The sequence below is a fragment of the Actinoplanes sp. GCM10030250 genome, assembly GCF_042666575.1.
In the GTDB taxonomy this organism is placed as follows: Bacteria; Actinomycetota; Actinomycetes; order Mycobacteriales; family Micromonosporaceae; genus Actinoplanes.
This window is the reverse complement of sequence record NZ_JBHTDO010000029.1, coordinates 1-56,514: the sequence shown is the minus strand read 5'-3', so window position 1 is coordinate 56,514 and position 56,514 is coordinate 1. Positions and strand designations below refer to the sequence as shown.

Here is a 56,514-nt window from a genome sequence, read left to right as displayed (position 1 = left end):
GTGTCGTATCGGGTCAATATCACGCCGCCGGGAAACGTCCGCGTTTCCACCAGGTTCAGGTTCACCCAGCTGTCCAGGGCCGTGAAGAACGGCGTGCCGCCGCCCAGCAGGGCCGGTGCGGTGAGCAGCACGTACTCGTCGATCAGGCCGGCCCGCATGGCCGCCGCGGCGAGGGTGGCACCGCCGATGTCCATGGGGCCGCCGTCCCCGGCCTTGAGCCGGGTCATCTCGGTGACCGCGTCGCCGGTGACCAGGCGGGTGTTCCAGTCGACGGTGGTGGCCGTCGAGGAGAACACCACCTTCGGCATGTCCCGCCAGCGGCGGGCGTACTCGATGTGCGCCGGTGTGGCGCCCGGCTGCTGGTCGGCGGTCGGCCAGTGGGAGCTCATCCCCTCCCACAGTTTGCGCCCGTACAGCGCCAGGCTGGTCGCACCCACCCGGTCGGACCACCACTGGAACAGCTCGTCGCTCGGCACGCTCCAGCCGAGGTCGCCGCCGGGCGCGGCGATGTAGCCGTCCAGGCTCACGTTCATGGCGAAGATCAGTTTCCGCATCGTGTCAGCCTCCTCCTGTAAGTCGATCTCCCAGGTACAGACGGGCACGGCGCGGAAACCTGATCGGTGCGATCTGCAGCCTCCTCCACACACAACATAACTGTCATTATGATGCATCGACGTTTTGTCCGATTCTGACGTCTGGACCGATTGATGGATTACCGGTAATCGCAATCCGGTAATGCCCTCAGCAGAAGCCCGTTGCCGGGCGCACACGCCGACTTCTAACCTGCGCCGGGTGCACACTCGACACACCGACCGGCTCCGCCTCGAACCCATCAGCCCCGGCCACGCCGGCGACCTCTGGCTGGTCTTCCAGGACAAGCACATCGCCCACTGGTACGGCGGCCCCTGGACCCGCCAGGACGCCGCCGGCTACGCCGCCACCTCAGCGGCCTGCTGGCAGCGCGACGGTGTGCACAAATGGCTCGCCTACCACCGCGACACCGGCGAGGTCGTCGGCCGTGGCGGGCTCTCCCGCACCGAGGTCACCGGGCAGGAGCGGCTGGAGGTCGGCTGGGCGATCCGCGAACCGTTCCGGGGCCAGGGATACGCCACCGAGATCGGCCGGGCCGGGCTCGACCTCGCCTTCGGTGACCTGGGCGCCGACGAGGTGATCGCCTTCACCGAACACCACAACGACCGGTCCCGGGCGGTCATGCACCGGCTCGGCATGCACTACGACGGTGAACGCGGTCTGCCCTCCCACGGCGACACCCCGTTCGCGTTCTACCGGGCACGACCCCCGTCGGTCGAGGCCAACGGCATCAGGCTCACCCACCGTGTCGCCGGCGACCCCGCCCACCCGCCGATGGTGCTGCTGCACGGGCTCGGTGACAGCAGGCACGACTGGCAGCCCGTCCTGCCCGCGCTCGCCGAAACCTTCCGGGTCCACGCCCTCGACCTGCGCGGGCACGGCGGCAGCGACCGCCCCGGCGCGTACTCCTTCGCACTCATGCGCGACGACGTCCTCGGCTACCTCGACACCATGGGCATCGAACGGTGCGTGCTCGCCGGCCACTCGATGGGCGCGGTCGTCGCCACCCTGGTCGCCGAGGCCGCACCGCACCGCCTCACCCGGCTGATCCTGGAGGACGCGACACCGCCCCGCCCGGGCGACCTCGACCGTCCCCCGATGACCGATCCTGATCTGCCCGAGGTGGTCAACCCGATCCGCGCGCAGCTCACCAGCCCCGACCCCGCCTGGTGGGAGGCGACAGCAACGATCCGCACTCCCACCCTGATCATCGGCGGGTCCGGCAGCCCGCTGCCACACCACCTGCTCACCGCCACCGCGGACCGGATGCCCGACGCCACGCTCGTCACCATCACCGCCGGCCACCACGTCCACCGCGACAACCCGGCCGGCTTCCTCACCGCCGTCAGCCAATTCCTGCAGAACGACGAGAGCGACGCCTGACTGCCGCGAGCCGAACCCCGACCATCGCCGGCCGCGGGCTTGCCGCATCACCTGCGGCCTTTCTGAAAACCCTTTTTCGTACGACCGAACCCGCCCCGCCGCCCGGAAAAACGTCGATCATCGCGCCCGGGGCATTCTCAGGAGGCCGGCTTCCACCCCGGGTCCCGGCCCGTCTTGGCCAGCAGCACACCGAACCGGTCAGCCCCCTCCGGCGCCGCCACCTCCGGACCGAAAGCGCCCATCTTGCGCCCCGTCTCCCCCATCACGTCGAGGAACTCGCCCGTCGCCGCCAGCAGAGCCGGATCCACCTCGTACGCCTGCCCCGTCGCCGTGGCCAGGTCCCACGAGTGCACCACCAGGTCCGCCACCAGCATCTGACCGACCGTCCGCTGCGGCAGCCCCATCCCCGGCGACACCCCGTCGAGCGCCTGCGGGTCGGCCCACGCCGAACTCAGCGCGGCCAGGTCCCCGGCGATCTCCTCGCGCCACTCGCCGCTGAGCCGGTCCGAGCCGGCCGTCCAGTCGACGTCCTTGCGGTGCGCCAGCGCTTCGAAGTTCCGGGTCACCTGCAGCAGATGGTTCAGCAGGTCACGCACCTGGAACTCGGTGCACGGCGTCGGCTCGTCCAGCTGGTCGTCGCGGACACCGCGAACCACACCGGTCACCACGGGTGCCGCGGTCTCGAGCAATTCACTGATCTCAGTAGACACCCGGACAGCGTACGGACGCGGCCACGGCCTGGCCAGCACGGTCATCCGGTCGGGCGGCTTCCCTCAGGTACGCCGGGCCGGTGCCGACTGTCGGCGCATGTCGCGTACCGATCATGTCGCCAGTGACCTCGACGCCCTCGTCCCCGTGGCCGAGCAACACGCCTGGATGGCCTCGGCGCCGGCCGACACGCCGGCCGCGGCCCCCGGCGGCCGCGACACCCGCCCGGACAACGAGCAGCAGCCCACCGCCGGCCGGGCCGGGTTCGACCGGCTCGCCGCGGACCCGCGCTTCGACGCCATGATCCCGGTCCTGCGCCGCTACCTGGCCCGGACGATCCCGTTCCCGCGGCGCACCGAGTTGTCCCGCTGGTCGGTCAGCGCCAGCACCGGCAAGAACTTGGTCACCGTCACCGTGCACTCCCAGGAAACCCTCTCCGCGTACGCCCCCGCCGGCCAGCCGCACCGCACGATCTTCGCCCTGCACGTCGACGCGGCGGCCCTGCACCGCCGCTGGTCGACCCCGGAACGGCTCGCCGGGGCCTTCCCGGCGGTCTTCTTCGAACAGACCCGCCCCGGCCTGCTGCGCCTGGAGGTCGAAGGGGCCCGCACCCTGATGCGGCTGCTCGACGTCGACGGCGTCGTCGACGCGGCCCGCCGCCTCAACCTCGACATGATGCGCCGCGGCCCCGCCGTACCGTGGCGCACCCACCACGCCGGCCTCGCCGACCGGCTCCTGGAACCGGCCACCGAACCGGCCGGCGCCCCGTTCCCGCTCGGCCTGTTCTGGGACCGGCTCGGCGACGTCCCCCGCGCCGAACACCACTACCGGCTGGCCGGCGGCGCCGAAGCCGCCTTCCGCCTCGGCGAACTGCTGATCGAACGCGGCGACGCCGGCGCCGCCCAGCCCTGCTACGAGCAGGCCGCCGCCGGCGGCTACCACGGGGTGCGCCGCCCACCGCGGGCCGCCGACACCCACGCCAACACCCGATGGGGCCGGCACTGCTCCGACAGCGGCGCACCGGCCGACGCCGCCTGGTACTTCAAGCTCGCCGCCGAGGGCGGCGCCTCCCAGGCGTACGTCAGCCTCGGTGACGTCTTCACCCAGCTGGGAGAGTTCGACCGGGCCAAGAGCGCCTACCGCAGCGCCGCCGCCTGCGGCCACCGCGCCGGCTGGTACGGCCTGGCCCGCGTCCACGACGCCGCCGGCGAAACCACCGTGGCGCAATCCTGGTACCGGCGCGCCGCCGAAGCCGGCCACCCGGCGGCGATGGTCGAGACCGGCTGGGCCCACGAGAGCCGCGGCGAACTGCCCCAGGCCGAGATCTGGTACCGGCGCGGCGTACGGGCCGGCGACCTCGACGCCCTCGTCCAGCTCGGTGACCTGCTCGCCCGCCGCGGCGACACCGCCGGCGCCGCCGCCTGCTACCAGCGCGCGATCCGCCGCGGCAGCGGCGCCGGCCTGGTCGGCCTCGGCATCCTGCACGAGAACGACGGCGAACACACCGAGGCGGAGGCCTGCTACCGGCGGGCCCTCGACCGCGGCCGCACCCAGGCGCTGAACAACCTCGGCACCCTCTACACCGGGCAGGGCGACCTGAAGCGGGCCAAGGCCTGCTTCCGCGACGCCGTCACCGCCGGCCACTCCGACGGCCACCTGCACCTCGGCGACCTGCTCGACGAACAGGGCCAGCACGACGCCGCCGAACGGCAGTACCGGCAAGCCGCAGCGGCCGGCAACCACCAGGCCGTCGCCCGCCTCGGCACCCACTACCTGCACCTCGGCGAACTGGACGCGGCCGAGCCCCTGCTGCGGGTCGCCGCCGGCACCGCCGACCCCGCGGCGATGTACGACCTGAGCCTGCTGCTGCACCAGCGCGGCCTGCCGGACGAGGCACAGACCTGGCTGCACCGCGCCGCACAGGCCGGCCACACCCCCGCCCTGGAACACCGGAGCCACCAGCTGATCGCCTCCGTGCCCGCCTGACCCCCGCGCCGCAGCCCCAGATATATCGGCCGCCCTGGATGCGATCACGGCCGTGACGTGATAGTCCGAGAGGGCGACCCGGTCCCGCACGGTTCGGGTCGCCCGTTCGCGGGCCGGGCGCCCCCTCCCGCCCGGGCCCCGCGAACGGCGCCACCCCGGCTGGTTCCCAGCACTGCCTCACGTCCGTTCCAGGCAGTGCTGGGAACCAGCCGGATCTGACCGCCCGGCAGAACCGGGAGCCGGCCGCGAACGGTGGGTGGCGTCCGGTGGGCGGGTGCTTTCAGGCGTACGGAAAAAGGTTCTGGGAACCGACGAAGCCGGCGGGGGCGCCGCGGCATGGAGGGGCAGGGGGCCGGCCGGCAGTGATGCTGGAAGGGAAGCGGGATGAGCCTTGGCCAAGGATCGGGGATGTTCCGGCGTAAGCCGGTCGAAACAATCGAGGAACCGGGAGAGAGTGGGCTCTCCCGGACGCTGGGACTGTGGCAGCTCACCGCCATCGGGGTGGGCGGAATCATCGGAGCCGGAATCTTCGCACTGGCCGGAGCGGTGGCGAACGAAACCGCCGGGCCAGCCGTCCTGATCTCATTCCTGCTGGCGGGCATCGCCAGCGCGGCAGCGGCGCTCTCCTACGCCGAATTCGCCGGGCTCATCCCGAAAGCGGGATCGGCCTACACCTACGGATATGCGGTCCTCGGCGAAGTGGTCGGCTGGTTCATCGGCTGGGACCTGCTGCTGGAATACACGGCCATCGTCGCCGTCGTCGCGATCGGCATCTCCGGCTACTTCAACTTCCTGATCGGCGAACTCGGCGCTGACCTGCCCGCCTGGATGCTCGGCGCACCAGGAACCGGCGACGGGCACGTGATCGACCTGTTCGCCGTGCTGCTCTGCCTGTTCATCGCATTCCTGCTGAACCAGGGAATCCGCACCGCCGCCCGATTCGAAACCATCGTCGTGGTCATCAAAGTCATCGTGGTGCTGGTGGTCATCGGAGTCGGCGTCTTCTACGTCAACACGGCCAACTACAACCCGTTCTTCCCCTTCGGCGTCAGCGGAGCAGTCACCGGAGCCGCGACAGTATTCTTCGCCGTCTTCGGATACGACGCGATGAGCACCGCCGCGGAAGAAGCCAAGGACGCCCGGCGGCATCTGCCGAAGGCCATCATCTACTCACTGATAATTTCCATGATCCTGTACGTGCTGGCGACGCTCGTCCTGACCGGAATGCAGAACTACCGTGACATCAACCCGACCAGCGGATTCTCCTCGGCATTCGAATCCGTCGGCCTCTCCGGACTGGCCAGCGTGATCGCCGTCGGAGCCATCATCGGCATCCTCACCGTCATGTTCACCTTCGCCCTCGGCGTCACCCGCGTCTGGTACGCGATGAGCCGCGACGGGCTCCTGCCGTCCTGGTTCGCCAAACTGCACCCGGTCCGGCGGGTACCGTCCCGGGTCACCTGGATCGTCGGCGTCGCCTCAGCGGTCATCGCCGGGTTCCTGCCGATCCGCGAAGCAGCCGAACTCACCAACATCGGGATCCTGCTCGCGTTCGTCGTGGTCTGCGTCGCCGTGATCGTGCTCCGCTACCGCCAGCCGGACCTGCCCCGCACCTTCAAGGTGCCCGGCATGCCCGTCGTGCCGATCCTCGGCATCGTCTTCTCCCTCTGGCTGATCACCTTCCTCGACCCGGTCACCTGGCTGCGCTTCGCCGTCTGGTTCCTGATCGGAGCGATCGTGTACTTCGCCTACGGCCGCAAGCACTCACTGCTCAACACGTAGGAACACGACCCGGCCGTTCGGGGTGCGGATCTCACCCAGCAGCGGATCACGGCTGATCCGCACCCGGCCGGAGTCGATGGTCACCTCGTCACCGTCCTCCAGCAGGACACCCCGGCCGTTCACATGCTCGGCCACCCGGCTCAGCACCGTGAACGCCTGGCGCGGCAACTCCCCACCGGGGACCCGCATGGTCAGCTCGAACCCCCAGCCCGACCAGTCCGGATCGTCGTCCTCCGACTTGGCGCCCAGCTCGGACAGTCCATAAGTGACAACATGCCAGTAGCCGCCGTCCGCAAACGCGGAACAGCCGTGCAAGCCGCCGGCGGTGGCCGGCGCGAAAGTGACGTGCTGGGCCGCCATGCCGGGGTAACGGCGCTCAAGCGCGGCATCAAGGGCGTCGCGGCCGGGTGTGGTGCTGGTCACTGCGGCATTATGCCCCGCTGTTGATCAACAGGTGGGTAGCGGTCTCACCTGGTGGCGCAAACGCCCCCGGGCCCGGCCGGCGCGGTTGTGCCCGCCCAGCCCCGGCCGTTAGGTTGTGGGAACAAATCTGCGGCGTCGCGAGAGAAACCGGTGAGAATCCGGTGCGGTCGCGCCACTGTGAACCGGACCCGCGAGGGCCGGGAAGTCAGGACGCTCACGCGTCGCAGGCCCCATCGATCGGGACGCGTCATCCCGTAGGAGGTTCACTCACCGTGCCCAAGGCCCACACCGCCGTCGCCGCACCGGCAGTCACCCCCAAACTCCTCGCCACCGCAGCCGGAATCACCGGCCTCATGCTGCTGCTCGCCTACCTGGTCGCCTTCGACCAGGGTGCCGTCTCCCAGAGCGGCATGTTCCTCCACGAGCTCATGCACGACGGCCGCCACCTGCTCGGTGTTCCGTGCCACTGAGGCTCATCGTTCGTGGCCTGCTCGCCGGGCTGATCGCGGGACTCCTCGCCGGGGGCTTCGCCTACGTGTTCGGCGAACCGCACGTGGACGCGGCCATCGCCATCGAGGAAGCGGCCGCCCACGCCGGTGGCGAGGTGTCGCATCACGAAGAGGAACTGGTCAGCCGGGGTACCCAGTCCGGCGCCGGACTGTTCCTCGCCACCGGGCTCTACGGGCTGGCGCTCGGCGGGATCTTCGCCATCGCGTACACACTGTTGCGGCGCCGGCTGCGGGTGGCCAGCGATGCCCGGGCCGCCCTCGGGCTGGCAGCGGGGACACTGCTCGGGTTCGTAGTGGTGCCGTTCCTCAAGTACCCGGCCAACCCGCCCGCTGTGGGTGACCCGGCGACCATCGACCAGCGGACCATCGCGTACCTGGCGGTGGTGGTTCTCGGGCTGGTGGCGGTGTGGGCCGGGGTGCTCGCGGCCCGGACACAGGCTGCCGAATGGCGGCGGGCTGTCGCCGGGGCTGGCGGGTTCCTGGTGGTGGTTGTGGTGGCGTACCTGCTGCTGCCCACGTTCGACGAAGTGCCGCAGACGTTCCCGGCGACGCTGCTGTGGGACTTCCGGATCTCGTCGCTAGGAACCCAGGTTGTGCTGTGGAGCGTGCTGGGGCTGACCTTCGCGGGAATGCTGTCGACCGTTCGTTCCCGGACCGGGTCGCCCGCTGCACCCGCTTCGCCTGCTGGGGCCGACAGCCTGGTCTGACTGATCCGGGAAAAGGGGGCGGCCCCTCGTCGGCCGCCCCCTTTTCCCGTTAAACGGCGTCGAGGACCGGGATCAAGGCGGTCTCCTCGCGGTCGAGGTGAGACTCGAGTTCCGTGGCGAGACGATCCACCTCGGCGGAAAGGGTCTCCCGGGGCAGATCGGCGTCGCCGAGAACCTCCAGCATGCGACCGATCAGCGCGGCGATCTTCTCGTGCTCGGTGCGCAACTCCCGCACCACCGGGGCCAGATCCGGGCGGTGATACTCCAGGCCCGGGAACATGCCCTCATCCTCACGTACGTGATGACCGTGCAGGCCGGCGCAGAGACTGAGACAGTTCACCCGCAGCTGAGCCCCCAGCACCGGCCCCGACCTGGCCACCTCCGCACGAATCAGGGACAACTCCCGGCGGAACGCATCATGCACCAGCTTCAGCATCCCGCCCGGCGTGGCGGCATCCGTCCGCGGCGGACCCGGGATCGCGGTCAGCGCCACGACCGGCAGCGCACGCCCGGACTGCCTCTCGTAGTCAGCCCATCCCGCATCCCCCTCGACGGCGCGAGCGAACGCCCGGTCCCGTTCCGCACCGTCGAGAACCGTGGCCCTCGCCTCGTACGTGAACGTGCCGTCCTCAACGGTGACAACCGGGTTGGCGAGCAGATTGTGGAACCAGGCCGGGTGCCGGGGCGAACCACCCGCCGACCCGATGACCAGGATGCGCTCACCACCGTCGGGCAGATAGCCGAGCGGCACGGTGTGCGGCTGTCCGGACTTGGCGCCGGTGGTGGTCACCAGAACCAGCCGGCCACCCTCGAACATGCCACCCACGATGCCGTGGTTGGCCCGGAACTCTTCGATGACAGGGACGTTGAATTCGTTCGGCATACTCAACTTTCGGATATTTCGGGCACGGAAAAGGACTGTGCGGCCCCTTGGTGAGGGCCTGGAGTTTGTGGGGCTCAGGAGTTTGTGCGGCACAGGTGACGGCTCGGGCGCTCCGGTGCATGCGGCGGCTCAAGCAAAACAGCAGCGGCGATCCGCTCGAAGGCGGCAGCGAAGGTGCCCAGCTGCACTGAGGTTGCGGCCAAGCGAAGACGGAGAGCGGCGGAGCACGGGCAGCGGGCGACCGGGGCGGCCGCCGGGCGATCACGCGCCGGCCGGGTGCCCCACTCGGTAATGGCCAAAGGCCGACCCGGCAGTCACGAACGACACCCTACAACGAGCCCGGCCCTCACCGCTCCCCCATGCGAGACGACCCCGCGAAGGCCAACTGACTTCTTTTCTTGTCGGTCGGCGAAGCCGTCCTTGTTGATTTGGATCGGGTGCGGTTTGCCGCACTACCTCTAAGCCATCCTAGGATGATAGGGGTGGATCCAGAGGTAAATCGGTTGCCCGGAGCAGGCTGCCCTGGTGGGGTGGACATGTCCGAACCCCGAGTGAGAAGAGATCTGAGATGCGAGCTGCGTACATGTCCCGGCCGGAAGGAGTCCGCACCACCATTAAGGACATGACGCTTGTCAATTCTCAATCTCGGCATCCTGGCGCACGTCGACGCCGGTAAGACCAGCCTCACCGAGCGGCTGCTGCACACCGCCGGCATCATCGACCACCTCGGCAGCGTGGACGACGGCAGCACCCAGACCGACACACTCGAACTGGAGCGCCGCCGCGGCATCACGATCAAGTCGGCTGTGGTGTCGTTTCCGCTGCTCGGCCGTACCGTCAACCTGATCGACACCCCCGGCCACCCGGACTTCATCGCCGAGGTGGAACGGGTCCTCGGCGTCCTCGACGGGGCCGTCCTGGTGATCTCCGCGGTCGAGGGCGTACAGGCGCAGACCCGCGTCCTCGCCCGCACCCTGCACCGGCTGCGCATACCGACACTGATCTTCGTGAACAAGGTCGACCGGTCCGGCGCCCGCAACACCTGCCTCCTCGACGAGATCGCCGCCCGGATCAGCCCCTCGCTCGTACCGATGAGCACCGTCGACGACCTCGGCACCCGCAACGCCAAGGTGCACGACCAGGTCGACATGCTGCGCCTGGCCGACCACGACGACGAGGTGCTCACCGCCTTCGTCGAGGACCGCCCTCCCCCGCCGCTGCGGGTCCGCGACCGGATCCATCCGGTCTACTTCGGCTCGGCGATCACCGGCGCCGGCATCGACCACCTCGCCCGCGGCATCACCCGGCTGCTGCCGCCGGCGTCCGGCACCCCCGGCGAGCCGGTGTCCGCTGAAGCCTTCAAGGTCGAGCGTGGTCCGGCCGGCGAGAAGCTGGCCTACTTGCGGATGTTCGGCGGCACCCTGCGAGTCCGCGACACGGCCGGTCCGGATCGGATCACCGGCATCGAGGTCTTCACGAACGGCACCGCCCAGAACCGAGCCGCGATCACGGCGGGTGAGATAGGCCGGGTGCGCGGGCTGGGCTCCGTGCGGATCGGTGACACTTTCGGCGTACGCCAAACGCCATCCGACCAAGCCGGATTCGCCCCGCCCAGCCTGGAGACCGCGGTGCTCGCGGCTCGCCGGGGTGAGCGTGGCGCGCTGCACGCGGCCCTGGCAGAACTCGCGGAGCAGGACCCGCTGATCAATTTGCGCCAGGACGACGAGCGTCAGGAGATCTTCGTATCGCTCTACGGCGAGGTGCAGAAGGAGGTACTGGAGGCGACCCTGGCCACGGAGTACGGGCTGGCGGTGACGTTCCGCGAGACGACCACGCTGTGTGTGGAGCGGGTCCTCGGGACCGGCGCGGCAGTGGAGTTCAACAAGGTCGACCCCAACCCGTTCCTGGCAACAGTCGGCCTGCGGGTCGCGCCGGGACCACCGGGTGCCGGTGTGACGTTCGACCTGGCGGTGGAGCCGGGATCGATGCCGCCGGCCTTCTTCACCGCCGTCGAACAGACGGTCCGGGAGACGCTGCGGCAGGGACTGTGCGGATGGCCGGTTCCGGACTGCGCGGTGGTGATGACCCACTCGGGCTACTCGGCGCGCCAGTCACACGCCCACGCGGTCTTCGACAAGAGCATGTCGAGCACGGCCGGCGACTTCCGCAACGTCACGCCCCTCGTACTGATGGAAGCCCTCCAGCGCGCCGGGACCGAGGTGCTGGAGCCGGTACACACCTTCCGCGTAGAGGTACCCGGCGACGCGATCCCAACCCTGCTACCGGTCCTGGCAAGCGTCCGGGCAATCCCGCTGTCCACGGGCTCGGCGGGCGGAGCTTGGGGTGGTGAGGAGGCGGCCGTGGTGGCGGGCGAGATCCCGGCGGCGCGGGTGCACGAGTTGCAGCGCCGGTTGCCCGCCCTGACGCGCGGCGAAGGGGTGCTGGAGAGCGCATTCGCCCGCTACGAGCCGGTGCGCGGAGCACCACCGAAGCGCGCCCGAATCGGCCCCGATCCCCTCGACCGCAAGGAGTACCTGCTACGGGTGCTCCGCCGTGCGGGCGCTCGAGAGGCCAACGGCTGACACCTGCGTCCGCCCCCACTCATCTGTTCTTGGTTCGTCGGCGAAGCCGTCCGTTGGGTTCTCTGGAGGTGCGGCTCGCCGCACTGCCCGTAAGGCATCCTAGGAAGATAGGATTGAAGGCCGAGGCAGGGCGGTGCCCCCGCCGCACCACAGCGGGTCCTGAAGCAGCCGGGGCATTGAAGGCGAGCGGGAGGCGCCGGTCAGACCGAGTCGGCCCAGTCGGCAATCAGCTGGAACATAGGGGTGCGGCCGGCGAACATCTCGGTCCAGTCGCGCTTGTCGTACCCGGTTCCGCGTGGACTGCTCGACGCCGTGCCCAGCATGCGGGGAGCCAACCAGAAGTATTTGGCCGCACCGGTCACCCGGATCGCCCGCCGCACCACGTCCGGCGGGACCACCCCGCGCATCCCGCGCACGTATCCCGCCGTCACCGCCTCGAGCACCTCCCCCAGCTGACCGGCGTCCGCGAGGCCGTCCCAGAACGTGTCCAGCGCCAGGTTCGCCGCGTCCTCGCCGATGGCGCCCGGACCGGCGTACGCCCAGTCGAGCAGGACCGGGCCGCGACCGGAACCGATCAGGTTGAGCGGCCAGACGTCGTGATGGCAGAGGGTGCGCGGCAGAGCGCCGGCGGCCGCCAGAAGCTCGTGCCGCCGCTCCCACATGCGGCGCAGGCCCGCTCGCAACGACGGCGACCAGGCCGCCACCGCGGCCGGATGATCCCAGTCCGCATGCCGCGGTGCCGGCTGCGCCAGCGTGTAGTCCCGCAGAAAATCACGGGCCAGCCAGGCGGTCACCGGCGGCTTCCCGACCCACCCGGCCTGGGCGACACCCATCCGGTACGCGAAATCGCCCAGCTCCACCGCCCCCCACGTCATGCCCGGACTGCCCGCCACATCCTCCAGCCACAGAGCCACCGACCCGTCCGCCCGCTCCGCACGCCCGAAACACTCCGGAGCCGACACCCCACCCTCGGCGAACACCGTCCCCGGCAACCCCACCTCGTACGCCAGCGGCTCCCGCCGCCAGTAGTTGAAGTGCCCCGGCTCGTCACTCGCGGCGAGATGCGCTGCCGCACCCTCTCGCCGCGGCGTAGCGATCTTCACGATCACGCTGGCACCCGGAGCTGAAGTGCCGACGTCGTGCGGAGCCGAGGGTGAGGCCGAGGGTGGGGCCGACGGGGCGGTGCCGACGACACGGCTGTGAGGCGCCGCGGGAGCTTGACCACTGTGCGCGGTAGCGTCTCGGCGTAGTCGCCACACGCCGCCGGTGATCTCGTTCGCCTTGCTGTGCTGGAGTTCGTCGGCGGTCCATCCCGGACGAATGAGATCACTCGGCAATGTCACCGTTCGACGATAGGCCCGCCTTTCTGCCCGGTACCGACCTGGCGCGCCTCTTCTACACCGAAGCCGTCCGGCCGTTGCTCGGCGACCGGCCGCACATCGCCGCGCGGATCGGGCCGGGAAGTGACGTCCTCGGGTACGACACGGCCCGCTCCACCGACCACGACTGGGGCCCGCGCGTCGACCTGTTCCTGACCGGCCCCGGCGACCTGAGCGAGCGGCTCAGCCGTGAACTGCCGCGACGGTTCCGTGGCTGGCCGACGCACTTCGTGCCGCCCGGTGCACGGGTCCGGTCGATGGCCGACACCGACGGGCCGGTCGATCACTATGTGCTGATCCGGGAGCTGCCCGGCTGGCTGGAGTCGCTGCTGGGTTTCGACCCGTCCGCAGCGATCACCCGCCGGGACTGGCTGGCGACGCCGTGGCAGCGGTTCGCCGAGGTCACCGGGGGTGCGGTCTTCCACGACCCGGACGGGACGCTCGGCACGATCCGGTCGCGGCTCGCCTGGTACCCCGAGGACGTCTGGCGGTATGTGCTGGCGAGCCAGTGGGCGCGGATCGGGCAGGAGGAGGCGTTCGTCGGGCGGACCGCGGAAGCGGGTGACGACCTCGGATCCCGGATCATCACCGCCCGCCTGTGCCGGGACGTGGCCCGGTTGCTCCTGCTGCAGGCGCGCCGCTGGCCGCCCTATCAGAAGTGGCTGGGAACGGCGATCAGCACGGACCCGGCGGCGGCCCTGCTGAACGCCGCGATGCGCGCCGGGACCGCCGGCGAGCGTGAGTCGGCACTGTGCGCCGCTTACGAGGAGGCGGGAGCCAGGCAGAACGCCCTCGGCCTGAGCGCGCCGGTGCCGGCGACGCGGCGGCCCTTCTTCGATCGGGGGTACGCCGTGATCGAAGCGGGCCGGTTCGCGGAGGCGCTGCGAGCCGGGATCACGGATCCGGCGCTCGCCGGGCGGCCCCTGACCGGGTCCGTAGACCAGATCTGCGACAACACCGACGTGCTGGAGCGACCCGAGGAGTGCCGCACCCTCATCACCCGATGACCCTCTCCGGATTTCCATGACCCCATGCGAACACGCACCCCCGACAACTTCCGCCGCCGCGGCGGCACGGCAAGAGGCAGACAGCGCAGGCGAGGTGCGAGGCAGAACGGCGGGAAAGGGGTCAACGGGACGAGGACACGGTCAGGGCGTTCACGGCGACCACGATCCCGATCCCCGCCCACTCGTGCCACCGCAGCACCTCCCCCAGCAGCACCAGCCCGGCCATCGCCGCGAACACCGGATGAACACTCATCACGATCCCGAAGAACCGCGCGGGCACCCGGCGCAAGGCAATGAGATCCGCCGCGTACGGGATCACCGACGCCAGAATCCCGGCACCGAACGAGTAGGCCAGCGCCTCCCCCGTGAGCCGCCCCTGCGCCGCGAGCACCAGCACCACCGGCAGATACAGCGAAGCCGACATGGTGGTCGCCGCCGCGAGACCCTGCAACCCGGGGATGCGGGCACCGACCAGGCGGTTGAGCATGATGTACGACGCCCAGCTCGCCGCCGCCACCAGCCCCGCCCCGATGCCGAACCAGTCACTGGCGGCGCTGGGCAGCACCAGCACATAGACCCCGGCCCCCGCACCGAGCGCGCAGAGCAGATCCATCCGGGTACGGGATCCCGCCAGCGCCACCCCGAGCGGCCCGAGGAACTCCAGGGTCACCGCCAGCCCCAGCCCGATCCGGTCGATCGCCGTGTAGATGCCGAGGTTCATGGTCGCGAACACCAGCCCGAGCAGCAGCGTCGGCCACCACTGCCCCCAGGTGAACCGCCGCACGTCGGGACGCACCACCGGCAGCAGGACCGCCGCCGCCACGAACTGCCGGACGGCCACCACCCCGGCCGGCCCGATCATCGGAAAGGCGTGCGCACCGACCGCGGCGCCGACCTGGTTGCTGGCCGCCGCACCCACCATCGTGGCCAGCCCGCCCAGCACACCACTTCTCGCCCGCTCCGGAGACGCCACGCTCATCGCCCCAGTCTCGGCGCGGCGCAACCCGAAGAAAAATACGCCCGGCACAGCACCTATACGCTGAACGCATGAATGTCGAACTCCGCCACCTCAGGTCGCTGGTAGCGGTCATCGACGCGGGAACGTTCACCGACGCCGCGGCGGAACTCGGCGTCTCCCAGGCGGCCGTCTCCCGTACTGTCGCGGCCCTGGAGAGCGCGCTGGGCGTACGCCTGCTGGAAAGAACGACCCGCCACCTCGCCCTCACCGCCACCGGCACCCAGGTCCTCACCGCCGCCCGCCGCGTCCTGGCCGAAATCGCCCACCTGGAGCGCCTCGCCGAGCAGTCCCGCAGCGACGAACTGCGTATCGGCTACGCCTGGGCCGCCCTCGGCAAACACACCCGCCGCCTGCAGCGCACCTGGGCGGCGGCCCGCCCCGGCACTCCCCTCGTCTTCATGCAGGCCGGCACCGTCACGGCGGGTCTCAGCGAAGGCACCGCCGACGTTGCCGTCATCCGCAAGCCGCTCACCGATCCCCGCTTCGCGACCGCCCTGATCGGGACCGAGGGCCGCTGCGCCGCGGTCGCCACCGACAACCCGCTGGCCCGCCGGCGCACCTTGCGCTTCGCCGACCTGGCCCGATACACCGTGGCGATCGACTCCCGGACCGGCACCACCACCCTCGACCTGTGGGAGCCCGGCGCCGGGCCGGCCACCGTCCGCGCCACCCACGGCGTCGACGAGTGGCTGACTCTGATCGCCGCCGGGCAGGCGGTCGGTATCACCTCGGAGGCGACCGCCAACCAGAATCCGCGGCCCGGGGTCGCCTACCGGATGCTGCGGCACGCGCCTCGGATCGAGGTGTGGCTGGCGTGGTGGCGTGACGCTCCCCCGGACGGTCTTGATGATCTGATCCGGCTGAGCAGGGCGGCGTACGACCCCACCGCTGAGGCATCCTCTCAGGGGTGAGCCATCCCATCATGTTCGACGAGGACGATCCGCTGCTGGCGCGCGTACGGGACCTGGCCCTGGCCTTCCCCGACGCGGCCGAGAAGATCTCGCACGGCATCCCGGCGTTCTACACCACCAAGATCTTCGCCTACTACGGCGGCAGCATCAAGGTCGGCGGCGTCTACCAGCGGCACGACCAGTCGCTGCTGGTGTTCCCCGACCCCGAGGAACGGCAGGCGCTGCTCGAGGAGGAACGCTGTTACCTGCCCGCCTACCTCGGGCCGTACGGGTGGGTCGGTGTCGACCTGACCGCGGGCACCGACTGGGACGAGATCCGGGAACTGCTGGACGCGAGCTACCGGCGGACCGCCGGGGCCCGCCGGGTGGCCAGGCTGGACAAGGGTTAGGAATACCAGGCCGAGCGCACCAGGTCGGTGAACCCGTTGGCCAGCAGCACGACGGCGATGGCGGTGAGCAGGATGCCGGCGACCCGGTCGAGGAGCGCGGCCGCCGCCGGCGAGACCCGCCGCTCGACGTGCCCGGACAGATAGAGGGTGACGCCGGTGACCACGGCGTAGGCGACGGCCGCCAGCGAGAGCCAGGCCCGCCCGCTGACGCTGCCGACGTCGGCGGACGCCGCGACGCCGAACGCGAACGTCGTGCCGCCGACGGTCAGCGGAAAGGTGATCGGGGTGAACAGGACCGACCGCGGATCCGGCGCCGACTCCGGGGAGAGGACCTGCGAGGGTCCCGCCGCGGGCACCGGCTCCGCGGAGCCGACAAGCGACGGAGCCGGGGTGGAAGCCGGCACGATGTCGCCCGTCCCGCGCATCAGCGGGACCGAGGCGAAGATCAGCGCGATGCCGCCGGTCGCCGTCAGCGCCGCCGTGCTGATTCCCAGCAGTTCGAGCAGCGGCTCACCCACCCAGATCGCCAGCAGCACGAACACCGTGACGTTGACGACCAGCCCCACCGCCAGGCTCATCTGCTGGCGGTGGTTGTACGGCCGCACGATCGGCAGGTACGACGACAGCGCCGCGACCGGGCTGTAGAGCGCGAACAGTGCCAGGAACAGCACCAGCGCCTCGTACGAGAACGACACCTCAGTAGTCCAGGCCGTCACGGATCAGCGGGCAGGTCATGCAGTGCCCGCCACCGCGGCCGCGGCCCAGTTCCGCGCCGACGATGGTGATCACCTCGATGCCGGCCCGCCGCAGCAGGGTGTTGGTCTGCGTGTTCCGGTCGTAGGTGAAGACCACTCCGGGCTCGACGGCGACCGCGTTGTTGCCGCTGTCCCACTGCTGGCGCTCGGAGGCGTACACGTCCCCGCCTGTCTCGATGACCCGCAGCTCCTTGAGCCCCAGCGAGGAGGCGACCACGTCGGTGAAGGCACGGCCGTCCTCGTCGATCACCTCGACGCCGGGGTCGCGGTCGCTCGGAACCAGCGTGAACGTGTGGACCGCGTCCATGATCGTCGGGTAGAGGGTGACGACGTCGCGGTCGGCGAAGGTGAACACGGTGTCCAGGTGCATCGCGGCCCGCAGCTTCGGCATGCCGGCGACCACGACCTTCTCGGCGGCGCCGGCCTTGAACAGCGACGCGGCGACCTGGGTGATGGCCTGCCGGGAGGTGCGCTCGCTCATACCCACCAGGACGACGCCGTTGCCGACCGGCATCACGTCGCCGCCCTCGAAGGTCGCCATCCCCCACTCCTGCTCGGGGTCACCCCACCACACCGTGTCGTCCTTGAAGTCCGGGTGGTACTGGTAGATCGCCTTCATCAGCAGGGTCTCGTCGTGCCGGGCCGGCCAGTAGAGCGGGTTCAGCGTGACCCCGCCGTAGAGCCAGCAGGTGGTGTCGCGGGTGTAGAGGGTATTGGGCAGCGGCGGCATCAAATACTCACGGACACCGGTCTGCTCGCGGGCGAGGGCCACGTAACCGGAGCGGAAATCATCCGGCAGGTCGCTGGTGGCGAGCCCGCCGATCAGGTATTCGGCGAGCTTGCGCTCCGGGAGCTCGGCGAGGAACGCGCGGGTGTCGCTGAGCAGGCCGAGCCCCACCTCGTTCGCGATGATCTTGCGGTCGAGCAGCCAGTCCTTCGCGCCGGGCAGCGCCATCGTCTCGGCGAGCAGTTCGTGCAGCTCGACGACCTCGACGCCGCGGCCCCGCAGCTTGTTGACGAAGTCGCCGTGGTCGCGCTGCGCGTTCTCCACCCACATGACGTCGTCGAAGAGCAGATCGTCGGCGTTCGTCGGGGTGAGCCTGCGGTGTGCCAGGCCGGGCGCGCACACCAGCACCTTGCGCAGCCGCCCGACTTCCGAGTACACGCCGTGAGTACTGACCATGACAGGGGTCCTTTCAGATGGAGATCCAGCCGGTGGCGAGTGCGACGACACCGGCGACAGCACCGATCACGGAGACGGCGAGGATGACGAGCTCACGGCCGGAGAACAGCCGGCGGCCCTGCTCGCGGCGGGCCTTGACGAACAGCAGGGTGGCCGGGGCGTAGATGATGAACGAGACGAGCAGGAACTTCGGGCCGGCCGCGAACAGCAGGAAGATCGTGTAGACCAGGGCCAGCCCGCCGACGAGCAGGTCACGCGTGCGCCCCTGGGCGATCTTCACGGCGTAGCCGGCGGCGAGGGCGAACGGGATCAGGCTCAGCGCGCTGGTCAGGTCGAGGGCGAAATTGAACGCGTCCTCGGAGAAGTAGGTGACGATCAGGACCACCTGGGTCAGCAGCGTGGTGAGCAGCAGGGCCGCGATCGGGACGTCGGCGGGCGTGATGCGGGCCAGGAAGCGCGGCATGTCGTCGTCCTTGGCCGCGACGTAGAGCACCTCGGCCGCCATCAGCGTCCACGCCAGGTAGGCGCCGAGCACCGACACGACGAGTCCGATACTGACCAGGGCCTTGCCCCAGTCGCCGACGGCCGCCTCGAGGACTCCGCCCATCGAGGGCTGGCGCAGCTGGGCGATCTCGGCGGCGGGCATGATTCCGTACGACACGATCGTCACCGAGGCGAACACGGCGAAGACCGCCAGGAACCCGAGCACCGTGGCGCGCCCGACGTCCTCGCGCCGTTGCGCGTGCCGGGAGTAGACGCTGGCGCCCTCGACACCGAGGAACACGAACACCGTCACCAGCATGGTGCCCTTGACCTGGTCGAACAGCGAACCCATGTCGCCGCCGCCGCGCAGGTTGTCGGCGAACACCGCCGGGTCCAGGGCGAAGAGCGCCAGAAGGACGAAGACCAGGATGGGTACGACCTTCGCGATCGTGACTACCCGATTGATCACCGCGGCGTCCTTGACACCCCGCTGGACCAGGTAGAAGAACACCCAGATGCCGACGGTGGACAGCGCCATGGACAGGACGGTGTCCCCTTCGCCGAATGCCGGGGCCACCGCACCGAGCGTCGACATGATCAGCACCCAGTAGGTCACGTTGCCCACGCAGGCGCTGGCCCAGTAGCCGAACGCGGAGAAGAACCCGAGGTACTCGCCGAAACCGGCTTTGGCGTAGGCGTACACGCCGGCGTCGAGGTCGGGTTTACGGACGGCGAGCGTCTGGAACACGAACGCGAGCATCAGCATGCCGGCACCCGCGATGGACCAGGCGATCAGCGCGCCGAGGATCCCGGTCTCTTGGGCGAAGCGCCGTGGCAGCGAGAACACCCCGGCGCCGACCATCGACCCGACGACCATCGTGGTCATCGTGGCGAACGTCAGTTTCTGGACGTTTGTCGCGGTGGTGGTCACGATCGCTGGTCCTCTCAGGGTTCGGTGACCGTCACGTTCGCCCGCTGGGCAGCTCCCGCACGGGTGAAGCCGACGTCGACGGTGTCGCCGGTCTTGTGCTCCTGCACCGCCACGAGCAACTGGTCGGTGCTGTTCACCGCGGTACCGCCCACCGACGTGATCACGTCGTCGGCGCGCAGCCCGCCGCCGGCCGCACCGAAGCCCGGCAGGACCTGCTCGATCAGGGCGCCCCGGGGAAGCCCGGTGTTGCCGGCCATCTCCTCGGTCACGCTCACGCTCAGCACCCCGATGACCGGGTGCCGGGCCCGGCCGTCCCGGATCAGCTGAGCGGCGACCGCGCGGGCGAACCCGGCCGGGATGGCGAAGTTGAGCCCGATGCTCCCGCCGTCGCCCTCCGGGGTCTGCGCCCCGGCCGAGTTGACGCCCACCTGCCGCCCGGCGCAGTCGGTCAGCGGGCCGCCGCTGTTGCCCGGGTTGACCGAGGCGTCGGTCTGCACCGCGTTGATCAGGGCGGCGGGCGTCTCGCCCTGGCCGACGTCGACGTACCGGTTCAGGGCGCTGACCACCCCGGCCGTGATGGTGCCGCCCAGTCCGAGCGGTGAACCGGCGGCGACCACCGGCTGACCGACGACGAGGGCCGCCGAGTCGCCGACGGTGATCGGGGTCAGCCGTGCCGCCGCGGGGTCGACCTTGATGATCGCGAGGTCGGTCGCCGGGTCCCGCCCGACGACGGTCGCGGGCACACCGGCCGGGCCGCGGGCGAAATCGACGGTGACGGTGCCACCGGCGGCCGGTGCGAGCACGTGGTCGTTGGTCAGGATGTGGCCGTCGCGGTCCCAGACCGACCCGGAGCCCAGGCCACCGGCCTGGCCACGCTGGACGTTGACGGTGACCAGCGACGGGAAGACCCGCGCCGCGACCGCTGCCACGTCGCAGGAGGCGGCTCCGGCGGCCGGGGCGGCGGCCGCCGGAGCCGCGGGATCGTCGTCACCGCCCGCGACGACCGCGCCGACGGCGCCGCCGACGAGGGCGGCGATCAGGGACAACCCGATCGCCGCGGCGGTGACCTGTCCGGTCGAGACGTTCATGGGCCTGACGCTAGGAGCAGCGGCTACCGGCCCGCCTCATCCGGAAAGGATGAGGCGGGTGACCCCCCGGGTCGGCACGCTGCATCTGGTGGAAGGCAAGCGCTTCACCTACAGCTTCGCCGGGCTGGCCGGCGCCACCGTCCTCTTCTGCCTGTCGCTGACCCCGTCGCTGCTGCCCCGCGGTTACCTGTTCCAGGGACTGGTTAGCGGCGTGCTGGCAGCGACCGGCTACGCCCTGGGCACACTGTCGGCCTGGCTGGCGGGGCAGGTGTCCGGACACAGGCTTCCGCATCCGTCCCGGACTGCCCGCCGCGTGCTCACCGGGCTCGCCGCCGTCGCCGTCGTGGTCTCCCTCGTCCTCGGCGCCCGCTGGCAGGACGGCATCCACCGCCTGGTCGGTGTCGACCCGCCGCCGCTGATCGGCTACGCCCTGGTGCTCCCGATCGCCGTTCCGGCCGCGGCCGGCCTGGTGGCCCTGGCCCGGCTGCTGCTGCGCGGCGCGCGGCGGCTCGGCACCCTGTTCGGCCGCTGGATCCCGCCGGCGGCCGCCCGCGTGATCGCCGGGCTGGCCGTGCTGACCCTGCTGGTCGGCGTGCTGAACGGGGTGGTGATCCGGGCGGCGTTCTCGGCCGCCGACGCCTCCTTCAGCACGCTGAACGGTGAGACCAGCACCGACGTGGCGGCACCGGCCGATCCGCTGCGCTCCGGCGGGCCGGGATCCCTGGTCACCTGGGACTCGCTGGGCAACCAGGGGCGCCAGTTCATCGGGGCCGGCCCGGACCTCGGCGAGCTGCGGCAGTTCGGCGGTCCCGGCGCCCGGCCCCCGGTCCGGGTCTACATCGGGCTCGACGCGGCCGAGAGCTCCCGCGAGCGGGCCGCCCTCGCGGTCGGCGAGTTGCGGCGGACCGGCGCCTTCGAGCGGTCGGTGCTGTGCCTGATCACCACCACCGGCACCGGCTGGGTCAACGCCCAGGCGGCCGACCCGCTCGAATACATGTACAACGGCGACACCGCGCTGGTCGCGACCCAGTACTCCTACCTGCCCAGCCCGATCTCGTTCCTGGTCGACAAGGAGCGGGCGCGGGCCGCCGGGCGGGACCTGTTCGACCAGGTCTACGCCGTGTGGTCCCGGATGCCCCGCGCGGACCGGCCCAAGCTGCTGGTGTTCGGCGAGAGCCTCGGCTCGTTCGGGACGGAGGCGATGTTCAGCGGGGTCGAGGACATCCGCAACCGCACCGACGGGATGCTGCTGGTCGGACCGCCGTTCCGGAACCCGCTGTGGGGTGAGCTGGTGGCCGAGCGCGACGCGGGCAGCCGCGAGGTCCTGCCGGTCTACGAGCGGGGTGCGACCGTACGGTTCGCCGCCGACCCGGCCGGCCTCGGCACACCCGGCACTGTCTGGGGTTCGCCCCGGATCGTCTACCTGCAGTACCCGTCCGACCCGATCACCTGGTGGTCACCGCGGCTGATGGTGAGCCGCCCCGACTGGCTCGAGGAACCGCGGGGAGCCGACGTCTCGCCCTCCTTCCGCTGGTTCCCGTTCGTCACGTTCTGGCAGGTGTCGGCGGACATGGCGGTCTCCAACAGCGTCCCGGACGGGCACGGCCACAACTTCGGCACGGCACCCACGTTCGCCTGGGCGCAGATCGCCCCGCCGCCCGGCTGGACATCCGCGAGAACCGCTGCGCTGGCCGAGTTGCTGGCCGACGAGGGCTGAGGGGGGTTCTGCGGCGGGCGGCGGGCGGTTAGTCTCCGAATCGGACTGGCAGCCGTACATGACCGGGGGGATGCACGGAATGGAGTTCCGGCTGCTCGGACCGGTCGAGGCCGGCCCGGAGACCGGCCCGCTCCCGCTCGGCGGCACGAAGAGCCGTACCCTTCTCGCCGCCCTGCTGCTGCCGCCCGGCCGCACCGTCTCCACCGACCGCCTGATCGACGTGATCTGGGGCGACGACCCGCCGCCCACCGCACGCGCGCTGGTGCAGACCTACATCTCCGGCCTGCGCCGCGCTCTGCCCGCCGGTGTCATCGAGACCAGCCCGCCCGGCTACCGGATCACCGTCGCGCCGGACAGCCTCGACCGGGACCGGTTCGACACCCTCGTCGCGCGGGGCCGGGCCGCGGCCGCGCGGGGGCGCCACGCCGAGGCGTCGGAAGCGCTGCGTGCCGCGACGGCACTCTGGCGGGGTCCGGCACTGAGTGGGGTACGCAGTGACGCGCTCGTCGCCGAGGCCACCCGGCTCGACGAGCAGCGCCTGGTCGTCACCGAGGAGCGGATCGGCGCGGACCTGGCCCTCGGCCACGCCGACCAGCTCTGCGGCGAGCTGACCGTGCTGGTCGCGCAGCATCCGACCCGGGAGCCGCTGCGGGCGCTGCTGATGACCGCGCTGCACCGGTCCGGGCGGACCGCGGAGTCGCTCGCCGCCTACCGGCAGGGCCGCGACCTGCTGGTGGGCGAACTCGGCATCGAACCGGGGCCGGAACTGGCCCGGCTGCACGAGGCCATCCTGCGCGGCGCGACCGGGCCGCCCGCCGTGCGGCACCGGGTGCCGGCCCAGCTGCCACCGGACCCAGCCGACTTCACCGGCCGCGAGGCGGAGACGGCCCGCGTGGCCGGCCTGCTCGAGCAGGGGATCACCGTCGGGGTGATCTCGGGGCCGGGCGGCGTCGGGAAATCGGCACTGGCTGTCCACGTGGCTCATCGAGTCGCTTCGTCGTACCCCGATGGTGTTCTGCATGTTGATCTTCGCGGGATGTCCCCGGCGCCCGCCTCGCCCGCCGAGGTCCTGGGCCGCTTCCTGCGTGCCCTCGACGTCGACCCCAGCGCTGTTCCCGGCAGCGTCGAGGAACGCGCCGGCCAGTACCGCAGCCTGATCGCCGGCCGGAAGATCCTGCTGGTGCTCGACGACGCGGCCGGCGAGCAGCAGGTCCGGCCGCTGCTGCCGGGCGACCCCGGCTGCGGCGTGCTGATCACCTCCCGCAACCGGCTGCCCGGGCTGGCCGGCGCCCGCCTCGTGGAACTCGGCATGCTCAGCCCGGACGAGGCCACGACCCTGCTGGCCCGGGTCGTCGGCGACGACCGGGTGGCCGGCGATCCGGATGCGGCGGCCGAGATCGTCACCTCGTGCGGGCGGCTGCCGCTGGCCGTGCGCATCGCCGGCGCCCGCCTCGCCTCCCGCCGCCACTGGTCCGCCCACCTGCTGGCCCGCCGCCTCGGCGACGAGCGCCGCCGCCTCGACGAACTCCTCGCCGGTGACCAGCAGGTCCGCGCCACCATCGAGCTCAGCCTGCGCGGCCTCGAACCGCGGGCGCAGACCGTGCTGCGCCGGCTCGGGCGGCTCGGGCCCTCCGACTTTCCCTGCTGGGTGGTGGCGGCCCTGCTCGACACCGATCTCGACGACGCGGAGACGGTCGTCGAGCAGCTGGTGGACGCGCACCTGGTGGACTACACCTATGTCGATCACGCCGGGCAGATCCGCTATCGCCTGCACGACCTGGTTCGCATCTACGCCCGTGAGCAGGCCGAGGTGCACGAGACGCGGGCCGATCTGGTCGCGGTGACCACCCGCGTGACCGGCGGGTGGCTGGCCCTGCTGGATCGGCTGCGCGGGCACATCGCTGATCGGGCCACGTCCGGCTGCATTCCGCTGTGGCTGCCGCCGCCTTCCGCCGACTCTCCGTCGGCCGCTTTCACCGGCGCTCGACCGGACGATTCCGCCGGCGCTCGACCAGACGATTCCGGCGGCGCTCAGTCGGACGCCGGGGCTGTCGTTGATCCGCGCGGGTGGCTCGACGTTGAGCAGATGTCGCTGGTCACGGCCGTGGAACGGGCCGCCGAGCTGGACCTGCACGACACGGCGGTGCGGCTGGCGTCGCTGTTGTGCGCGTCGTCGTACCCGTTGAACAAGATCATCGACCTCTGGGAGCGGGCGCACGGCGCGGCCCTCGCCGCCGCCCGCCGGGCCGGCAACCGCCTCGGCGAGGCGGTCCTGATCACCGCCCTCGGCCAGCTGCGGTACGAGCAGGACCGCTACCCGGAATCCCGCAGGCACCTCTCCGACGCCCTCTCGATCTTCCGCGACCTCGGTGACCAGCGCGGCGAGGCAGCCACCCTGACCGCACTCGGGCTCGCCTGCCGCGAACAGGGCTACCTGCCCGAGGCCCGGCACTTCCTGGAACGCGCGATGGCCGCCTGCGACCCGCTCCACGACGAGGGCGCCATCGCGCACTGCTCCCGGATCGCCGGCTCGGTCTACCTCGAACAGGGCGCATTCACCGAGGCCGCCGACTGCCTGCACCGTGCCCTCGGCGCCTACCGCCGGGCCGGCAGCCACCGCGGCATCGCGCTGACGCTGCGGTCGATCGGCCTGATGCACCGGGCCACCGGCGACCTGGAGGACGCCGAGCGGGTGCTGATCGAGGCCACCGGGATGTTCCGGCAGCTCGGCGACCTCAAGGTGGAGGGCTACAGCCTGCGGGCCCTCGCCAAGACCCACCTCCGGATGGGACACCTCGACCGCGCCCTCGGCGTCCTGGAAGCGGTCCTGCACGCCGACCGCCACGGCCGCGACCGCTGGGCCGAAGGGATGACGCTGCGCACCCTCGGCGAACTCCACCTGAGCGCCGGCCGCCTCGACGACGCGGAGAAACACCTGGACGCGGCACTGGAAATCTTCACCGACCTGGAGATGCCACTGTTCGCGGCACGCACGCAGCGTGACATCGCGGAGCTCATGCAGGCGCGGGGCAGGAGCGGCGAGGCCGAGGAGGCGCGGCGCCGGGCTCTGACGACATTTTCGGCGTACGGGGCACGCGAGCACGCCGAGATCACCGCTACAGAATTGCTATAGAGCGGTCGACAAGGATCGCCTCCTTCTCATGATCGAAGGGGGTGTTGATGATGGCAGTGCCGCTGTCCGACCCACGGTTCTCCGAGGTGCCGGTCCTGGACTGCGGTGAACCACTCGTCGACCTCGGCGAAGCCGCTCCCCTGCTGGTCAAGGCGGCCGCCGCGGGGACGCCCAACGTCTACCTGCGGTCCGGTGTGGTGGACCGGCTGGTGATCGCACAGAGCCTGCTGCCGCGGGAGCTGCGGCTCCTGATCCTGTCGGGGCATCTGCCGGCGGCGGGGAAGACCACTGACCCGGCGACGCTGGCGTGCTGGAACGCGCGCCCGGCCACGCTGCCGCCGCACCTGACCGGTGGCGCGGTGGATCTGACGCTCGTGGGGCCGGGAACGCACGGGCCGGTGGAGTCGCTCGGCGGGGATCGGCATCGGTTGCTGTCGGTGGCTCTGCGCGGGAGCGGGCTGGTGGAGCATCCGACGTCGCCGTGGCACTGGTCCTATGGCGATCAGTACTGGGCGTTCGTGACCAGCGCGGTCAATGCCCGGTACGGCGTGGTGTGAGCGGTTTGGCGGCGGCGCGTTTCTCCGCCTCCATTTGCCTTGCCGACTTGCCATGCGCCGTTCCTCGCCACCTCGCCACCTCGCCACCTCGCCACCTCGCCACCTCGCCACCTCGCCACCTCGCCACCTCGCCGGTGTCCGCCTTTTCGTCGCCGGTCACCCGCGTGGTGTGGCATTGAGGCGGGCGGCCTGGCGTGTGAGGTGGTCGCGTTCGGCGAGGTTGGACGCTTGGCGGGCGGCGTCGGCGTAGAGCCGTGCGGCGGTCGCCGGGTCACCGTCACGCTCGTGCAGGTACGCCGCGGCGGCGGTGAAGCGGGGCAGGGTGGGGTCGAGCTCGGCCAGTGCGGCCAGGCCGGCCCGTGGACCGTCGGCCTCACCGACCGCGACGGCCCGGTTGAGCCGGGCCACGGGGCTGTCCGTGAGGCGGACCAGTTCGTCGTACCACTCGACGATCTGAACCCAATCGGTCTCGCCTGCCGTGCGTGAGTCCGCGTGGAGCGCGGCTATTGCCGCCTGTGCCTGAAACTCCCCCAGCTGGTCGCGGGCGAGGGCCGCCTGCAGGATGTCGACCCCCTCGGCGATCAGCCGGGTGTCCCACCGGGAGCGATCCTGCTCGGCGAGCGGCACCAGGCTGCCGTCGGGCCGGGTCCGCGCGGCGCGGCGCGCGTGGTGCAGCAGCATCAGCGCCAGCAGGCCCGCCACCTCCTCGTGCTTCGTCATCACTGCCAGCTGGCGGGTCAGCCGGATCGCCTCGGCGGCGAGGTCGACCTCCCCGGAGTAGCCCTCGTTGAACACCAGGTAGAGCACCCGCAACACGGTGGCGAGGTCACCGGGCTGGTTGAGCCGGACATCGGACACGGTCCGCTTGGCCCGGCTGATCCGCTGCGCCATGGTCGCCTCCGGCACCAGATAGGCCTGCGCGATCTGGCGGGTGGTCAGACCGCCGACCGCACGCAGCGTGAGCGCGACCGCCGACGCCGGGCTGAGCGACGGATGCGCGCACAGGAAGTAGAGCTGCAGCGTGTCGTCCACCGCCGAACCCGGCACGGGCGCGGGCTCGGAGGGATCCTCGGCAAGCGCGACCTCCTCCCGTTTGCGCCGCGACGCCTCGGCGCGGGCGGCGTCGAGGAACTTGCGCCACGCCACGGTGATCAGCCAGCCCTGCGGATCACGCGGCCGGTCCCCCGGCCACACGCGCACCGCTTCGATCAGGGCCTCCTGCACGGCATCCTCGGCCGCCGCGAAAGCTGCCCCGCGGCGGACCAGCACGGCGATCACCGTGGGAGTGACGGTCCGCAGCAGGGCCTCGTCCACCATCATCACTCCGTGATGTTCGGCAGCTCTGCCATGAACGGGCGCAGCTCGAGCCACTCCTGGACCGGCTCGCCACCCGCACCCGGCGCAGCCGACAGGTCCCCCGCCAGCTCCAGCGCCCGCTCGTAGCTGTCGACGTCGATCACCATCCACCCGGCGATCAGGTCCTTGGTCTCCGCGAACGGACCATCGGTGACCGGCGGCCGCCCCGCCCCGCCGGAGCGCACGAACACGCCCTCCGGCAGCAGTGCCTGACCGTCGACGAACTCACCGGTGGTCTCGAGCCGCGCGGCGAAATCCCGCATGTACTGGAAGTGGGCCTCGACCTCCTCCGGCGTCCACTTGTCCATCGGCACGTCGTTGACCGCCGGCGGGCCGCCGCGGTAATGCTTGAGCAGCAGATACTTGGCCATCTCTGTTCTCCTCCACGCTGTGCGGCCCATTCTGGCCGTCCGTCACCCCTGGGACGCCGCCGCGCCCCGTTTCTCGACATCCCTTTTTCGCGCGGCGCTTACGCTCGCTGCTTCTCGGCGCGCTGCTTGACCAGTTCCTCGACGGCGCTCGGCAGCGTCGTCTCGAAGTCGATCAGCTTGGCCCACGTCGGGGTCACCACGATCCGGACCATGCCGTCGTACAGCGACCGCACCTCCGCCTCCCACTCGACCCGCTGTTCGGGCGTCATCTGATAGGACCCGTTCATCGTGAGGTACTCCTCGGGGATGCCCTCGACCACGTCCAGCTCCGCGCGCCCGCGAATCAGCAGGATCTTGGGCGGGTGCACCTCGGTGTCGATCGTGAGCGCCACCATCGGGTTGACCCGCAGGGCGTGGAGCTTCGGGGCGTTCGTCGACGTGCAGAGGACGATCTGCGCACCGTTCCAGGTGAACGCGATCGGGATGGTGCGGGGCGTGCCGTCCTTGGCCACGTAGGCCATCCGCGTCAGATCCCGGGCCAGCAACTCCCGGCTGAGCGGCCGGTCCAGAACCTCGTTGATCTCGTTCGGCTGCATCGTCATCTCCCTTTTCTCGGTGCTGCTGCCCGGGGACGGAGCCGTCGTCCCGTTCTCGACATCCCCGCCACGGGTCACCACCTGTAAGGCATCCTAGGAAGATAGGTTGTTGTTCTCGGCCTAGTGCTTCCGAAGGACCATCGGCACCAGCATCGCCGGGAACATCAGGATGTGACCGGCCGTCATGAGCGCCCCGCCCGAGATCCACCCCAGCCAGTACGGCACCAGCAGCACCACGAACGGCACGTACATCGCCGCGCACATCTCGCCGATGTGCACCCACGAGTGCCGCCGGATACGCATCCACAGCGCCATGCCGATGGCCATGTTCGTGGCCATCACCATCGCGTGTGCGTCCGGATGATCCTCCAGCCCCGGCACCGCCAGATTCCACAACGGCGCCAGAGCGAACATGCCGACGAACATCGCCACCACCATCTCGAGGTAGTGGCCCCAGAACCGAAGCTTTGTCATGCACCGATCGTCGGGGAGCTCGGCGTTTTCCCCAGGTGCCGAAGGTCATGCTCGGGGGTCATGACCTCACCAGTCATGACCTCACAGCAGGCCCAGCCCTCGCGCGCGCAGCGCCGCCTGTGTACGGTCGCGCACCCCCAACTTGCCCAGCACGCTCGTGACGTGGTTCTTGACCGTGCCCTCGGCCAGGAACAACTCCCCCGCGATCTCCCGGTTGCTGCGTCCTCCCGCCAGCAGCCGCAGCACCTCGAGCTCCCGATCGGACAGCGGCACAACGAGCGGCTGCGCCCGCGCCGGAGCCTCGTGATCGAGCTGAGCGAACCTCGCCACCACCTTCGCCGCCACCGAAGGCTGGAGCACCGACTCGTCCCGCACGGCGGCCCGCACCGCCTCGATCAGCTGCTCGGACGACACGTCCTTCAACAGATACCCGACTGCTCCCGCCCGCAGCGCCGCGAACACGTCCTCGTCGTCGTCGAATGTGGTCAGCGCGATCACCCGCGTCTCCGGAAACTCCACCCTGATCCGCCGGGTCGCCCCGATCCCGTCCAGCACCGGCATCCGCAGGTCCATCAGCACCACGTCCGGCCGCAGCCGCGCCACCAGGGTCAGCGCCTCGTCACCGTTCGCCGCCTCCCCGACGACCTCCAGGCCGTCGCTCGCGCCGAGCAGCACACCGAGCGCCTCCCGGAACAGCGCCTGATCGTCGGCGAGCAGCACCCGCACGCTCATCCCGGAACCTCCATCCGCAACAGCGCCCCGCCACCCGGCGCCGGCGCGAACGTCAACTCCCCACCCAGGTGGGCGGCCCGCTCCCGCAACCCGAGCAGCCCGAACCCGCCCCCGGACCCCTCTTCGTTGCCGGACCCGTTCTTGTTGCCGGGTGCGAGGCCGGCGCCGTCGTCCGACACCTCCAGCCGCACCGAGTCCGGGCGCGTGAAGTCGAGAACCAGGAAGATGCGGGAAGCACCGGCATGCTTGCGTACGTTGGTCAGCCCTTCCTGGGCCGCCCGGAACAGCGACTCCTCCGTCTCGGCGTCGAGTCGCCGTCCCGTACCCCTGATGTTCAGTTCTATGGGTAGGTCCGCAGCTGACACCAGCGCACGCAGCGCGTCCTGCAGCGGGATGGCAACGCGCGGCTCCCGCAGCGCGCTCACCGACCGGCGCACCACCCGGAGGGCCTCCTCGGCCTGGTCCTGCGCCTTCGCCAACATCTCGTCCGCCCGCCCGGGTGCCGCCCGTGCCGCCTTGATCTGCATCTGCACCACCGTCAGCGCATGCCCCAGCCCGTCGTGAATGTCGCGCGCGACCCGGTTCCGCTCCTGCACCGCCGCGAGCCCCTCCACCTGCACCGCGTACTCCCGGAGCCGCTCGTGCGCCACCGCCAGCTCGGCCCGCGCCTGCTGCTCGCGCATCAGCAACTTGGTCACGACGGCCGCGAACACCGCCACCGCGAACAGGCCCAGCCCTTCCCGCACCCCCTCCGCAAGACCCATCCCGGTGTGGAAGAACGGCAGCGCCACCACCACGAAGACGACGGCCGCCATCGGCAGCAGCAACACGGTCTGGATGACCAGGACGACGAGCATCAGGGTCGCGCCCACCGAGGCGTGCGAGAGCACGAACACCACGAACCCGAGGGAAAAGATCACCGCGACGTAGAGGTACCTCACCCACGGGCGGCCGGGTGCCGTTCCTCCTCCGGAGACCAGCCGGAAGCCCAGCGTCGCCACGAACAGGAACGCCGCCGCCGGCAACAGCGCCCTCGCCGGCCGGCTCTCCCCCGCCACGTCGACCAGCAGCGTCAAGAACGCCGCCACCGTCAGCGCAGCCATCGCCCTTCTCACCGCTTCACTGTGACACGGCTCCGGCCGTCGTCCATTCTCCTCCTGGCCGTTCCTGGCGTGGGCAGGCGCACACAAGACGCGACCGTGCGAGCGCACCCACGCCATAGGAGCCGTCGGCTCGCACGCAACTCCAATGTGCGCTTCTACCCATGCTGAGAAGCCGCCGAGGGCCCCAGGACCTCCGGGATCCGAGCAAGACTTCCTCCATGCCCCACGAGAACTCGCTCCCCGGCGGTTTCATCGCCGCTCCGGTCCGGATCGGCGGCACCGTCCGGAAGCCGCCGGTGTCCGCCTTCGTCCACGGCCTGCTGCACCACTTCGAGCAGCACGACTGGCCCGGCGCTCCCCGCTATCGGGGCGCCGACGACCAGGGCAGGGACACGTTCACCTTTCTCCGCGGTGATGTGCCCTGGCAGCCCGAACCCACCCCGTACGTCCGCTCCCCCGCGGCCCTCACCGCGACCGCCCGCCTGGTCCGCCGCTTCCACGACCTCACCGCCGGCACCGCCCTGGCCGCTGATCAGGAGGTCGTCTGCCACAACGACCTCTCCCCGAAGAACACCGTCTACCGCGACGCCGAGCCGGTCGCGTTCATCGACTGGGACATCGCCGCTCCCGGCCGGATCCACGACGTCGCGCACGTCTGCTGGCAGTTTCTCGGCCTCGGCCCCGCCGTATCGGACCCCGCCGAGGCGGCCGCCCTCGTGGCCGTGATCGCCCAGGCCTACGGCGGCCTCGACCAGGCCGAACTCGTCGACACCATCCTCTGGTGGCAGGACCGCTGCGGGCGCGGCATCGACTCGGGCGCCAACGCCGGTGAGCCCGCCATGATCCGGCTGTGGGAGCAGGGGGCGGTGCAGAGCGTGCGGTCCGCGTACGAGTGGACGCTCAGGCACCGGGCGGTCCTCGCCCATGCCACTCCCTGGAACCTCGCCCATGCCACTCCCTCGAACGGAGACAAGATCGACGTCGACCCAGCGGACGACCGGTCTCCCGGAAACGCGCCGAACCACGCACGGTGATCTGCTGTTCACTCTCGTAGGACCGACAAAGGAAGGTGCCCACGGGAAGGAAACGAGACGATGTCCCAGCAACCACCGGACTGGCACCCCACCCGCGAAGAGATCGAGCAGATCAAACGCGCCCTCCGCGACGAGGCGTACCCGCCGGCCGGCCGCATCGGCCTCGGCACCGTCGTCCGCAGGGCCGTCTGATGGCCGCCACCTACGCCGACGAGCTTGTTGTCACCCACCATGACGACAACCGGACGCGGTACCGGTCCGTCACCTATTGTCTGTGGCCGGGCGGCGTCACCGTCTACCGCGACCGGGTTCAGATAGCCCGCCACGAGGACGTTCTCGACACCCGCGCCCTACGGCTGGCCGTGGCGGCTTGACAAAATCCCTGGGTGCGGGGGTTACTCTGGGACCATGGAGCAGGACACCAGCACCCCGCGGAGCATGACCGACGTGCTCACCGAGCTCGGCGTCCCGGTCACCGCCGAGGGCAAGGCCCGCGCCCGCAAGCGCCTGAACGACGCCGACGCCTCCCGCGACCACTCCGAGCGCGCCGCCTTCCTCGCCCAGCTCCGCCAGCGGCCCGCCGCCGCGTGACCGACGAGCACCGCGCCGTCCGTCCCGCCGGCACGAACGCCTGCGGGACCAGCTCGTGACCGACGAGCACCGCGCCGTCCGTCCCGCCGGCACGAACGCCTGCGGGACCAGCTCGTGACCGACGAGCACCGCGCTGTCCGGCTCGTTCTGGACACTTCCGCTGTTGCCGGCTGGGTTCGTGGGTCCGTCGCTGTGGGTGAACTGATCGCCGAGATCGACGACGAGCACGGTGCTGTTCTGCTGCCGCTTCCGTGCCTGATCGAGGCCGCGCACAACACCGGCATGCTGGAGCAGGCCCACCTCGAGATCCTGATCGGGCACCAGGCCGTCGTGGTCGTTTCCGACGACCCCGCCGACTGGCTGGCCCTGACCACTCTCCGTGGCCTGGTCGGCAGCGCCGATCGCGCCTCCGCGGCCCTGCTCGCCCTGGACGCCGGCGTCGACGTCCTCACCCGCGACGCCTCCTGGTACCAGGCCGTCGCCGGCGGCCGCATCGGACTCCGCTTCCAGGAGTGAATCCGGGCAGGCGGAACTGGCCTGGCCGTGCGTCTGTCAGGTGCCGGGGCGGCGGCCGAACGTCCGTACGGTGGTGCCCTTCTCGAGCAGATCCCACATGGCCACGGCGTCACGGTGCAGCAGGTTGACGCAGCCGTGCGAACCGCGCCACTTGTCGTGCAGGTAGGACGTGGTCTCGTGGAAACCGTTGCCACCCTCGAAGCGCTGCCAGTACGGAAGCCACACCTTGTACGGGTTCGACCACTCCCGCTTCGCCCGCAAGTTCACCGAGAACCTGCCGACCGGGGTGGTGTGCCCGCGGAAGCCCGTACGCACGACCGTCGGACCGAACACCACGGCACCGTCGCGGACCACCCAGGCCGTCTGAGTGGTCAGGTCCACGCAGGCGGTGACGCCGGCCGCCGCGCCGCACTCGTCGAGCGGGCTGGCCGCGAGCCGCCGGGCCACGTCGGCGGTCGTGGCGTCGGCCTGGCCGTGCGCCGGCCGGATGCCGTACCGCTTCTGGAACGAGCGGATGGCCGAACAGTCCGCGGGCGAGGCCTTCCCGTCGACCGTGATCGCCGGATAACCGCCGAGTCCCGCAAGAGCCCTTTCGATCCCACGCTGCCGGCGTCCCCCATCGCAGCCCTTTACGGACTGATCTGAGGCGGACGCGGAAACGGAGGCCGAGGCGGAAGGGGCTGGGGCAGGGGGTTTCGCCACGGCGACGGATGACTCACCCCCGGGACCCGCCGCCACGGGAGCACCCGCCACCTCCGTGGAGGGAAGCACCGCGGAAACGTCGACCACACCCGTACCGACAGCGATCCCCACGACCGCGACGGCTCCCGCGACCCACGCGACAGCACCCGACATCAACATCCCGTTCCTCCTCCGACCACCTCCGGATCGGTAGGGACGAACGGCGGCTCAGTGCCGCCCGGGAGCAATAACGGTGCCACCAGGATCGATCCCACCAGGAACGGAGACCGCGTCGAGGATGCCGTAGCGCGCCATGATCTCGGAGCGCCGCGACGCGTTCACCGCGGCCACCCGCCGCCGGACGAACAACCCGTCCACCAGCGTCCACACCCCGAGCCCGCCCAGGGTGAACAGCATCGCCACCGAGCGTGCGGTGTCGCCGAGATAGAACCGGTGCCCGCCGATCAGCCCGACGGCGCACCACAGCGCGAACGCCACCCGCGGATCCTTCTTCACCGACTCGTACTCCGACTCGGCGCGCAGCACCCGGAACTTCTCCCACTCCGGAAGCGGATCACTCACCGGCGCAACGATAACCGCTCGGCACTGAGGGAGGCGGCGGCATCGAGAGTCACCGGCCCAGGGACTGCCGCACCACCTCGGCGAACATCTCCGGCGCGGTGTGCGTCGCGAAATGCGACTGCCCCGGCAGCACGACGCGCGACGCGAAGGGCATCGCCGCACCGAGTGCGTCCATGGTCTCCGGCATCGGCGACCAGGTCTCGCTGCCCTGGATCAGCGTCACAGGTACCTCGAGTCCGGCCCACCTTGCGAGATCAGGCACGTCAGCGGCCATGGCTTCGAGGTCGTGCAAACTGCCGGCGAGTTCGGCCGCGGGCAGCGGTGCGGCACCGGCCAGTGCCGCGAGCATCGCCTCCGGCACCCTGGCGACCTCCGCCGCGAACAGCAGGGTCGCCGCCGCGAGGTCACCCCGGGCGAGCAGGTCACGGTAGCGGGTGAGCACCTCGGCCACGGCTGCGCCGAAGGCAAAGAGCGGAGGTTCAAAAGCGGTCAGCGTACGGGTACCCGCACTGATATCCCGGCCGGCGTGAAGGGCGACCACCGCCCCGTAGGACGCCCCGACGACGTGCGCCGACCCGCCCGCCGCATCCAGAACCGCCCTTAGGTCGGCAAGGTCGTCGGCGAAGGTCTTGCCGTCCCGGCTCGCACCACTCGGCGGATAACCACGCCGCGCGTACACCCACAACTCGTACTCACCGGCCAGCAGCGGAACGATCGGATCCCAGGAATCCAGCCCGCCGTTCGACCCGTGCACCAGCACGACGGGCTCGCCCCGCCCGGTCCGCCGCGCCACGATCCGCGTCCCGTCGCCCGCACTCAGTGTCATGTCCACCCGAGGATCATGGCCGCTCGGCACCGCCCGGTAAATCCGAATAAAAGGCCGCCCGGACCCGCGGGCCCGGGCGGCCACCACTCACCGCACGTAGATGTTCGGCTGAGCAGGCGCCGTCATGCCGTTACCGAGGAAGAAGCTCGGATGCGGCGGCTGGTTGTAGGCGGTGTTCTGCCACGCCACAGCCACCCGGTACTGCGAGTCGTGCATCAGCGTGTGGATCCGCCGATCGGTGACCGCCGGCGTGCTGTAGATGCGCAGCGCCGACGAGTCCGACAACCGCCACACGATCTCCTCGCGCCAGTCGCCGAGCAGATCACCGGAGACAGCCGGAGTCTGCTTGGTGGAGTTGTTGGAGGCGACCCCGGATCCGGTCAGCAGGCGGGTGTCGCCGCCGGTGCCGTACTTGTCGACGCGGGTGGCGTCGACCAGCTCACGGACCGGGTCGGCGTCCCACCAGGCCAGGAAGTTGGTCGAGGACGGTTTGCGGCCGATGTTCTGGCCGCTGGTGCTGGAGAGCCCGTCCACCGACGACGACCAGGCCTCGGCACCCGCGCTGCCCGCGTAGACGTCGCCGGCCACCCCGCGGCCGTTGTCGCAGCCGCAGGACGCGTGCGACCAGATGACCGCGCCCGTACGGGCGTCGAGCATGGCGTCGGTGCGCTGGGTCGTGCTCTCCGACGGGCGGTAGACCTCGAGGCCGGCGCGGGCCGGGATGAAGTCGCCGACGTGCAGGGAGTCACCGTGACCCAGGCCGCTGCGCCACATCAGCGATCCGTTGTCGTTGATCGCGGCGGCACCGTACATGATCTCGTCCTTGCCGTCCTGATCCGCGTCAGCGATCGACAGCTGGTGGTTGCCCTGGCCGTGGGCGCCGACGTTGCTGTTGCCGGAGTCGTAGGTCCAGCGGCTGGTCAGCGTGCCGTTGCGGAAGTCCCAGGCGGCCACGACGGCGCGGGTGTAGTAGCCCCGCGCCATGATCAGGCTGGGGCGCTGCCCGTCCAGGTAGGCGGTGCCGGCCAGGAACCGGTCGACCCGGTTGCCGTACGAGTCACCCCACGACGACACCGTGCCGCGCGCCGGGGTGTAGTTGACCGTCGACATCGCCGCGCCGGTCTGCCCGTTGAACATGGTCAGGAACTCCGGCCCGGACAGGATGTAGCCCGACGAGTTCCGGTAGTCGGCGGACGACGAGCCGATCACGACGCCGGTCCCCGACCTGGTGCCGTCAGCGGTCTTCATCGCGATCTCGGCCTTACCGTCGCCGTCGTAGTCGTACACCTGGAACTGGGTGTAGTGGGCACCCGCCCGGATGTTGCGGCCCAGGTCGATGCGCCACAGCCGGGAGCCCTGCAGGGTGTACGCGTCGACGAACACGTTGCCGGTGTAGCCCGACTGCGAGTTGTCCTTGGCGTTCGACGGGTCCCACTTGACGATGATCTCGTAGTCGCCGTCACCGTCCAGGTCACCGACCGACGCGTCGTTCGCCGAGTAGGTGTACGCGACACCGTCCGGCGTGGTCCCACCGGCCGGGACCTGCAATTTCACGTCCAGGTATCCGTTCGCGAAGGTCAGCGACGCCGGGGAGTCCGCCTGCTCCGCCCCGTTCACGACGGCGCGCACCGTGTAGGACGAGGACGCCGCCGCACCCGCGTCCAGGTAGTTCGTGGAGTTCGTGATCGGCGACGGGTTCAGCTTCGTCCCCGAGCGGTAGACGTTGAACCCGGTCGACGCCGCCTCGGTGCCGAGTAGGCGCCACGACACGAGGTTCGCGCTGCCCGACCGTACGCTGACGAGCCCTCGATCGAGGTCCTCCATCTGCCGCCCGGCCGTGGGTGCGCTCGTGGTGGGTGCCGTGGTCGGCCCCGACACGTAGTTGAACGACCACTGCATCCGCGCGACGTCCGCGCAGGTCTCCTCCACGATCGGGTTGTTGCCCGCGGTCGAGGAGTCCTTGTTGCTGAGGCACAACCCGGTCGCCACGCTCTTGACCAGGAACTTCCCGGCCGCCGCCGACGACGCCGCGAACGTCCACAGCTGGTTCGCCTTCAGCCCGTCACCACAGCCGTACTGCTGCAACTGCGTTCCGGAGATGGCCGACGCGCTCGGCACGTCGATGCAGCGGCCGCTTCTGCCGTTGGCGAGGTTGAACTGGCCGCCCGCCTGCGCGACAGCCTTCCACTGCTGGTTCGTAGCGGCGGCGTCGCAGGCGGCCTGGATCAGCAGTGCCGAGTTGTCCGCGGACGCACCCGTCACGTCGACACACTTGCCGCTGGAACCCGACGCGAGCGCGTAGACGCCACCACCGACCGGTGTCACGGCCGCCGCCGCGGGAAGCATCGAGACGGTCACGATCGCGCCCGGCACAGCGACCGCGAGCACACCGGCGGCCATCACCCCTCGGCGCCGCCGCCGGGGCATTTCGTTCAGCATGGGGTTCCTTTCGCAGGGGATGCGGGGGACGACCACCGGCCTGAGGACGAGCCGGCGCTCATGCCGTAGATGCCGCTCTCACCCACCGACAACAAAAACCTTCGATCAACTTCTTCTTCGGTACGCCCGAAGCACTCCCCCTCCCGCCCGGATGTTGTGGGAGGGCGGCGTGCCGAAGATCAGGGGTAGTGACCGGGGTGAGTAGACTCCGGGACCGCGGGCGCCGGAGCGGCGGCAGAGGGGGACGAACGAGATGAGCATGCCGCTGCGTCCGGGCGACCGGACCCGGCTCGGCCGGTACGAGCTGATCGGCCGGCTCGGTGAGGGCGGCATGGGCGCCGTCTATCTGGGGCGCGACCCGGACGGGCGGCAGGTCGCCATCAAGATGGTGCGGCCGGAGTTCTCCGACGAGGCCGAGTTCCGCGGCCGGTTCCGCAGCGAGGTGAACCGGGCCAAGCAGGTGCCGCCGTTCTCCACCGCCGAGGTGCTCGACGCCGACCCGGACCACGAGCCGCCCTACCTCGTTGTCGAATATGTCGACGGTCCCAGCCTGCAGGCCGAGATCCGCGACCGGGGCCCGCTGTCCGGGGCGGCGCTGCACGGTGTCGCGGTCGGCATCGCCACCGCGCTGACCGCGATCCACGGCGCCGGCGTGATCCACCGCGACCTCAAGCCGGGGAACGTGCTGTTCGCCCGGGGCGGCATCAAGGTGATCGACTTCGGCATCGCGCGGGCGTTCGAGGCGACCAGCCAGCACACCCGTACCGATCAGATGGTCGGGACCGTCTCGTACATGGCGCCGGAACGCTTCGACGCCGAGGGTGGACGGCCGGTGACCGCGGCGGCGGACATCTTCGCCTGGGGAGCCGTCGTGACGTACGCGGCGACCGGCCGCACCCCGTTCGCGGCCGACAACGCGGCGGCCACCGCGATGCGGATCCTCACCCAGCCGCCGGTGCTGACCGGGGTGCCGGCATCGCTGGTGCCGGCCGTCGAACGGGCGCTGGCGAAGGACCCGGCGGAGCGCCCGACCGCCCGGGAACTGCTCGACATGCTGCTCGCCGGTTCCGCCGAGGTCCCCCGCCCGATGGTTCCGGCAGCCGCGCCCGCCGCACCGGTGGCCGATCCCGGTGAGCCGCGCCGGCGGGGCCGTGGGTGGCTGGGTGCCGCCGCGGTGGTCTCTGTACTGCTGGCCGCTGGGGTGGGAGCCGCGGTACGTTACCTGCCGCGCGACACCGGTGCGGTGAGCGGCCCGGCCGGCGGTGAGTCCCCGGCGCCCGCTCAGGGTGACCCGGCGGAGGTCCCGGCCACGGCGGCGGCCGCCCCGGAACCGGTCACCCCGAAGGAACGCCTCGACGCGATCATGGCGGGGAACCGGCGCACCCTGATCCACATCTCCGAGGTCGACAAGGACCTCGCGCTGGACCTGAGCGACGGCGAGGTCGTGGCCGGCGACGGCACCGGGCCGAAATCCGAGTTCGCGCTGGTCCGGGTGGGCGTCGACCACATGATCCGCACGCTGCGCGACCCGGCCGGCGGGGACGAGTGCCTCGGCGTGAAGATCGACCCCGATGTGACGGCGCGGCTGGTGCCGACACCGTGCGACGCCACCAAGGCGACGCTCTTCTCGGTGGACGCCGCCGACGGCAAGGACGACCAGGGCCGGCCGACCTATCGCATCTACAACGACGCGTACGGCTACGTGCAGTACGACGTCGACCAGAAGGTGCTCTACGTCCAGGAGGTCGGTGACGCCGCGCCGATGTCGTCGTTCAGTTTCGTCGACCGGGGCTGGCTGCCGTCACCATCCCCGTCGTAGGTGGTGCTCCGGTCGTACCCCTGAAGTGATCTTTTTCAGTCTTCCTTGTTCACGAACCCGGGGTGGTCGAGGAGGAACTGGCCGACCCGGTTCTCGCGGACCGCGGCGAAGAAATCGCCGACCTCGGGGCTGAACTGCTCACCCCGGTAGTCGGAACCGACGCCCAGGCCACCGCCCGGCAGATTGATCGTCGTCATGTCGTCGGTGTTGATGCCGCGCAGCTCGAGCGCCCAGTCGACGATGGTGTGATCGCCGCCGGCGAAGGTCAGCGAATCGCCGGCCGCGCCCATCACCTTGAGCAGCTTGCCGGGGTCGGTGACGACGTCCTTGCTCATCGCCTGCTTCGCCATCGCCTTGATGAACTGCTGCTGGTGACGCTGGCGGTCGTAATCGGTGCGGGGAAGGCCGTAGCGCTGGCGGACGTAGTCGAGGGCCTCCCACGCCTCCAGGTGGACCGGTTTGGCGCTTTTCTTGTACGCCTTCTGGGGACCCGTGTACGGCCGGGAACAACGGTGATGCCCCTGGCACCCGGGCTTACGGGCGCGCGGCTTGCCGTTCGGCTGGAGGTGCTCGGAGACCACGTCCTGGTCGATGACCATGGTGACGCCGTCCATCGCGTCGACGATCTTCTTGAAGCCGCCGAAGTTGATGATCGCGCCGGCGTCGAACTTCTCGATGCCGGTGACCCCGCTGACGGTCTTGGAGAGCAGCTGGAAGCCCTGCTGGTTGCTGTACTTACCGTTGCCGACGTGGCTGCCGACCGACATCGCCGCGTTGATCTTGGCCTGGTGCTCGCGGACACCGGCTTTCGGGAACGAGGGGATCGTCACGTAGAGGTCACGGGGCAGCGAGAACAGGTAGGCCCGGCTGCGGTCCTCCGGGATGTGCGCCACGATGATCGAGTCGGAGAGCGGCGGGGTGTCGGTGTCCCGCGGGTCGATGCCGACGAGCAGCACGTTCAGCGCGCCCTTGAGATCCTTGCGCGGTGCCGCCTCGGCGGGCTGATCCTCCAGGAGGGTGTTGTCGGTGACCGCGCCCGCATACTTCGACATCAGCGCCTGCCCGGTGACCAGACCACCACCGCCGAGCACCAGAAAGACGCAGCCGAAAATGAGACTTATCCGCGCCCACAACGGCGCACGGCGTTTCGCGGACTTGGCCACCCGATCCCCCCATTACCGGTTCGGTCAACGATCCCGCATGATCGCATGCCCAGGCAAACGTACGAAGGTGAGCGTGCTGAGCTAAACCGGTCCAGAAGGGAAGTGTCGGTTTCCGCAACCCGCTCCGATGAGTTCGGGACGCCGCGCTGGTCTGCCCTCCAGTAACCCTGATGCTCACCTTGTGAAAGGAACACCACCATGGCGAAGGTCGTCTCCACTCTCTTCATCTCTGCCGACGGTGTCGCCGAGATCGACCCGGACTGGCACTTCCCCTACTTCGACGAGAACATGGGCCGCGCCGTCACCGAGGACTACGAAACGGCTGACGTGCTGCTCCTCGGCCGGGAGACCTACGACAGTTTCGCCGGTGCCTGGCCGGACCGGGAGGCGGCCGGCGGTGACGACGCGCCGTTCGCGAAGGAGCTCGGTGACCTGCGCAAGGTGATCGTTTCCCGCCAGTCGCCGCAGCTGTCGTGGCGCAACTCGGAGCTGATCGACGGCGACCTGCTGGACGCGGTCCGTGCCCTCAAGGCGGATCCCGGCGTCAAGGGCGTCCTCATCCCGGGCTCGATCTCGGTGGTGCAGCAGCTGCTGGCCGCGGGCCTCGTCGACGAACTGCGCCTGCTGATCCACCCGGTCGCGGCGCGCAAGGGGCGCCGGCTGTTCGACGAGGGCGACACCGCCTACCACCTCCGGGTCACCGCGACCGAGGTCTTCCCCACCGGCGTCATCCGCGTGATCTACACGCCCGGCGCACCCCCCGCCCCCGCCACCTACACCGACGCCGCCGAAAACCTCTAACCCCTAGCTGGCACTCAGCGGCGCCTTCCCGGCCGCAAGGCCCCCCTCACCCCCAGTCGCCCCAACCAGCTGGCACTCAGCGGCGCCTTTCCGGCCGCAAGGCCCCCCTCACCCCCAGCCGGGCCGACCAGCTGGCGCACAGCGGGGCCTTTCCGGCCGCAAGGCCCCCCTGAGCGCCAGCCGGACCGACCAGCTGGCGCACAGCGGGGCCTTTCCGGCTGTGAGGCACCGCTGAGCGCCAGCTGGTGGGTGTGGTGGTTGTCTCGGGGTGGTGGGTGGGCTCGACGGGGGTGGGGTGGCGATGGCACGGTCTGCGGTTATGGATTTGACCGTGATCCTCGGCCCGATGAAGGGCGGCAAGTCGCTGGAGATGATCAGCCTGCTGTCGCCGCTGCGGTATGCCGGCATTCCGCACCGGATCTACCAGTCGGCGCGGCACGGCCGGGACACCGCTGTCACCTCGCGGTCGGGCGGCAGCCTGGTCACGGTGAAGGTGACGTCGCTGGCGGGTGCGGCTGACGGCGGGGTCGAGGTGATCGGCGTGGACGAGATCCACATGTTCACTGTCGACGACATCGCCGTGCTGGGTGCGGCGGTGCGGTCCGGGATCAAGGTGGTCGTCGCGGGTATCGACCTGGATCACCGGGGGCAGCTGTTCGCGCCGGTGCGGGCGCTGTTCGAGCTGGCCCCGGCGGAGGTGATCTACCGGCGGGCGGTGTGTGACGTGTGCCGGTCGCTCGACGCCACGCACACCCAGGTTCTCGAGAACGGCAAGCCGATGATCCGGGAGCTGGCGCCGTCGACCGCGCTGCCGGACGACGGCACCTACACGTACGAGGCCCGGTGCCGCCGCTGCGTCGTGCTCCCCTGACAAGCCGCGGCCGGCCGTGCCGGCGATGCGAAGACGGGGTGGGGGTCAGGCGGGTTCGACCGGGAGCCACAGTTCGCTGGTGGCGGTGCTGAAGTCCGGCGCCCGATCGAGGATCGCGACGATCGACGGGCCCGGCCGCAGGCGCCACGGGTTGGACGGGAACCATTCGGTGGCCGTCGCGGCCCAGGTGTCCTGGAGCGCCCGCGGGTGCGGCCCGCTGCTGCGGAACACCGCCCATCGCCCGGCCGGCACCTCGATGGTGTCGAGGTCACCGGGAACCGCCGCCGCGAGAGTGACGGCGACGCCGTGCAGGTAGGTGATCTCGCTGCCCTCGGGTGCGTCGGGCTCGGCGCCCGCGGTGACGGCGAGCAGGCCGCTCGGCTCGGTGTCGCCGAGTGCCTTGAGCCCGAGATGCTCCTCCACCGGCAGGGCGGAGACGTGCTTCCGGATGTACGGGTTGACCCCCTCGTAGATCAGCGGGACCCGCGCCGCGTGCCCGATCAGCCGGAAGGCGGGCCGGCCGGCGATGCGGGTCTCCATGGGGATGCGCCCGTCGACCGTCAGGCGGAACCGGAGCTGTGGTTGCGCGCGAAGGGGGCCACCGTCCCGGCGTACGTCACCGGGCCCGGCACCGTGGACAGCCCGGAACGCACGCCCGAACGCCTCGGCCGAGCCGTAGCCGTACCGGACCGCGATCGCCAGCAGTTCCTCCCCTCGGACGACGTCGGCCGCGGCGACGGTCATCCGGCGCCGGCGCACGTACTCCGACAGCGGCATGCCGGCGAGCGACGAGAACATCCGGCGCAGGTGGTACGCGGTGGTGCCGAGCTTGGCGGCCAGCTGTTCGACGTCCAGCTCGGCGGTGAGCCGCTCCTCGACCAGGTCGACGAGCGTGTTGAGTGCCGAGATCACAAAGCCCCTCCCCGATCGCTGTGGCCAGATCCGATCATCGGGCCGGCAGGGGAAGATTCTCACGTGCACACCGTGGAACTGCTGCCGGACGCGGAGCTCGACGAAGGCGTACGCGATCTCTGGTCCTGCCTGCAGCGTGCCGGATTCCCCAGCCTGGCCACCCACCCGCATCCGACGAACCGGCCGCACCTCACGGTGATCAGTGCCGCGTCGCTGACCGGGCTGGCGCCCCTGGCGCTGCCGATCGCGGCGGAGCTCGGTGCGGCGCGGCTGCTGGGCCGGGCGCTGGTGCGTGCGGTGACGCCGACCGCGGAGCTGCGTGACCTACAGGCCGCGGTGTGGGCGTCGCTGACCGGTAGTGATCGGTGGCCGCCGCCGGCGGAATGGGTGCCGCACGTGAGCCTGGCCCTGCGGATGCCCGCGGACCGGGCCGAGGCAGCGCTCGACCTGCTGGCCTCCGCGCCGGTGGTTCGCGGACAGTTCGTGGTGGCTCGCAGTTACGACTCGCGGACACGCACCGTAGCGCCCCTCCACCACCGGCTGACGCGGTAGGTGACGGCACGGAGTGTCGCCAGCAGGGCCGGGCGCAGGTCGGCGGGTGCGTTGCGCACCGGGTCGAAGGCCAGCTCACCGTCCACCTCGGCGGACAGCACCGGGCCCAGGCTGACTCGCCCGAAGGGCTCGCCCCCGGCATACAACAGCAGGGCGGCCCGGTCACTCTCCGCTGCGGCAACAACCGAGGCGAGGGTACGGCCGAACGGCACACCCTCCGGATCCGGGCCGGCCGCCAGATACAGCGAGTGACCGCTCCCGGTCCGGTACGGCACGATCGACCCGTACCTCGTGTCGAAGGTGCGCCGCGGAGCCGGCAGGTGGCGGGTCAGCCGCCCGGTGCCCGCGGTGGAGAGCAGCAGATCCCGCCCGCCGGCCCGGATCGCCAGGCCGAGCACGTCCGGCAGGTCGCCGCGGGTACCCGCGCCCTTGGAGAAGCGGACCGTCGCGGAGTGCCGGCCGGGTTCGTCGACGAGGGTGGAGCCGACTCGTTCCGGCAGGCCCCAGACCTCCAGTTCCCCGGCGAACGAGTGTCCCGCCGGATGCAGCGATCGGCGGTGGCGGGAGCGCGCCACCCGTACGCCCAAAGCCGCCACCACAACGACGCCGGCCAATCTCATCGGTCTCACGGGCCTAGCCATTCCCTCGGAAGCGCCGGGTATGCGGCCGCAGACTTGGCATGCTCACCACGTGCGTGCCCGCCTGTTGCTCACCGCCGCCGTCCTCGCCGCCGCGGCCGGTTGCGGCACGGCCCGCGACGAGCCCACCGTCGTCACGGCGCCCTCCCCCGCTCCCCCTTCCCCCACCCCATACTCCTCAGTCGGGCAAAGCGAATCAGTTGGGCAAAGCGAACCTGCCCTTCCTTCCGTCACCGCAGTCCCGCGGGCCACCCGCAGAAGTCCGTCGAAAGCCGTCAGCACGGACTGGGAGATCACGGTCTACTACACCGCCGTCGAGCGGTTCCACGACGGGAAACCCACGGAGGTCACCGGCTGCACCCGGCTGGCCTGCTCCCACGGCGACGACGACCTCGGCACCTACCCGGAGGACTTCGTCGACGCGGTCCGTGAGGAGGGCACCGGCCGCACCTCCGCCGGCCGCTACCTGAACTGGTCCTACGACGTCGGCTTCTGGATCGACTCGGCACCCCGCAGCAGCGACGGCAACGTGCTGACCCCGTTCGTCTCCGCCGCCGCCGACCCGGACGTGCTCGCTCAGGGAACCCGCTTCACCGTCACGGCCTGCGGGCACCAGGACGACGGCTCCTCCCCCGCCGCGAACGTTTGCGCCGCCCTGCGCGAGGCGGAGTGGCGGGTCACCGACGAGTTCACCCCCGGTCTCGGCGGCCCCAAGCACATCGACGCCTACATCGGCCCGGAGACCGGCCCGGGGTTCACCGGCTCCGACTGGTACATCACGCTGACCGGCGCGCGCCTGTCACTGGGCTGAGCCCGGCCGGACTCCTCAACTCCGCGTCCCGGCGGCCGATGGACCGGGGTCGAGCACCGGAGGGAGGCGTCATGGGCTGGCCACGAGCTACCGCACCGGCCTGGCCGGTGCACGTCCTTCTGCTGGTCTGTGCCGCGGCCGGGCTGATCGCGTACGAGCTGGCGGGTCACGCCGGCCGGCCGGTCGTGCAAACGGTGATCGCCGCCTCCCCGGTCCTGACGTGGGCGCTCGCCATCGCCAGCGGCCACCTCGGTCACCGGCGGCCGTGGCTGATCGCCGTCGGCGGCATCGCCCTGCTCCTGGCGGCGCAGATCGTGTGGCCCGGCTATGTCCGGGACGGGCACCTCGGTGCGGCCGAGTTCGGTCCCGCCGACCTCACGCTCTCCGCCGCGCACGGGCTGTTCCTCGCCGGCACCGCGATGGCGCTGTGGCGGCGGATGTCCGAGGACGCCGGCGGCATCGTCGACGCGGCGCTGCTGGGGCTGTGCGCCGGCGGGCCGATGTGGGTGTGGCTGATCGAGCCGAACCTGTCGCCGCAGGTCACCAACGCGGGCCAGGTCCTGATCCTGGTCGACGTGCTCGTGCTGTGCGGGGTGCTCGGCTGCTTCGCCCGGATGGCCACGGTGCCGGGCCCGGCCCGCGCGCCGATGCTTGCCCTGCTGTCCAGCTGCGTTCTGACGCTGTTCGCGATCGGCGCCGGTGTGACCACCGCCGGGCAGGAGAACCGGTGGTCCGCCGCGTTCTGGATGCTCGCGTTCCTGGCCCTCGCCGTCGCGCCGCTGCTACCCGGCGCCTACGCGGTGACCGCGTCCACCTGTAGCGCCGCACCGGCCACCGGCGCGGCCAGGCTCGGCTGGCTGACCGCGGCGCTCAGCACCAACCCGCTGCTCGCGGCGGTACAGATCCTGCGCGGCAGCGACTCCGCCAACCTGCTGCTGGCGATCGGCACGCTGATGGTCATCCCGCTGGTGGTGCTGCGCATCCGGTGGCTGACCGGCCAGCGGGAGCGCGCCGAGCGGACCCTCGCCCACCAGGCGTCGCACGACGAGCTGACCGGGCTGCGGAACCGGCGGCACATCATGGGCGAGATCGACGCCGCGCTCGCCGAGCTGCATCGCGGCGACCTGGCGGGGATCACCCTGCTGCTCTGCGACCTGGACGGGTTCAAGCCGATCAACGACCGGTACGGGCATCTCGTCGGCGACCAGGCCCTGCAGTCCGTGGCGGCCCGCCTGACGGCCGTGACGGCACCGGGCGACACGGTGGCCCGGCTCGGCGGCGACGAGTTCCTCGTGCTGCGGCGCGACGGCTCCGCCGGTGACCTGGCGGAACGCATCGGCGACGCGCTGCGCGAACCGATGGACCTGTCGGCCGGTCCGGTCACCGTCGGGGTGACCATCGGCACCGCCGGCGCCCGCAGCGGCGAGCCCGCGGACCGGGAGACCCTGATCGGCCGTGCCGACGCCGACATGTACACGGGTAAGGCGGCCCACCGGCCGAAGGCCACTCAGCCGGCCTGACCGGACAAGGCTCTACCGGACAAGGCTCCACCGGACATCACATCAGCGAACGGGGGTGAAGGATGAAGATGCGTACGGCCGCTGTGGCCGCCACCGTGTCGATGCTCGCCGAGGTCGGCCTGATCGCCCTCGGTACCCAGGTGAGCCTGCCCAAGGCGCTGGTCTGGATCCCGGCCGCCACCGGGCTCATCGTGGCGTTCTTCATCTGCCGCCGGACCGCCGCCACGCTCGACGGCCCGCTGCGTGACTTCTGGCGGCGGTTCTCCTGGGCGTGCAGCGGGATGCTGGCCGCCGCGATCAGCCAGGCCGTCGACGTGCTGACGCTGCCGGCCACCGGAGTGCCGCCGGTCAGCGCCCGGACGATGGTCATCTACATCGTCGCGTCGACGGTCGCCGCCACCACCCTGGTACGCCTGCCCGCGGGCACCCGCACCTGGCGTCAGCGGGCGACAGCGGTCCTGGACGTCGCCGTCGTCACGCTCGCCGTCCTGATGGCGGGTGCGGAGTACCTGAGCTGGTTCGGCAGCGCCCTGGGCGACGAGCCGGCGGCCGTACGGCTGAACACGGCGGTCATGGCGATCACGGTCGCCGGCATCGTCATCGTGCTCAAGGCGATGATGTCGCGAACCAACCCGATGCCGTGGCCGGCCCTGTGGTTCCTGAGCCCGATCGCGGTGGCCGCCCCGATGTCCGTGATCCTGATGGACGTGCTGAGGCCGTGGCCGTACCTCAACGGCAGCGCCGCCGTGCTGCCCGCGGCGGGCCTGATGTGCTCGTTCGCCGCCCAGCTCACCAGCCTCAACCCGGCGCCGCCGGTACCGCGGATCTCGTCGCGGCGGGGCACCACGGTGCCGCTGCTGGCCAGCGTTCTGGCCGGCGCGCTGGTGGTGACCGTGTACGCCCGCAACGGCCAGATCAGCGGCGCCATGGTCGCCGCCACCGCCGGCATGCTGGTGCTGGTCGCCGCCCGACAGGCGTTCGCCCTCGCGGACAACTCGATCCTGCTCAACGCGGTCACGCACCACGCCGAGCACGACGAGCTGACCGGCCTGTTCAACCGGCGGCACCTGGCGGCCACCATCACCGGCAGCTCCGGAACCCGCACGGTCGTCCTGATCGACCTGATCGGGTTCCGCTCGGTCAACGAGAGCCTCGGCACCAAAGCGGGCGACATCCTGCTCACCGCCTTCGCCGCCCGGATCACCGAGGTGGCCGGGCCCGGCGCGATGGTGGCCCGGGTCGGCGGCGACGACTTCGGCCTCCTGCTGCCCGGCCCGGCGGCCTCGGCACCGATCGCCGAGCTGCTCACCCTCGGGCGCGAGCCGCTGCACGTCGACGGCCAGGACGTCCTCATCGACGTGGCGGCGGGTGTCGCCGACGGCGGCGACGACGAGGCCGCCGACCTGTACCGGCGGGCCGGTATCGCCCTGCGGGCCGCGATGGCGTCGGTCGGCCCGGCCGTGGTCAGGTACGACGCCGCCCTCGAGCAGCAGGTGACCCGGCGCAACCAGATGGCCGCCGACATGCAGCGCGGCCTGGCCGACGGCGAGTTCCACCTGCTCTACCAGCCGATCGTCACGCTTCCCGGCGGCCGGATCAACGGGGTCGAGGCCCTGGTCCGCTGGCGGCGCCGGGACGGGCGGGTGGTCTCGCCGGGCGAGTTCATCCCGGTCGCCGAGGACACCGGCACGATCACCGAGCTGGGTGCGTGGATCCTCGACGCGGCGTGCGCCCAGGCGGCACTCTGGCAGCAGCGGTACGGCAGTGCCGCACCCCGGGTCGGTATCAACGTGTCGGCCCGGCAGCTGCTCGACCCGCGCCTGCCGAGCACTGTCGCCACGACGCTCGCCAAGCACGGCCTTACCCCGGCCGGTCTCACCATCGAGATCACCGAGACCGCGGTGTTCGGCGGCGGGCAGGCGCTGGCCACCGTCCACGCGCTGTCCGCGCAGGGCATGACGATCGCCCTGGACGACTTCGGCACCGGCCACTCCTCGCTGGGACTGCTGCGCACCTGCCCGGTCGACGCCATCAAGGTCGACAAGTCGTTCGTCGACGGCCTGGGTGGCACCCCGCAGCAGGAGGCGATCGTGACCGCGCTGGCCGGCATCGCCACGACCATGGGACTGCACATCGTCGCCGAGGGTGTGGAGACCGAGGCGCAGGCCACCCGGCTGGTCGAGCTGGGTTACCACAACGCGCAGGGGTTCCATTTCGCCGTGCCGCTGCCCGCCGCCGAGGTCGAGGAGATGCTCGGCGTACCCGCCCTGGTCAGATGATCCTTCAGGTTTCAAGACTGAGCCTTCTTCCACGTGGCGAGGGCCTCGGCCGCCGGCGCCGGACAACGACCCGGCAGCTTCAGGCCCGATGCCAGGTTGAAGATTGCTCATTGTTTCGGATCGTGCGATCCGTCTAAAGTGCGCCCTCATGGTGGCGATGTGGTCTCTGCTCGTCTGTCTCGGTGTCGCCGGCGCGCTCGTCGTGGCTGTCGTCGTCGCGATCCGGCGGATGTGAGATGGGTACGGGAGTCGTGCTCATCACCGGCGCGAGCGCCGGGCTGGGCGAGGAGATGGCACGTCAGTTCGCCGCTCTCGGCTACGACCTGGCCCTGTGCGCCCGGCGTTCCGACCGGCTGAAGCAGCTCCAGGGTGAGATCACGGCGCGGCACCCGGAGTGCCGGGTCGCCGTCCGCGCTCTCGACGTCACCGACGACCGGGCCGTCTTCACCGTGTTCCGGGAGTTCGCCGACGAGCTGGGCGGCATCGACCGGGTGATCGTCAACGCCGGCCTGGGCAAGGGCGCGCCGCTGGGCAGCGGCCGGTGGGACGCCAACCGGGCGACCGCGATGGTCAACTTCGTGGGTGCGCTGGCACAGAGCGAGGCGGCCCTGGAACACTTCCGGGCCCGGCAGCGCGGCCACCTGGTGATCATCTCGTCGATGTCGGCGCTGCGCGGCATGCGCCGGTCGATGACTACCTACGCCGCCACCAAGGCCGGGATCGCCGCGGTCGCGGAGGGCGTCCGCTCCGAGCGCATCCCCGGCGTGGACGTGTCGGTGATCTATCCCGGCTACATCCGGTCGGAGATGAACGAGCACGTCCAGCAGCGCACCCGGTTCATGGTGGACACGCCCACCGGCGTCCGCGCGATCGTGGCCGCCATCGAGAAACGGCGGGCCAAGGCACATGTGCCCGCGTGGCCCTGGGTGCCGATCGGTATGGCCATGCGCATTCTGCCGCTGTCGATCGTACGGAAAATGGTGTGAATTGGCCCGCCGCCTGATCAAGCCGCGCCGCTGGCGCCCGCCCACTCTCGATGATCGCGGTCCGACCGCCCGGCTGGAGGCGGCCCGCATGCTGGCCACCGGCGGGCGCGGCCCGGAGGACGTGGTCTTCGACAGCGACGGGCACGTGATCGCGGGCCTCGGCGACGGCCGGATCGTCCGCATCGATCCGGCCACCGGCGACCGGACCGTGCTCGCCGAGACCGGCGGCCGCCCGCTCGGCCTGCATCCGCGCGCCGGCGGCGGTGTCCTCGTCTGCGACCACGACCGCGGCCTGCTCGCCGTGCATCCCGGCGGGCGGGTCGAGGTGCTCGCCGAGACGACCTTCGCCAGCAACGTGGTGGAGGCGCCGGACGGCACGATCTGGTTCACCAGTTCGACCACCGAGTGGAACCTGACCGATCACCTCGGCGACGTCTTCGAGCACTCCGGCACGGGCCGGCTGCTGCGCCGCGACCCCGACGGCACCGTCACGACCGTGCTGGACGGCCTGAAGTTCGCCAACGGCCTGGTCCTGGCGCCGGACGGCTCGCACCTGCTGATCGCCGAGACCGCCGGGTACCGGATTCAGCGGCACTGGATCGGCGGCCGCACCGAGGTGCTCGTCGACAACCTGCCGGGCTTCCCGGACAACCTGAGCCTCGGCAGCGACGGCCTGGTCTGGGCGGGCATCGCCGCGCCGCGTGACGCACTGCTCGACCGGTTGCTGCCACTGCCCGGCTTCCTGCGGCTGCTGGTGTGGAACCTGCCCGCGGCGGTGCGCCCGAAGGCCGTGCCGATCGCCTGGGTGATGGCCTTCACCCTCGACGGCCGGCTGGTCCACGACCTGCGCACCACCGACGGCTCCTACGGTTTCGTCACCTCGGCCGCCGAGCACGACGGTCTGGTGGTTTGCGGCAGCCTGACCGAGAACGATATCGCGGTGCTCCGGACTTAACGTTCGTTAATTGCGTCTAAATGGTTATGGGTAAGCTGTGATTCCATCCACATCACCGCTGCGTTAAATGCTGGTAACGTGCCGTCGTGCCGGGCGGGGAAAACATCTTCCGCCGGTCCTTCATCCCTTTCGGGAGACCCCCGGAAATCGTCGGCAAAGGAATGTTCACATGCTTGTTAACATGCGCCGGAAATCGACTCTCGCCATCATCGCCGCCGCGCTCACGACTGCCGGGATCGCTCCTTCGGCGGCCGAGGCGGGGCTGCCACGCACGACGACCGCGCTGCTGGGGACGTACGACCACGGCCGCGCCAGGATCATCGGCGAGCAGGGCCTGGCCGCGGGATTCTGGACGTCGTTCTCGGTCTTCCCCGGTGCCGCGGGGGACGATCTGGTCATCACCTACGTGCCCCGGAGCACGCCCCGGCGGGGTGAGCGGGAGGTGTACACCGCGGCGTTCGACCGGACCGCCGAGCCGCGCACCGAGTGCGAGGAGGTCGGCGCCGACGGGGTGGCGCGGCAGGTGTGGGTGTCGTCGCGCTGCCGGACCGGATTCGCACCCAGCTACACATTGCTTGTGCGATAACCCTGTTTCGATCGTTTCTCCTTCGGCGGCTGCACAGCCGTTAATCGACAGAAATCGAGGAGTTGACGATGAAATTCCGGGTGTTGGGTGTGCTCGCAGGTGCCTTTCTGACCGTGACAATGGCGGGGGCGCCGGCCGTGGCCGCCGGTAGCGACTTGGCGCGGCCGGTCCCTGGCGGCGACACGTTTCGGCTTGGTGTTCGGGGGGCCGGCGCCTACGGGAGCTACGAGCGGATGATGGGCATTCCGGGGCGGCCGGTGCCGCCGATCACCGTGCGCGGCACGCTGGCCGTCAACCGGTGGACGTCGTGCGCTGTCGTGCAGATCGCCTACAACGGGCCGACCGACGGCATCGAGTGGCGGACCGTGCAGCGGGGATGCGGCCGCGGCCGGACGGCCTTCCGGGCCACCTCGGAATACCTGTGGGGCGGAGGCAAGCCGCAGTTGCGTCTCTGCGCCGGCCGTACGGTGCGCCAGGCCGAGCGCGGCACGGCCTGTGACGTCTACACGCCGCGGGTCAACTGACGGTCACCAGGTCGCCGAAGGATCCACCGGCCCGCAGACCTTCGACGAGGCCGAGCACGGCAGGCGTCCCGCCGTGCTCGGCCATCCACGTGCTGACCACGCACGCCGCCCGCAGATAGCCGCGGTCACCGGGCTCCGCCGCCCAGTCAGCCCCGGTCACCGGTTTCGCCTCCGCCGGCGGGAGGCGGCAGCCGCCGTCCGGCTGGAGATAACGGGCGTCCTGGGCGACCACCACGGCGAGGCCCTCCTCGAACCAGCGCGGGATCTCTCCCCGCGCGGGACCGAGCCGCTCGTTGAACTCCAGGTGGGAGAGCTCGTGGGTGGCGATGGTCCGGTTCGCACCGGCCGGGGACAGCAGCATCGCCCACCGTCCCAGCGCCCGGCCCTTCTCGCCGCCACCGCCGATCCGCCGGTAGCAGGCGTCGGTGGCACAGATCAGCACCCGCGGGGAGACGGTCACGCCGCCGTAGAACTCGCCGATCCGGCCGGTGGCAGCGTCGATCATCGGGCGGTAGGCGGCGTCGTCACGCTCGGTGTAGAGGCCTCGGCCCTGTGATGACAGGCCGTAACACTGGGGACAGGCGGTGGCGGCGATCGCGGGGGCGGTGAGGGCGAGGGTGCCGGCGGCGGCTCCGAGGAGGGCGGCGGCGGTGAGCGCCGTGATGATCCATCGACGTCTGGTCACCCGGTGATGCTAGGGGCGTGGTCCGGCGTACACGTCGGACCAGGGTCTGGTGTCGGCCTCGGCCGGCTCTCAACCGGTGAACGTCTCGGCGATGGTGGTGGCGATGACGTCGAGCTGGGCGCGGGTGAGCACCGGCGCCGGGGCGACCGGAAGGGTGCCGTCACCACCGAAGGTGTTGACCGCCTGGAGCCGGAGGGCGTTCTTCCCGTCGCGCAACCTGACGTCGACACCGTAGAACACCCAGCCCCGGCCCGGCTTGTCCACCCAGCGGACCATCTCCAGCCCGGCAGCGGTGCGGGTCGTCTCACACTCCGGCACGCCGCCGTCGCAGTCGTAGAGCGGCGAGCACCCCCTGGCCGCGTCGTCACAACCGGCGGCACGCAGCGACAGGTAGAAGCCGCCCTTGCGCCCGCCGCGGACGATGCCGGACCGGCCCTCGAACGCGATCGGATCCCGGTTGATCGACATCACCGGATGCCCGTCCGGTGTCCGCTTCTCCCCCGGCACGTCCGGCATGTAGACCCACCTGGTCCCGGCCGCGTGCTCGGCGGTCGCCGCCTCGAGGGCGACCCGCACCCGGTTCAGGGTGCGCTGACGTCCGGCGGCGGTGCCGGTCTCCACCGCCGGGCCGGCGGTGGCGGTCTCCACCGCCGGGCCGGGCGGGCTCGCTTCCGGTTCCGCGGCCGCGGTCGGGGGCAGGGTCGCGGTCGGGGGCAGGGTCGCGGTCGGGGGCAGGGTGACCTGCCGGGTGTGCGGGCCGCCGCCGCCGAGATTGACGCCCAGCACCACCGCGACGACAGCGGCCGCGGCGGTGGTCCCGGTGGTAACGGCCCGGCGGGTCCGTCGTCTTTTCCGCGTACGGTGGATGACGCGCTCGATGTCGACAGTGGACGGCGGGGCGACACCGATCATCCGGTCGAGGGTCTCCTGGTTCATTTCGGGCTCCCCGTGGCGTAGGCGAGCGCGCGCAACATCTCCAGTGCCCGCGCCGATTGGCTCTTGACTGTCCCCGCGGAGATGCCGAGCAGCTCCGCGGTCTCCTCGACCGAGCGGTCGAAGTAGAAACGCAGCACCACCACGGCCCGCTGCCGCCGTCCGAGCTTGGCCAGCAGGCTGACCAGCTGGTCACGGTCGCCGATCCGGTCGGGATGGCTCCAGCCCTGGTCCGGAAGCGCGGCGGCGGTGTGCTCGCGGCGCCACGGCCGGCGGCGCTCGTCCACCCAGGCGGTCGTCAGGACGCGCTGGGCGTACGCATCAGGATTGTTCGTGGCAGCGACCCGGCGCCACCGCTCGTAGAGCTTGCCCACCACCGTGCCCACAAGATCGTCGGCCATGTGCCAGTCATGGCACAACAGGTACGCCGCACGCCGCCAGCGTTCCATCCGGGCGCCGACGAATGCCCGGAACTCGTCCTCCTCGGACTGCTCCACTCACCCTCCCCCGTGTGCTTGCGCCTCCATCACACGACGGAAACCGCGGTCCGGAAGGTTGCATCTCCCGGACCGCGGCCTTTCCTGCCTACCTTCGTGCCTGCCTTCTGCCTACTTGATGCGGAACGAGTCGGTGAGTGTGGTGCGGGAGGAGCCGCCCAGGTGGACGGTGTAGCGGCCCGGTGCTGTCGTCCAGTCCTTGGCGGCGGAGTTCCAGTATTCGAGCAGGTGCAGGTCCTTCAGGTCGGCGCGGGTCAGGCGGATCTCGGTGGTGCGGTGCTGGCCGGCGCCCAGGGTCACCCGCGACCAGCCGGCCAGGCGCTTGGACGGTTCACCGGTGGCGGCGGGCAGGGCTAGGTAGGCCTGGGCGACCTCGGTGCCCGTACGATTGCCCGTGTTGGTGATCTTGAATTGGATCCGCAGGTTGTCGCGCCCGTCGCCGCTCACCCGCAGGTCGCTGTAACGGAACGTGGTGTACGACAGCCCGTGCCCGAAAGCGAACAGTGGCTCGATGTCCTCGGACTCGTACCAGCGGTACCCGACTTTCAGGCCCTCGCTGTAGGAGACCTGCCGGATCGTCTCGCCGTCGGCCCGCACGCCGGGATAGCGCGCCGGATCGCCCGCTGTGGGGGTGTCCGCGAGCGATCTCGGGAAGGTCATCGGGAGCTTGCCGGACGGGTTGACGTCGCCGAAGAGCAGGGCGGCGGTGGCGGGGCCCATCTGCTCACCGCCGTACCAGGTCTCCAGGACCGCCGGGACGTCGCCCAGCCACGGCATCTCGACGGCGCTGCCGGTCTGGAGCACCACGACGGTGCGCGGGTTGGCCGCCGCGACCGCCTCGACGAGCGCGTCCCCGTTGCCCTGCAGCCGCAGGTCCGGGAGATCGTTGAACTCACCGGTCCGCTGATATCCGAAGACCACCGCGATGTCGGCGTTCGCGGCGGTCGCGGCAGCCGCGGTGAGATCGCTGCCGTTGTCGAAGGTGACGGTCGCGCCGGAACGGGCGGCACGCTCACGGATGCCGGTCTCCGGGGTGATCAGGTCCTCGCACTGGAGCGTCTGCGGATTGCCGAACCGCCACGGCAGGCTGCACACCGAGGCGGCACCGGGCCCGGCGGTCGGTCCGATCACGGCGATCGTGTCGCCGCTCCGGGGGCGCAGCGGCAGGACCTTTTTGTCATTCTTCAGCAGGACAGATCCCTCTTCGGCGACCTTCCTCGCGACGGCCTTGTGCGCGGCCGTCGAGGCGTCCGCCACCGGCGTCGCGGGCAGCGGGTGATCAAAAAGTCCCCCACGGATGTAGGAGACGATCACCCGGTAGGCGGCGGCGTCGATCTGCCTCTGAGTGATCTCCCCCGCCGCGAGGGCCGCGTCGAGCCGCGCCGGCGTGAACCAGATCGGCCGATTCAGCTCCTGGTCGAGGCCATTGACGAGACTCGGCGCGGTCGAGTGCACCGAGCCAAAATCGGACATGACATAACCATCAAAATCTTTCTTCAGTACGGTGTTCAGCCGCGGATTCTCGCACGCGTACACACCGTTGATCTGGTTGTACGAGCACATCACGCTCGCCGGCCGCCCCCGGTCCACGGCAATCTCGAACGGCAGGTCGTAGATCTCGCGCAGGGTCCGCTCGTCCGCGTTCGACGAACTGGTCTGCCGGTCGAGCTCCTGCTCGTTCGCCACGTAGTGCTTGAGCGCGGCGAGCACCGGCCGGCTCTGTATCCCCCGCGTCCCGGCGGCCGCCATCAGGCCGGTGAGCAGCGGGTCCTCACCGAGGTACTCCGGGGTGCGACCGGACAGCGGCGTGCGCCCCGACGCCAGCCCGGGGGCGAGGAGCACGTTCTTGCCCTTGTTGAACGCTTCGGTGGCCTGGGCGGCGCCTTTCACGTACGCCAGCGGCTGATTCCAGGTGGCGGCGGTGGCGATCGTGGCCGGGAACGCGGTGACGCCGGGGGTGAAGCGGACGCCGTCGGGGCCGTCGGAGTAGACGACGGTGGGGGTGCACGGGAGCTGGACGGGATAGACGACGTCGCCTGGCCAGGTGGTTTGTTGCGGGGTGTTGGCGGGTTGTTCCACGAGCCAGCGGTATTTCTGGTGCTGGGTGCTGGCTTGGAGGAGGGCTTGGGCTCGGGCTTCCGGGGATTTGCGGGGGTTCGCCCAGGGCCCGCAGTCGTCAGCGGCGCCGGCGCCGGCGCTGGCGCTGGCGCTGGCGGGGACGGCGCTGGCGGGGGCGGCCGGTATTGCGGCCAGCCCGAGAGGTAGTAGGAGTACGGCTAAGAGTTTGCGCATAGTGGTCCCTTCCCATCGTCGCTGAACCCCCGTTGCCGAACGTCGACACCTCGCCCCCGCCCCCGGCCCGTCCCGCCTCGGGGCCGTTGATACGTTTCATCCCGGCCGCGGCTGACGAGGCATCAATGGTGTCGAAGGTATGGACGCCCGCTGATCGACGCCCCAGGAAACGACTGTTTCCCACGTGTGGCAAAGGTGTTACCGCCTGCGCTTCATCCTGACAACACAGCGACACCCACCGATAGGACACCCTGCACGTCCACTAGCACGAAACACACCCACCC

At 70.8% G+C, this 56,514-nt stretch carries 55 protein-coding genes and 1 riboswitch (1 of these 56 only partly in view); of the genes, 28 read left to right on the top strand and 27 right to left on the bottom strand.

The features are described from left to right. On the bottom strand, positions 1–554 hold the 5' portion of the coding sequence (locus tag ACFQV6_RS30895; protein WP_378031153.1) for a dihydrofolate reductase family protein. Its footprint begins 10 nt before the window's first position; only the first 554 of its 564 coding nucleotides appear in the window; its start codon is at positions 552–554; its stop codon lies off the left edge, out of view. 238 nt (positions 555–792) lie between these two features. Between ACFQV6_RS30895 and ACFQV6_RS30890 the strand changes: the two genes are divergently transcribed. After that, positions 793–1,974 (top strand): GNAT family N-acetyltransferase, encoded by a 1,182-nt coding sequence (locus ACFQV6_RS30890; protein ID WP_378031152.1) that lies wholly within the window; start codon positions 793–795, stop codon positions 1,972–1,974. A gap of 137 nt (positions 1,975–2,111) precedes the next feature. Here ACFQV6_RS30890 and ACFQV6_RS30885 read toward each other — a convergent pair whose 3' ends face one another. Continuing rightward, entirely contained in the window at positions 2,112–2,684 is a 573-nt protein-coding gene (locus ACFQV6_RS30885; RefSeq protein WP_378031151.1) for a TIGR03086 family metal-binding protein, read from the bottom strand. 97 nt (positions 2,685–2,781) lie between these two features. On the opposite strand from ACFQV6_RS30885, the gene ACFQV6_RS30880 reads away from it, so the two are divergent. After that, positions 2,782–4,668, top strand: a complete 1,887-nt coding sequence (locus tag ACFQV6_RS30880) for a tetratricopeptide repeat protein (RefSeq protein ID WP_378031150.1) — start codon at positions 2,782–2,784, stop codon at positions 4,666–4,668. Between the two features lie 408 nt (positions 4,669–5,076). Then, complete coding sequence (locus tag ACFQV6_RS30875) at positions 5,077–6,450, top strand: amino acid permease (RefSeq protein WP_378031149.1); 1,374 nt, start codon at positions 5,077–5,079, stop codon at positions 6,448–6,450. Here ACFQV6_RS30875 and ACFQV6_RS30870 read toward each other — a convergent pair. After that, complete coding sequence (locus ACFQV6_RS30870; protein ID WP_378031148.1) at positions 6,433–6,873, bottom strand: suppressor of fused domain protein; 441 nt, start codon at positions 6,871–6,873, stop codon at positions 6,433–6,435. The genes ACFQV6_RS30875 and ACFQV6_RS30870 overlap by 18 nt on opposite strands. Positions 6,874–6,987: 114 nt before the next feature. Then, positions 6,988–7,138: riboswitch (adenosylcobalamin (AdoCbl) riboswitch) on the top strand. A 7-nt stretch (positions 7,139–7,145) separates the two neighbouring features. On the opposite strand from ACFQV6_RS30870, the gene ACFQV6_RS30865 reads away from it, so the two are divergent. Then, positions 7,146–7,343: a CbtB domain-containing protein gene (locus ACFQV6_RS30865; protein ID WP_378031147.1), complete on the top strand. Its 198-nt coding sequence runs from the start codon at positions 7,146–7,148 to the stop codon at positions 7,341–7,343. Next, a complete protein-coding gene (locus tag ACFQV6_RS30860; protein ID WP_378031146.1) occupies positions 7,334–8,089 on the top strand; it encodes a CbtA family protein in 756 nt (251 codons plus the stop codon). The genes ACFQV6_RS30865 and ACFQV6_RS30860 overlap by 10 nt, the downstream gene beginning before the upstream one ends. Positions 8,090–8,138: 49 nt before the next feature. Here ACFQV6_RS30860 and ACFQV6_RS30855 read toward each other — a convergent pair whose 3' ends face one another. Continuing rightward, on the bottom strand, positions 8,139–8,972 hold the full coding sequence (locus ACFQV6_RS30855) for a nitroreductase/quinone reductase family protein (protein ID WP_378031145.1): 834 nt from the start codon (positions 8,970–8,972) through the stop codon (positions 8,139–8,141). 629 nt (positions 8,973–9,601) lie between these two features. On the opposite strand from ACFQV6_RS30855, the gene ACFQV6_RS30850 reads away from it, so the two are divergent. Continuing rightward, positions 9,602–11,554, top strand: coding sequence for a GTP-binding protein (locus ACFQV6_RS30850; protein ID WP_378031144.1), 1,953 nt, complete (start codon positions 9,602–9,604; stop codon positions 11,552–11,554). A gap of 200 nt (positions 11,555–11,754) precedes the next feature. Here the strand turns inward: ACFQV6_RS30850 and ACFQV6_RS30845 are convergent, their stop codons facing one another. Beyond that, the gene (locus ACFQV6_RS30845; protein ID WP_378031143.1) at positions 11,755–12,897 is read right to left on the bottom strand and encodes a phosphotransferase family protein; all 1,143 of its coding nucleotides are present in this window, start codon (positions 12,895–12,897) and stop codon (positions 11,755–11,757) included. Here ACFQV6_RS30845 and ACFQV6_RS30840 point away from each other — a divergent pair. Continuing rightward, complete coding sequence (locus ACFQV6_RS30840) at positions 12,891–13,940, top strand: DUF4037 domain-containing protein (RefSeq protein ID WP_378031142.1); 1,050 nt, start codon at positions 12,891–12,893, stop codon at positions 13,938–13,940. The two genes, ACFQV6_RS30845 and ACFQV6_RS30840, sit on opposite strands and share 7 nt — an antisense overlap. A 121-nt stretch (positions 13,941–14,061) precedes the next feature. Here the strand turns inward: ACFQV6_RS30840 and ACFQV6_RS30835 are convergent, their stop codons facing one another. Further along, a complete protein-coding gene (locus ACFQV6_RS30835) occupies positions 14,062–14,919 on the bottom strand; it encodes a DMT family transporter (protein ID WP_378031141.1) in 858 nt (285 codons plus the stop codon). 68 nt (positions 14,920–14,987) lie between these two features. On the opposite strand from ACFQV6_RS30835, the gene ACFQV6_RS30830 reads away from it, so the two are divergent. Together ACFQV6_RS30830 and ACFQV6_RS30825 are read left to right on the top strand one after the other, a co-directional pair. Then, positions 14,988–15,869 (top strand): LysR family transcriptional regulator, encoded by an 882-nt coding sequence (locus ACFQV6_RS30830; protein ID WP_378031140.1) that lies wholly within the window; start codon positions 14,988–14,990, stop codon positions 15,867–15,869. Next, positions 15,866–16,258, top strand: a complete 393-nt coding sequence (locus ACFQV6_RS30825) for an MmcQ/YjbR family DNA-binding protein (RefSeq protein ID WP_378031139.1) — start codon at positions 15,866–15,868, stop codon at positions 16,256–16,258. The genes ACFQV6_RS30830 and ACFQV6_RS30825 overlap by 4 nt, the downstream gene beginning before the upstream one ends. On the opposite strand, the gene ACFQV6_RS30820 is transcribed toward ACFQV6_RS30825, so the two are convergent. From ACFQV6_RS30820 to ACFQV6_RS30805, 4 genes are read right to left on the bottom strand one after another with little or no spacing between them, the layout of a single operon-like run. Further along, on the bottom strand, positions 16,255–16,953 hold the full coding sequence (locus ACFQV6_RS30820) for a MarC family protein (protein WP_378031138.1): 699 nt from the start codon (positions 16,951–16,953) through the stop codon (positions 16,255–16,257). The genes ACFQV6_RS30825 and ACFQV6_RS30820 overlap by 4 nt on opposite strands. Position 16,954: 1 nt before the next feature. Further along, positions 16,955–18,196: an arginine deiminase gene (gene arcA, locus ACFQV6_RS30815; protein ID WP_378031137.1), complete on the bottom strand. Its 1,242-nt coding sequence runs from the start codon at positions 18,194–18,196 to the stop codon at positions 16,955–16,957. 13 nt (positions 18,197–18,209) lie between these two features. Next, positions 18,210–19,610, bottom strand: a complete 1,401-nt coding sequence (locus tag ACFQV6_RS30810) for a basic amino acid/polyamine antiporter (protein ID WP_378031136.1) — start codon at positions 19,608–19,610, stop codon at positions 18,210–18,212. Positions 19,611–19,624: 14 nt separating this feature from the next. Next, entirely contained in the window at positions 19,625–20,698 is a 1,074-nt protein-coding gene (locus ACFQV6_RS30805) for a S1C family serine protease (RefSeq protein ID WP_378031135.1), read from the bottom strand. Between the two features lie 58 nt (positions 20,699–20,756). On the opposite strand from ACFQV6_RS30805, the gene ACFQV6_RS30800 reads away from it, so the two are divergent. From ACFQV6_RS30800 to ACFQV6_RS30790, 3 genes are all read left to right on the top strand, one after another. Then, complete coding sequence (locus ACFQV6_RS30800; protein WP_378031134.1) at positions 20,757–22,415, top strand: alpha/beta hydrolase; 1,659 nt, start codon at positions 20,757–20,759, stop codon at positions 22,413–22,415. Positions 22,416–22,494: 79 nt separating this feature from the next. After that, the gene (locus ACFQV6_RS30795; RefSeq protein WP_378031133.1) at positions 22,495–25,548 is read left to right on the top strand and encodes a BTAD domain-containing putative transcriptional regulator; all 3,054 of its coding nucleotides are present in this window, start codon (positions 22,495–22,497) and stop codon (positions 25,546–25,548) included. A gap of 50 nt (positions 25,549–25,598) precedes the next feature. Next, the gene (locus ACFQV6_RS30790; protein ID WP_378031132.1) at positions 25,599–26,105 is read left to right on the top strand and encodes a hypothetical protein; all 507 of its coding nucleotides are present in this window, start codon (positions 25,599–25,601) and stop codon (positions 26,103–26,105) included. Positions 26,106–26,261: 156 nt separating this feature from the next. Here the strand turns inward: ACFQV6_RS30790 and ACFQV6_RS30785 are convergent, their stop codons facing one another. The 6 genes from ACFQV6_RS30785 to ACFQV6_RS30760 form a co-directional block, all read right to left on the bottom strand. Next, positions 26,262–27,422, bottom strand: coding sequence for an RNA polymerase sigma factor (locus tag ACFQV6_RS30785; RefSeq protein ID WP_378031131.1), 1,161 nt, complete (start codon positions 27,420–27,422; stop codon positions 26,262–26,264). 2 nt (positions 27,423–27,424) lie between these two features. Continuing rightward, the gene (locus ACFQV6_RS30780; RefSeq protein WP_378031130.1) at positions 27,425–27,832 is read right to left on the bottom strand and encodes a YciI family protein; all 408 of its coding nucleotides are present in this window, start codon (positions 27,830–27,832) and stop codon (positions 27,425–27,427) included. A 98-nt stretch (positions 27,833–27,930) separates the two neighbouring features. Further along, positions 27,931–28,434 (bottom strand): pyridoxamine 5'-phosphate oxidase family protein, encoded by a 504-nt coding sequence (locus ACFQV6_RS30775; protein ID WP_378031129.1) that lies wholly within the window; start codon positions 28,432–28,434, stop codon positions 27,931–27,933. Between the two features lie 114 nt (positions 28,435–28,548). Then, a complete protein-coding gene (locus ACFQV6_RS30770) occupies positions 28,549–28,902 on the bottom strand; it encodes a hypothetical protein (RefSeq protein WP_378031128.1) in 354 nt (117 codons plus the stop codon). Between the two features lie 81 nt (positions 28,903–28,983). Next, on the bottom strand, positions 28,984–29,634 hold the full coding sequence (locus ACFQV6_RS30765; RefSeq protein WP_378031127.1) for a response regulator: 651 nt from the start codon (positions 29,632–29,634) through the stop codon (positions 28,984–28,986). After that, the gene (locus ACFQV6_RS30760; RefSeq protein ID WP_378031126.1) at positions 29,631–30,749 is read right to left on the bottom strand and encodes a sensor histidine kinase; all 1,119 of its coding nucleotides are present in this window, start codon (positions 30,747–30,749) and stop codon (positions 29,631–29,633) included. Before ACFQV6_RS30760 ends, ACFQV6_RS30765 begins: the two co-directional genes overlap by 4 nt. 206 nt (positions 30,750–30,955) lie before the next feature. Here ACFQV6_RS30760 and ACFQV6_RS30755 point away from each other — a divergent pair, with 206 nt between their 5' ends. From ACFQV6_RS30755 to ACFQV6_RS30735, 5 genes are all read left to right on the top strand, one after another. Continuing rightward, entirely contained in the window at positions 30,956–31,771 is an 816-nt protein-coding gene (locus ACFQV6_RS30755) for a phosphotransferase family protein (RefSeq protein WP_378031125.1), read from the top strand. A gap of 60 nt (positions 31,772–31,831) precedes the next feature. Further along, the gene (locus ACFQV6_RS30750; RefSeq protein ID WP_378031124.1) at positions 31,832–31,963 is read left to right on the top strand and encodes a hypothetical protein; all 132 of its coding nucleotides are present in this window, start codon (positions 31,832–31,834) and stop codon (positions 31,961–31,963) included. Then, on the top strand, positions 31,963–32,145 hold the full coding sequence (locus tag ACFQV6_RS30745) for a hypothetical protein (RefSeq protein WP_378031123.1): 183 nt from the start codon (positions 31,963–31,965) through the stop codon (positions 32,143–32,145). The genes ACFQV6_RS30750 and ACFQV6_RS30745 overlap by 1 nt, the downstream gene beginning before the upstream one ends. Before the next feature lie 34 nt (positions 32,146–32,179). Further along, on the top strand, positions 32,180–32,362 hold the full coding sequence (locus tag ACFQV6_RS30740) for a hypothetical protein (protein WP_378031122.1): 183 nt from the start codon (positions 32,180–32,182) through the stop codon (positions 32,360–32,362). Positions 32,363–32,476: 114 nt separating this feature from the next. Beyond that, a complete protein-coding gene (locus tag ACFQV6_RS30735) occupies positions 32,477–32,878 on the top strand; it encodes a hypothetical protein (RefSeq protein WP_378031121.1) in 402 nt (133 codons plus the stop codon). Between the two features lie 36 nt (positions 32,879–32,914). On the opposite strand, the gene ACFQV6_RS30730 is transcribed toward ACFQV6_RS30735, so the two are convergent. The 4 genes from ACFQV6_RS30730 to ACFQV6_RS30715 all read right to left on the bottom strand — a co-directional run bounded on the left by ACFQV6_RS30730 (position 32,915) and on the right by ACFQV6_RS30715 (position 37,406). After that, a complete protein-coding gene (locus tag ACFQV6_RS30730; protein WP_378031120.1) occupies positions 32,915–33,739 on the bottom strand; it encodes a L,D-transpeptidase family protein in 825 nt (274 codons plus the stop codon). A 48-nt stretch (positions 33,740–33,787) separates the two neighbouring features. Beyond that, the gene (locus ACFQV6_RS30725) at positions 33,788–34,141 is read right to left on the bottom strand and encodes a TM2 domain-containing protein (protein ID WP_378031119.1); all 354 of its coding nucleotides are present in this window, start codon (positions 34,139–34,141) and stop codon (positions 33,788–33,790) included. Positions 34,142–34,190: 49 nt separating this feature from the next. Further along, entirely contained in the window at positions 34,191–34,967 is a 777-nt protein-coding gene (locus ACFQV6_RS30720) for an alpha/beta fold hydrolase (protein WP_378031234.1), read from the bottom strand. A gap of 87 nt (positions 34,968–35,054) precedes the next feature. Next, positions 35,055–37,406, bottom strand: a complete 2,352-nt coding sequence (locus ACFQV6_RS30715) for an RICIN domain-containing protein (protein WP_378031118.1) — start codon at positions 37,404–37,406, stop codon at positions 35,055–35,057. A gap of 259 nt (positions 37,407–37,665) precedes the next feature. Between ACFQV6_RS30715 and ACFQV6_RS30710 the strand changes: the two genes are divergently transcribed. Beyond that, complete coding sequence (locus tag ACFQV6_RS30710; protein ID WP_378031117.1) at positions 37,666–39,225, top strand: serine/threonine protein kinase; 1,560 nt, start codon at positions 37,666–37,668, stop codon at positions 39,223–39,225. Between the two features lie 35 nt (positions 39,226–39,260). Here the strand turns inward: ACFQV6_RS30710 and ACFQV6_RS30705 are convergent, their stop codons facing one another. Beyond that, positions 39,261–40,388, bottom strand: a complete 1,128-nt coding sequence (locus tag ACFQV6_RS30705; protein WP_378031116.1) for an LCP family protein — start codon at positions 40,386–40,388, stop codon at positions 39,261–39,263. Between the two features lie 198 nt (positions 40,389–40,586). On the opposite strand from ACFQV6_RS30705, the gene ACFQV6_RS30700 reads away from it, so the two are divergent. Together ACFQV6_RS30700 and ACFQV6_RS30695 are read left to right on the top strand one after the other, a co-directional pair. Further along, a complete protein-coding gene (locus ACFQV6_RS30700) occupies positions 40,587–41,189 on the top strand; it encodes a dihydrofolate reductase family protein (protein ID WP_378031115.1) in 603 nt (200 codons plus the stop codon). Positions 41,190–41,508: 319 nt separating this feature from the next. Continuing rightward, positions 41,509–42,060: a thymidine kinase gene (locus tag ACFQV6_RS30695; RefSeq protein ID WP_378031114.1), complete on the top strand. Its 552-nt coding sequence runs from the start codon at positions 41,509–41,511 to the stop codon at positions 42,058–42,060. A gap of 45 nt (positions 42,061–42,105) precedes the next feature. Here ACFQV6_RS30695 and ACFQV6_RS30690 read toward each other — a convergent pair whose 3' ends face one another. After that, complete coding sequence (locus ACFQV6_RS30690) at positions 42,106–42,972, bottom strand: GyrI-like domain-containing protein (protein WP_378031113.1); 867 nt, start codon at positions 42,970–42,972, stop codon at positions 42,106–42,108. Positions 42,973–43,035: 63 nt separating this feature from the next. Between ACFQV6_RS30690 and ACFQV6_RS30685 the strand changes: the two genes are divergently transcribed. Beyond that, a complete protein-coding gene (locus ACFQV6_RS30685) occupies positions 43,036–43,524 on the top strand; it encodes a 2'-5' RNA ligase family protein (protein WP_378031112.1) in 489 nt (162 codons plus the stop codon). Here ACFQV6_RS30685 and ACFQV6_RS30680 read toward each other — a convergent pair. After that, positions 43,470–44,144, bottom strand: coding sequence for a hypothetical protein (locus ACFQV6_RS30680; RefSeq protein ID WP_378031111.1), 675 nt, complete (start codon positions 44,142–44,144; stop codon positions 43,470–43,472). The genes ACFQV6_RS30685 and ACFQV6_RS30680 overlap by 55 nt on opposite strands. A 70-nt stretch (positions 44,145–44,214) precedes the next feature. Between ACFQV6_RS30680 and ACFQV6_RS30675 the strand changes: the two genes are divergently transcribed. The 7 genes from ACFQV6_RS30675 to ACFQV6_RS30645 all read left to right on the top strand — a co-directional run bounded on the left by ACFQV6_RS30675 (position 44,215) and on the right by ACFQV6_RS30645 (position 51,823). Beyond that, positions 44,215–44,973: a hypothetical protein gene (locus tag ACFQV6_RS30675; protein ID WP_378031110.1), complete on the top strand. Its 759-nt coding sequence runs from the start codon at positions 44,215–44,217 to the stop codon at positions 44,971–44,973. Positions 44,974–45,044: 71 nt separating this feature from the next. Beyond that, positions 45,045–46,493 carry a diguanylate cyclase domain-containing protein gene (locus tag ACFQV6_RS30670; RefSeq protein WP_378031109.1) on the top strand — a complete coding sequence of 483 codons (1,449 nt, stop codon included), beginning with the start codon at positions 45,045–45,047 and terminating at the stop codon, positions 46,491–46,493. Between the two features lie 68 nt (positions 46,494–46,561). Further along, a complete protein-coding gene (locus ACFQV6_RS30665) occupies positions 46,562–48,772 on the top strand; it encodes a putative bifunctional diguanylate cyclase/phosphodiesterase (protein WP_378031108.1) in 2,211 nt (736 codons plus the stop codon). Positions 48,773–49,008: 236 nt separating this feature from the next. After that, complete coding sequence (locus ACFQV6_RS30660; RefSeq protein ID WP_378031107.1) at positions 49,009–49,758, top strand: SDR family oxidoreductase; 750 nt, start codon at positions 49,009–49,011, stop codon at positions 49,756–49,758. 1 nt (position 49,759) lies between these two features. Next, positions 49,760–50,713, top strand: coding sequence for an SMP-30/gluconolactonase/LRE family protein (locus ACFQV6_RS30655; RefSeq protein WP_378031106.1), 954 nt, complete (start codon positions 49,760–49,762; stop codon positions 50,711–50,713). 181 nt (positions 50,714–50,894) lie between these two features. After that, a complete protein-coding gene (locus ACFQV6_RS30650) occupies positions 50,895–51,299 on the top strand; it encodes a hypothetical protein (protein ID WP_378031105.1) in 405 nt (134 codons plus the stop codon). A gap of 236 nt (positions 51,300–51,535) precedes the next feature. Continuing rightward, positions 51,536–51,823, top strand: a complete 288-nt coding sequence (locus tag ACFQV6_RS30645; protein ID WP_378031104.1) for a hypothetical protein — start codon at positions 51,536–51,538, stop codon at positions 51,821–51,823. Here ACFQV6_RS30645 and ACFQV6_RS30640 read toward each other — a convergent pair. From ACFQV6_RS30640 to ACFQV6_RS30625, 4 genes are all read right to left on the bottom strand, one after another. Then, positions 51,816–52,508 (bottom strand): hypothetical protein, encoded by a 693-nt coding sequence (locus tag ACFQV6_RS30640; protein WP_378031103.1) that lies wholly within the window; start codon positions 52,506–52,508, stop codon positions 51,816–51,818. The two genes, ACFQV6_RS30645 and ACFQV6_RS30640, sit on opposite strands and share 8 nt — an antisense overlap. A 69-nt stretch (positions 52,509–52,577) precedes the next feature. Then, positions 52,578–53,444 (bottom strand): hypothetical protein, encoded by an 867-nt coding sequence (locus ACFQV6_RS30635; RefSeq protein WP_378031102.1) that lies wholly within the window; start codon positions 53,442–53,444, stop codon positions 52,578–52,580. Then, positions 53,441–53,938 (bottom strand): SigE family RNA polymerase sigma factor, encoded by a 498-nt coding sequence (locus ACFQV6_RS30630; protein ID WP_378031101.1) that lies wholly within the window; start codon positions 53,936–53,938, stop codon positions 53,441–53,443. The genes ACFQV6_RS30635 and ACFQV6_RS30630 overlap by 4 nt, the downstream gene beginning before the upstream one ends. 111 nt (positions 53,939–54,049) lie before the next feature. Then, a complete protein-coding gene (locus ACFQV6_RS30625; protein WP_378031100.1) occupies positions 54,050–56,230 on the bottom strand; it encodes a beta-glucosidase in 2,181 nt (726 codons plus the stop codon). Positions 56,231–56,514 lie beyond the last annotated feature (284 nt).

Excerpts from the sequence above, each read along its gene's own strand:
- ACFQV6_RS30745 (WP_378031123.1), top strand. The coding sequence starts at position 31,963 with ATGGCCGCCACCTACGCCGACGAGCTTGTTGTCACCCACCATGACGAC.
- ACFQV6_RS30645 (WP_378031104.1), top strand. The coding sequence starts at position 51,536 with ATGGGCATTCCGGGGCGGCCGGTGCCGCCGATCACCGTGCGCGGCACG.
- ACFQV6_RS30680 (WP_378031111.1), bottom strand. The coding sequence starts at position 44,144 with ATGAGATTGGCCGGCGTCGTTGTGGTGGCGGCTTTGGGCGTACGGGTG.
- ACFQV6_RS30650 (WP_378031105.1), top strand. The coding sequence starts at position 50,895 with ATGCGCCGGAAATCGACTCTCGCCATCATCGCCGCCGCGCTCACGACT.
- ACFQV6_RS30635 (WP_378031102.1), bottom strand. The coding sequence starts at position 53,444 with ATGAACCAGGAGACCCTCGACCGGATGATCGGTGTCGCCCCGCCGTCC.
- ACFQV6_RS30830 (WP_378031140.1), top strand. The coding sequence starts at position 14,988 with ATGAATGTCGAACTCCGCCACCTCAGGTCGCTGGTAGCGGTCATCGAC.
- ACFQV6_RS30835 (WP_378031141.1), bottom strand. The coding sequence starts at position 14,919 with ATGAGCGTGGCGTCTCCGGAGCGGGCGAGAAGTGGTGTGCTGGGCGGG.
- ACFQV6_RS30700 (WP_378031115.1), top strand. The coding sequence starts at position 40,587 with ATGGCGAAGGTCGTCTCCACTCTCTTCATCTCTGCCGACGGTGTCGCC.
- ACFQV6_RS30840 (WP_378031142.1), top strand. The coding sequence starts at position 12,891 with ATGTCACCGTTCGACGATAGGCCCGCCTTTCTGCCCGGTACCGACCTG.
- ACFQV6_RS30625 (WP_378031100.1), bottom strand. The coding sequence starts at position 56,230 with ATGCGCAAACTCTTAGCCGTACTCCTACTACCTCTCGGGCTGGCCGCA.
- ACFQV6_RS30795 (WP_378031133.1), top strand. The coding sequence starts at position 22,495 with ATGGAGTTCCGGCTGCTCGGACCGGTCGAGGCCGGCCCGGAGACCGGC.
- ACFQV6_RS30715 (WP_378031118.1), bottom strand. The coding sequence starts at position 37,406 with ATGCTGAACGAAATGCCCCGGCGGCGGCGCCGAGGGGTGATGGCCGCC.
- ACFQV6_RS30765 (WP_378031127.1), bottom strand. The coding sequence starts at position 29,634 with ATGAGCGTGCGGGTGCTGCTCGCCGACGATCAGGCGCTGTTCCGGGAG.
- ACFQV6_RS30855 (WP_378031145.1), bottom strand. The coding sequence starts at position 8,972 with ATGCCGAACGAATTCAACGTCCCTGTCATCGAAGAGTTCCGGGCCAAC.
- ACFQV6_RS30790 (WP_378031132.1), top strand. The coding sequence starts at position 25,599 with ATGGCAGTGCCGCTGTCCGACCCACGGTTCTCCGAGGTGCCGGTCCTG.
- ACFQV6_RS30780 (WP_378031130.1), bottom strand. The coding sequence starts at position 27,832 with ATGGCCAAGTATCTGCTGCTCAAGCATTACCGCGGCGGCCCGCCGGCG.
- ACFQV6_RS30720 (WP_378031234.1), bottom strand. The coding sequence starts at position 34,967 with ATGACACTGAGTGCGGGCGACGGGACGCGGATCGTGGCGCGGCGGACC.
- ACFQV6_RS30775 (WP_378031129.1), bottom strand. The coding sequence starts at position 28,434 with ATGACGATGCAGCCGAACGAGATCAACGAGGTTCTGGACCGGCCGCTC.
- ACFQV6_RS30805 (WP_378031135.1), bottom strand. The coding sequence starts at position 20,698 with ATGAACGTCTCGACCGGACAGGTCACCGCCGCGGCGATCGGGTTGTCC.
- ACFQV6_RS30665 (WP_378031108.1), top strand. The coding sequence starts at position 46,562 with ATGCGTACGGCCGCTGTGGCCGCCACCGTGTCGATGCTCGCCGAGGTC.
- ACFQV6_RS30660 (WP_378031107.1), top strand. The coding sequence starts at position 49,009 with ATGGGTACGGGAGTCGTGCTCATCACCGGCGCGAGCGCCGGGCTGGGC.
- ACFQV6_RS30695 (WP_378031114.1), top strand. The coding sequence starts at position 41,509 with ATGGATTTGACCGTGATCCTCGGCCCGATGAAGGGCGGCAAGTCGCTG.
- ACFQV6_RS30670 (WP_378031109.1), top strand. The coding sequence starts at position 45,045 with ATGGGCTGGCCACGAGCTACCGCACCGGCCTGGCCGGTGCACGTCCTT.
- ACFQV6_RS30770 (WP_378031128.1), bottom strand. The coding sequence starts at position 28,902 with ATGACAAAGCTTCGGTTCTGGGGCCACTACCTCGAGATGGTGGTGGCG.
- ACFQV6_RS30750 (WP_378031124.1), top strand. The coding sequence starts at position 31,832 with ATGTCCCAGCAACCACCGGACTGGCACCCCACCCGCGAAGAGATCGAG.
- ACFQV6_RS30710 (WP_378031117.1), top strand. The coding sequence starts at position 37,666 with ATGCCGCTGCGTCCGGGCGACCGGACCCGGCTCGGCCGGTACGAGCTG.
- ACFQV6_RS30880 (WP_378031150.1), top strand. The coding sequence starts at position 2,782 with ATGTCGCGTACCGATCATGTCGCCAGTGACCTCGACGCCCTCGTCCCC.
- ACFQV6_RS30755 (WP_378031125.1), top strand. The coding sequence starts at position 30,956 with ATGCCCCACGAGAACTCGCTCCCCGGCGGTTTCATCGCCGCTCCGGTC.
- ACFQV6_RS30740 (WP_378031122.1), top strand. The coding sequence starts at position 32,180 with ATGGAGCAGGACACCAGCACCCCGCGGAGCATGACCGACGTGCTCACC.
- ACFQV6_RS30875 (WP_378031149.1), top strand. The coding sequence starts at position 5,077 with ATGTTCCGGCGTAAGCCGGTCGAAACAATCGAGGAACCGGGAGAGAGT.
- ACFQV6_RS30785 (WP_378031131.1), bottom strand. The coding sequence starts at position 27,422 with ATGGTGGACGAGGCCCTGCTGCGGACCGTCACTCCCACGGTGATCGCC.
- ACFQV6_RS30730 (WP_378031120.1), bottom strand. The coding sequence starts at position 33,739 with ATGTTGATGTCGGGTGCTGTCGCGTGGGTCGCGGGAGCCGTCGCGGTC.
- arcA (WP_378031137.1), bottom strand. The coding sequence starts at position 18,196 with ATGGTCAGTACTCACGGCGTGTACTCGGAAGTCGGGCGGCTGCGCAAG.